The organism is Burkholderia sp. Tr-20390, from assembly GCF_017104595.1.
GTDB lineage: Bacteria > Pseudomonadota > Gammaproteobacteria > Burkholderiales > Burkholderiaceae > Burkholderia.
This window is the reverse complement of sequence record NZ_JAAGPC010000058.1, coordinates 1-46,519: the sequence shown is the minus strand read 5'-3', so window position 1 is coordinate 46,519 and position 46,519 is coordinate 1. Positions and strand designations below refer to the sequence as shown.

44 protein-coding genes, 1 other RNA gene and 1 pseudogene are annotated in these 46,519 nt (G+C 67.5%); 23 read left to right on the top strand and 23 right to left on the bottom strand.

The annotated features are described in order from the left end of the window. The first annotated feature begins 18 nt into the window (after positions 1–18). On the top strand, positions 19–1,320 hold the full coding sequence (locus G3N98_RS18080; RefSeq protein WP_089444955.1) for a class I SAM-dependent RNA methyltransferase: 1,302 nt from the start codon (positions 19–21) through the stop codon (positions 1,318–1,320). 96 nt (positions 1,321–1,416) lie between these two features. Here G3N98_RS18080 and G3N98_RS18075 read toward each other — a convergent pair whose 3' ends face one another. Together G3N98_RS18075 and G3N98_RS18070 are read right to left on the bottom strand one after the other, a co-directional pair. After that, a complete protein-coding gene (locus tag G3N98_RS18075) occupies positions 1,417–1,881 on the bottom strand; it encodes an SRPBCC family protein (protein WP_206148806.1) in 465 nt (154 codons plus the stop codon). Then, positions 1,874–2,206: a winged helix-turn-helix domain-containing protein gene (locus G3N98_RS18070; protein ID WP_089424519.1), complete on the bottom strand. Its 333-nt coding sequence runs from the start codon at positions 2,204–2,206 to the stop codon at positions 1,874–1,876. The genes G3N98_RS18075 and G3N98_RS18070 overlap by 8 nt, the downstream gene beginning before the upstream one ends. 173 nt (positions 2,207–2,379) lie before the next feature. Here G3N98_RS18070 and G3N98_RS18065 point away from each other — a divergent pair, with 173 nt between their 5' ends. Next, positions 2,380–2,784: a glyoxalase gene (locus tag G3N98_RS18065; protein ID WP_089439251.1), complete on the top strand. Its 405-nt coding sequence runs from the start codon at positions 2,380–2,382 to the stop codon at positions 2,782–2,784. A gap of 73 nt (positions 2,785–2,857) precedes the next feature. Continuing rightward, a complete protein-coding gene (locus G3N98_RS18060) occupies positions 2,858–3,544 on the top strand; it encodes a YafY family protein (protein WP_069746174.1) in 687 nt (228 codons plus the stop codon). A gap of 78 nt (positions 3,545–3,622) precedes the next feature. Here the strand turns inward: G3N98_RS18060 and G3N98_RS18055 are convergent, their stop codons facing one another. Beyond that, positions 3,623–4,546 carry a carbon-nitrogen hydrolase family protein gene (locus G3N98_RS18055; protein WP_046544957.1) on the bottom strand — a complete coding sequence of 308 codons (924 nt, stop codon included), beginning with the start codon at positions 4,544–4,546 and terminating at the stop codon, positions 3,623–3,625. Positions 4,547–4,626: 80 nt separating this feature from the next. Here G3N98_RS18055 and G3N98_RS18050 point away from each other — a divergent pair, with 80 nt between their 5' ends. Continuing rightward, positions 4,627–5,547: a LysR family transcriptional regulator gene (locus G3N98_RS18050; protein WP_206148805.1), complete on the top strand. Its 921-nt coding sequence runs from the start codon at positions 4,627–4,629 to the stop codon at positions 5,545–5,547. 88 nt (positions 5,548–5,635) lie between these two features. Here the strand turns inward: G3N98_RS18050 and G3N98_RS18045 are convergent. The 3 genes and pseudogenes from G3N98_RS18045 to G3N98_RS18035 form a co-directional block, all read right to left on the bottom strand. Continuing rightward, positions 5,636–7,089, bottom strand: a pseudogene (locus tag G3N98_RS18045) (NAD(P)(+) transhydrogenase (Re/Si-specific) subunit beta). Beyond that, the gene (locus tag G3N98_RS18040) at positions 7,086–7,412 is read right to left on the bottom strand and encodes an NAD(P) transhydrogenase subunit alpha (protein WP_089424514.1); all 327 of its coding nucleotides are present in this window, start codon (positions 7,410–7,412) and stop codon (positions 7,086–7,088) included. The pseudogene G3N98_RS18045 and the gene G3N98_RS18040 overlap by 4 nt, the downstream one beginning before the upstream one ends. A 17-nt stretch (positions 7,413–7,429) precedes the next feature. Beyond that, positions 7,430–8,569 carry a Re/Si-specific NAD(P)(+) transhydrogenase subunit alpha gene (locus G3N98_RS18035; RefSeq protein WP_206148808.1) on the bottom strand — a complete coding sequence of 380 codons (1,140 nt, stop codon included), beginning with the start codon at positions 8,567–8,569 and terminating at the stop codon, positions 7,430–7,432. A gap of 274 nt (positions 8,570–8,843) precedes the next feature. On the opposite strand from G3N98_RS18035, the gene G3N98_RS18030 reads away from it, so the two are divergent. Next, positions 8,844–9,353, top strand: coding sequence for an NUDIX hydrolase (locus G3N98_RS18030; RefSeq protein ID WP_089424513.1), 510 nt, complete (start codon positions 8,844–8,846; stop codon positions 9,351–9,353). After that, complete coding sequence (gene mnmA / locus G3N98_RS18025) at positions 9,350–10,498, top strand: tRNA 2-thiouridine(34) synthase MnmA (RefSeq protein ID WP_206148804.1); 1,149 nt, start codon at positions 9,350–9,352, stop codon at positions 10,496–10,498. The genes G3N98_RS18030 and mnmA overlap by 4 nt, the downstream gene beginning before the upstream one ends. Positions 10,499–10,555: 57 nt before the next feature. On the opposite strand, the gene G3N98_RS18020 is transcribed toward mnmA, so the two are convergent. Beyond that, positions 10,556–10,930: a helix-turn-helix domain-containing protein gene (locus tag G3N98_RS18020; RefSeq protein WP_175238188.1), complete on the bottom strand. Its 375-nt coding sequence runs from the start codon at positions 10,928–10,930 to the stop codon at positions 10,556–10,558. A gap of 74 nt (positions 10,931–11,004) precedes the next feature. Here G3N98_RS18020 and G3N98_RS18015 point away from each other — a divergent pair, with 74 nt between their 5' ends. Both G3N98_RS18015 and G3N98_RS18010 read left to right on the top strand, forming a co-directional pair. Continuing rightward, entirely contained in the window at positions 11,005–11,775 is a 771-nt protein-coding gene (locus G3N98_RS18015) for an NAD(P)H-dependent oxidoreductase (protein WP_206148803.1), read from the top strand. A 190-nt stretch (positions 11,776–11,965) separates the two neighbouring features. Then, positions 11,966–13,585: an FMN-binding glutamate synthase family protein gene (locus G3N98_RS18010; RefSeq protein ID WP_089424509.1), complete on the top strand. Its 1,620-nt coding sequence runs from the start codon at positions 11,966–11,968 to the stop codon at positions 13,583–13,585. Positions 13,586–13,703: 118 nt separating this feature from the next. Here G3N98_RS18010 and G3N98_RS18005 read toward each other — a convergent pair whose 3' ends face one another. Further along, a complete protein-coding gene (locus G3N98_RS18005) occupies positions 13,704–14,318 on the bottom strand; it encodes a glutathione S-transferase N-terminal domain-containing protein (RefSeq protein ID WP_039361436.1) in 615 nt (204 codons plus the stop codon). Positions 14,319–14,502: 184 nt separating this feature from the next. On the opposite strand from G3N98_RS18005, the gene G3N98_RS18000 reads away from it, so the two are divergent. The 10 genes from G3N98_RS18000 (at position 14,503) to G3N98_RS17955 (ending at position 25,063) form a co-directional block, all read left to right on the top strand. Continuing rightward, positions 14,503–15,888, top strand: coding sequence for an aminopeptidase P N-terminal domain-containing protein (locus G3N98_RS18000; protein WP_089472155.1), 1,386 nt, complete (start codon positions 14,503–14,505; stop codon positions 15,886–15,888). A 40-nt stretch (positions 15,889–15,928) separates the two neighbouring features. Further along, a complete protein-coding gene (locus G3N98_RS17995) occupies positions 15,929–17,116 on the top strand; it encodes a UbiH/UbiF/VisC/COQ6 family ubiquinone biosynthesis hydroxylase (RefSeq protein ID WP_206148802.1) in 1,188 nt (395 codons plus the stop codon). Positions 17,117–17,240: 124 nt separating this feature from the next. After that, positions 17,241–18,308, top strand: coding sequence for a tRNA dihydrouridine synthase DusB (dusB, locus tag G3N98_RS17990; protein WP_006497523.1), 1,068 nt, complete (start codon positions 17,241–17,243; stop codon positions 18,306–18,308). Next, positions 18,305–18,538, top strand: coding sequence for a Fis family transcriptional regulator (locus G3N98_RS17985; protein WP_006476892.1), 234 nt, complete (start codon positions 18,305–18,307; stop codon positions 18,536–18,538). The genes dusB and G3N98_RS17985 overlap by 4 nt, the downstream gene beginning before the upstream one ends. Before the next feature lie 44 nt (positions 18,539–18,582). Beyond that, complete coding sequence (gene purH / locus G3N98_RS17980; protein ID WP_089460424.1) at positions 18,583–20,148, top strand: bifunctional phosphoribosylaminoimidazolecarboxamide formyltransferase/IMP cyclohydrolase; 1,566 nt, start codon at positions 18,583–18,585, stop codon at positions 20,146–20,148. Between the two features lie 151 nt (positions 20,149–20,299). After that, entirely contained in the window at positions 20,300–20,842 is a 543-nt protein-coding gene (gene ruvC, locus G3N98_RS17975) for a crossover junction endodeoxyribonuclease RuvC (protein ID WP_039361444.1), read from the top strand. A gap of 192 nt (positions 20,843–21,034) precedes the next feature. Beyond that, entirely contained in the window at positions 21,035–21,616 is a 582-nt protein-coding gene (gene ruvA, locus G3N98_RS17970; RefSeq protein WP_014898064.1) for a Holliday junction branch migration protein RuvA, read from the top strand. 119 nt (positions 21,617–21,735) lie between these two features. After that, positions 21,736–22,806, top strand: a complete 1,071-nt coding sequence (gene ruvB / locus G3N98_RS17965) for a Holliday junction branch migration DNA helicase RuvB (RefSeq protein WP_089430607.1) — start codon at positions 21,736–21,738, stop codon at positions 22,804–22,806. 23 nt (positions 22,807–22,829) lie between these two features. Next, complete coding sequence (locus tag G3N98_RS17960; RefSeq protein ID WP_089430606.1) at positions 22,830–23,783, top strand: oxygenase MpaB family protein; 954 nt, start codon at positions 22,830–22,832, stop codon at positions 23,781–23,783. Positions 23,784–23,935: 152 nt separating this feature from the next. Continuing rightward, a complete protein-coding gene (locus G3N98_RS17955; RefSeq protein WP_206148807.1) occupies positions 23,936–25,063 on the top strand; it encodes a ParB/Srx family N-terminal domain-containing protein in 1,128 nt (375 codons plus the stop codon). 59 nt (positions 25,064–25,122) lie between these two features. Here the strand turns inward: G3N98_RS17955 and G3N98_RS17950 are convergent, their stop codons facing one another. The 3 genes from G3N98_RS17950 to tyrS are packed head-to-tail and all read right to left on the bottom strand — an operon-like array spanning position 25,123 to position 27,505. Continuing rightward, positions 25,123–25,785: a histidine phosphatase family protein gene (locus G3N98_RS17950; RefSeq protein WP_089424501.1), complete on the bottom strand. Its 663-nt coding sequence runs from the start codon at positions 25,783–25,785 to the stop codon at positions 25,123–25,125. A 23-nt stretch (positions 25,786–25,808) separates the two neighbouring features. Beyond that, on the bottom strand, positions 25,809–26,267 hold the full coding sequence (gene dtd / locus G3N98_RS17945) for a D-aminoacyl-tRNA deacylase (protein ID WP_011350959.1): 459 nt from the start codon (positions 26,265–26,267) through the stop codon (positions 25,809–25,811). Then, positions 26,264–27,505: a tyrosine--tRNA ligase gene (tyrS, locus tag G3N98_RS17940; RefSeq protein ID WP_089424500.1), complete on the bottom strand. Its 1,242-nt coding sequence runs from the start codon at positions 27,503–27,505 to the stop codon at positions 26,264–26,266. Before tyrS ends, dtd begins: the two co-directional genes overlap by 4 nt. A 142-nt stretch (positions 27,506–27,647) precedes the next feature. Between tyrS and G3N98_RS17935 the strand changes: the two genes are divergently transcribed. Continuing rightward, on the top strand, positions 27,648–28,796 hold the full coding sequence (locus G3N98_RS17935; protein ID WP_206148801.1) for an anhydro-N-acetylmuramic acid kinase: 1,149 nt from the start codon (positions 27,648–27,650) through the stop codon (positions 28,794–28,796). A gap of 112 nt (positions 28,797–28,908) precedes the next feature. Here the strand turns inward: G3N98_RS17935 and erpA are convergent, their stop codons facing one another. From erpA to rplM, 4 genes are read right to left on the bottom strand one after another with little or no spacing between them, the layout of a single operon-like run. Continuing rightward, complete coding sequence (erpA, locus tag G3N98_RS17930; RefSeq protein WP_011350956.1) at positions 28,909–29,280, bottom strand: iron-sulfur cluster insertion protein ErpA; 372 nt, start codon at positions 29,278–29,280, stop codon at positions 28,909–28,911. 20 nt (positions 29,281–29,300) lie between these two features. Beyond that, entirely contained in the window at positions 29,301–29,489 is a 189-nt protein-coding gene (locus G3N98_RS17925) for a hypothetical protein (RefSeq protein ID WP_179254788.1), read from the bottom strand. Between the two features lie 9 nt (positions 29,490–29,498). Next, the gene (gene rpsI / locus G3N98_RS17920; protein ID WP_011883283.1) at positions 29,499–29,891 is read right to left on the bottom strand and encodes a 30S ribosomal protein S9; all 393 of its coding nucleotides are present in this window, start codon (positions 29,889–29,891) and stop codon (positions 29,499–29,501) included. 11 nt (positions 29,892–29,902) lie between these two features. Beyond that, entirely contained in the window at positions 29,903–30,331 is a 429-nt protein-coding gene (rplM, locus tag G3N98_RS17915) for a 50S ribosomal protein L13 (RefSeq protein WP_009687896.1), read from the bottom strand. Between the two features lie 311 nt (positions 30,332–30,642). Here rplM and G3N98_RS17910 point away from each other — a divergent pair, with 311 nt between their 5' ends. Both G3N98_RS17910 and G3N98_RS17905 read left to right on the top strand, forming a co-directional pair. Beyond that, positions 30,643–30,951: a DUF1090 family protein gene (locus tag G3N98_RS17910; RefSeq protein WP_206148800.1), complete on the top strand. Its 309-nt coding sequence runs from the start codon at positions 30,643–30,645 to the stop codon at positions 30,949–30,951. A 426-nt stretch (positions 30,952–31,377) separates the two neighbouring features. Further along, the gene (locus tag G3N98_RS17905; protein ID WP_172625585.1) at positions 31,378–31,842 is read left to right on the top strand and encodes an OsmC family protein; all 465 of its coding nucleotides are present in this window, start codon (positions 31,378–31,380) and stop codon (positions 31,840–31,842) included. Between the two features lie 70 nt (positions 31,843–31,912). Here G3N98_RS17905 and rnpB read toward each other — a convergent pair. Then, positions 31,913–32,324, bottom strand: an RNA gene (gene rnpB / locus G3N98_RS17900) — RNase P RNA component class A. A 68-nt stretch (positions 32,325–32,392) separates the two neighbouring features. Continuing rightward, positions 32,393–33,457, bottom strand: a complete 1,065-nt coding sequence (gene pyrC, locus G3N98_RS17895; protein ID WP_011350953.1) for a dihydroorotase — start codon at positions 33,455–33,457, stop codon at positions 32,393–32,395. A gap of 205 nt (positions 33,458–33,662) precedes the next feature. On the opposite strand from pyrC, the gene G3N98_RS17890 reads away from it, so the two are divergent. Continuing rightward, positions 33,663–34,574, top strand: a complete 912-nt coding sequence (locus G3N98_RS17890) for a class II glutamine amidotransferase (RefSeq protein ID WP_039361465.1) — start codon at positions 33,663–33,665, stop codon at positions 34,572–34,574. Between the two features lie 637 nt (positions 34,575–35,211). Further along, a complete protein-coding gene (locus tag G3N98_RS17885) occupies positions 35,212–40,473 on the top strand; it encodes an autotransporter outer membrane beta-barrel domain-containing protein (protein ID WP_206148799.1) in 5,262 nt (1,753 codons plus the stop codon). 100 nt (positions 40,474–40,573) lie between these two features. On the opposite strand, the gene G3N98_RS17880 is transcribed toward G3N98_RS17885, so the two are convergent. From G3N98_RS17880 to G3N98_RS17855, 6 genes are all read right to left on the bottom strand, one after another. Continuing rightward, a complete protein-coding gene (locus G3N98_RS17880; RefSeq protein WP_046544940.1) occupies positions 40,574–41,299 on the bottom strand; it encodes an amino acid ABC transporter ATP-binding protein in 726 nt (241 codons plus the stop codon). Next, the gene (gltK, locus tag G3N98_RS17875) at positions 41,296–41,973 is read right to left on the bottom strand and encodes a glutamate/aspartate ABC transporter permease GltK (RefSeq protein WP_089424495.1); all 678 of its coding nucleotides are present in this window, start codon (positions 41,971–41,973) and stop codon (positions 41,296–41,298) included. The genes G3N98_RS17880 and gltK overlap by 4 nt, the downstream gene beginning before the upstream one ends. Next, entirely contained in the window at positions 41,973–42,713 is a 741-nt protein-coding gene (locus G3N98_RS17870) for an amino acid ABC transporter permease (RefSeq protein WP_089424494.1), read from the bottom strand. The genes gltK and G3N98_RS17870 overlap by 1 nt, the downstream gene beginning before the upstream one ends. An 84-nt stretch (positions 42,714–42,797) precedes the next feature. Beyond that, positions 42,798–43,691, bottom strand: a complete 894-nt coding sequence (locus tag G3N98_RS17865; RefSeq protein ID WP_175238197.1) for a glutamate/aspartate ABC transporter substrate-binding protein — start codon at positions 43,689–43,691, stop codon at positions 42,798–42,800. A 252-nt stretch (positions 43,692–43,943) separates the two neighbouring features. Next, on the bottom strand, positions 43,944–45,230 hold the full coding sequence (locus G3N98_RS17860) for a Glu/Leu/Phe/Val dehydrogenase (protein WP_011350945.1): 1,287 nt from the start codon (positions 45,228–45,230) through the stop codon (positions 43,944–43,946). A gap of 264 nt (positions 45,231–45,494) precedes the next feature. Further along, a complete protein-coding gene (locus G3N98_RS17855; RefSeq protein WP_089424492.1) occupies positions 45,495–46,448 on the bottom strand; it encodes a LysR substrate-binding domain-containing protein in 954 nt (317 codons plus the stop codon). Positions 46,449–46,519: the final 71 nt, after the last annotated feature.

Genomic DNA, 46,519 nt, shown 5'->3' with positions numbered 1-46,519 from the left:
CACGTCCTCACCCGCCTTATGTCCTCGCCCACCCTGTACGAATTCTTCGCCCCCTGCCCGCGCGGCCTCGAAGCGGCGCTTGCCGCCGAGCTGGCCGAAATCGCCGGCCGCCACCTGAACGGCGCGCCGTTCACCGCGGGCGCGCAGGTGCCGGGCGGCGTCCACTTCAGCGGCGGCTGGGCCGCCGGCATGGCCGCGAACCTCCATTCGCGGATCGCGAGCCGGATCCTGCTGAAGATCGCGCACGGCCCGTACCGCAACGAACAGGACGTCTATGCGCTCGCGCTCGAGCAGCCGTGGGAACGCTGGTTCGCGTCGACGCAAACACTGCGCATCGACATCACCGCGATCAAGTCGCCGCTGAAAAGCCTCGAATTCACGACGCTGCGCGTGAAGGATGCGATCTGCGACCGGATGCGCGAGAAAACCGGCTCGCGCCCGAGCATCGACACCGGTGCGCCGGACGTGCGCGTATTCGCGTTCCTGACCGTCAACGAGTGCACGCTGTACCTCGACACGTCGGGCGAACCGCTGTTCAAGCGCGGCTGGCGTCTCGACAAGGGCGCGGCGCCGCTGCGCGAGAACCTCGCGGCCGGCATCCTGCGCCTGACGGGCTGGACGCCCGGCACGGCGCTGTACGACCCGATGTGCGGCAGCGGCACGTTCCTCGCGGAAGCCGCGCAGATCGCGCTCGGCGTGGCGCCGGGCGTCGAGCGCCGGTTCGGCTTCGAGAAGCTCAAGCAGTACGACATCACCGCGTGGCAGGGGCTGAAGGTCCCGGCGCTGGACGCGAAGCGCGCGGCGCGCGGCAAACGCGGCGAAGCGCTCGGCGTGTACGGCAGCGACATCTCCGGCGACATGCTCGAGAAGGCGCGCGCGAACCTCGAGCGTGCGGGCGTGCCGTCGGTATGGCTCAAGCAGGTCGACGCGCGCGGGATGACGCCGCCGTGCGACGGCCCGGGCATCATCCTCGCGAACCCGCCGTACGGCGAGCGGATCGAGGTGCGCGGCCGCAGCGCGCGCGGCGAGGTGCGCGAGACGGGCCGCAACCGCGGCAACGACGACGCCTTCCGCCGCACCCACACCGACGCACCCGACAGCGAGTTCTTCAACGCGCTCGGCGATGCGCTGAAGCAGCGCTTCACGGGCTGGCAGGCGTTCCTGCTGACGTCCGACCGTTCGCTGCCGGGCCAGCTGCGGCTGCGCGAATCGGCGAAGACGCCGCTGTTCAACGGCGCGCTCGAATGCCGGCTGTTCCGCTTCGACCTGATCGCCGGCAGCGTGAAGGCGCGCCCGGCCACGCCGGAAGGCGACGCGTAACCTGCATCATGACCGCCACGGGGCCGCCGGTGCGGCCCCGCTACGGCAACCGGAACGCCGCCGTTACCGCACCCGCGGCAACGGCGGCGTTTCGTTTCAGTGCTTCGAGCACGCCCAGCGCCCCATCGTGAACGGCAGTGCCTGCCCCGTCTCGAGCAGCGTCTTGAGGCTCGACAGCACGACCGGCCATCCGCCGCGAATCCCGCGATCCATCTCCGAACCCGGCACCAGCCCGTCGTGCGTGACCGTCAGCTTCACGACGCCCTCGTGCGGCTCGACGAGATAGGTCACGCGCGACGTCTCCCCCTCCCCAGACGGCGTACGCCACGTGACGACCAGCCGGTGCGGCGGATCGTTCTCGACCACTTCGCCGACGATGTCGACCCGCGACGGATCGTCGTAGTCCTGATGTTCCCAGCGCGAGCCCGGCCGCCAGTCGGGCGACGCGTTGCGGTGCCGCACCCAGTAGTCCTTCGTCAGCTCGGCGTTGGTGAGCGCATCGAACACACGCTCGGGCGTCGATGCAATGAACGTCACGTACACAAAGGCGGGATTACTCATCGTTGTCTCCAGATTCGCCGGCCGCTTCCAGCCCGCGCTTGAGGTCCGCCAGCGCCTGCAGCCGCTGACGCTCGAACTTGCCGATCCAGCGTTCCGCGATGTCGTGGATCGGCACCGGATTCAGGTAATGCAGCTTCTCCCGGCCGCGCCACGTCGTCGCGACGAGATTCGCGGCCTCGAGCAGCGCGAGATGCTTGCTCACCGCCTGCCGGCTCATCGCGAGCCCGTCGCACAGCTCGGACAGGGTCTGCCCGCTTTTCGCGTGCAGCAAATCGAGCAACTGGCGGCGCGTGGCGTCGGCCAGCGCCTTGAAAACGAGATCCATGCCACTCCCGGGTCAACGGCCTTATTATGCAACCAATCAGTTGCATGTCAAGGGTGACAACTCTACTGACAATACGGTGTCAGCAGGCCGCGATCACACTGCAATCCCGGCGCAATGCAAGGCTGGTTTCCGCACCGAATCCGAACAACAAACAACGCAACAAGGAGCTCGTCATGACGTCCGCAACTGCCAATGCCACCCTGGAGCGCGCGATCGCGTGGTTCGACATTCCGTCCCTCGATTTCGACCGGGCGATCCGCTTTTACGAAACCGTGCTGCAGACGACGCTGCAGCGCGCAGTCATCGGCGGCGTGCCGATGGCCACGTTCGACCGCGACGCATCGAGCACGGGCGGCAGCATCGTGTTCGATCCGCAGCAGCTGAAGCCGAGCGCGAACGGCGTGCTCGTCTACCTGAACGCCGGCGAATCGGTCGTCGCGGCGCTCGAACGCGCGAAGCGCGCGGGCGGCGTCGTGCAGGGCTCGGTCGTCGAGCTGCCGAACAACTACGGCTACGTCGGCTACCTGATCGACACGGAAGGCAACCGCGTCGGCCTGCACGCGCCGAAATGCCACTGAACGCAGCGGCCGTCGGGCCCGCGCGGCGCTATCATCGCGAAGTCCCCACTGCCGTTGGATTCGAGGTGCCGTCATGACGCGCCGTGCCGACCGCCTGTTCCAGATCGCCGAGCTGCTGCGCGGCCGTCGTCTCACGACCGCGCAGCAACTGGCCGACTGGCTGTCGGTGTCGCCGCGCACCGTCTATCGCGACGTGCGTGACCTCCAACTGTCAGGGGTGCCGATCGAAGGCGAAGCCGGCATCGGCTACCGGCTGAACCGCAACGCCAGCCTGCCGCCGCTCACGTTCACGGCCGAGGAGCTGGCGGCGCTCGCCACCGGCGCACGCATGCTCGAAACCTGGGGCGGTGCGCGCTTCGCGAGCGGCGCGCGCTCGGCGCTCGCGAAGATCGCGTCGGCGATGCCGGCCGACAAGCGCACGGCGCTCGACCGCCTGCCCGTGTTCGCGCCGTCGTTCCACATCGACGAGACGTTTTGCGCGAAAGTCGACGCGATCCACCAGGCCATCGACACGCGCCACGTCGTCAGCTTCGGCTACCGCGACCGGCTCGGCGCGCATTCGCAACGCCGCGTGTGGCCGCTCGGGCTCGTCTACTGGGGCGGGCGCTGGACGATCGGCGCGTGGTGCGAGCTGCGCGACGATTTCCGCACCTTCGACATCGCGCGGATGGGCGACATCACCGTGCACGAGCAGTTTCCGGACATGGAAGGGCGGCGGATCGCCGACTACATGCGGATCGCGGAAGCGCCAATGCGCTGACGCGTCACGACGGCGGGTGCGATGCGCGCCGCCGCCGTTCATCTTCCGGGCCGCCGTGCGGGGCCCGGCCGCCCCGCCCTACCCGCCGAACACCACCGTCCGCTTCGGCCGCTCGTCGACGTGCAGCGAGAACACGTCGGGCCGCGCGTAGTGCCCGACCACGTCGAAGTCGTAGCGCGCCCGCACGAGTTCGTCGGTATCGATGCGCGCGGTCACGAGCCCGGCTTCGCCGATCAGCGGCTCCGTCAGCAGGTCGCCGAGCGGCCCGACGATCACGCTGCCGCCGCGGATCAGCGGCCGCTCAGGATCCCAGCCCGGCACGTCGATGCCGAGCGCGCGCGGCGACGGCTGCACCTGACACGCACTGACGACGAAGCAGCGCCCCTCGTGCGCGATGTGCCGCATCGAGCTCTGCCAGACGTCGCGCTCGTCGACGGTCGGCGCACACCAGATCTGCACGCCCTTCGCGTACATCGCGCAGCGCAGCAGCGGCATGTGGTTCTCCCAGCAGATCGCGGCGCCCGCGCGGCCCGCGGCCGTGTCGACGACGGGCAGCGTCGAGCCGTCGCCCTGCCCCCAGATCAGCCGCTCGGTGCCGGTCGGCATCAGCTTGCGGTGCTTCGCGACGAGCCCGTCGCGCGGATCGAAGAACAGCGCCGTGCAGTACAGCGTGCTGCCGCCGCGCTCGATCACGCCGACCACGAGGCTCGCGCCCGTGCGCTGCGACAGCGCGGCCAGCTCGTCGGTTTCCGGCCCCGGCACGTCGATCGCCTGCGCGGCATAGCGCGCATACGCGTCGCGGCCTTCGGGCAGCCGGTAGCCGAGCCGCGTGCCGAAGATCTCGCCTTTCGGATAGCCGCCGAGCACGGCCTCGGGCAACACGACGAGCGACGCGCCGCTGTCGCGGATCGCGGTTTCGTAGCCGAGGATCGTGTCGAGCGTGGCACGCGTGCCGGCGGGCGATGCGCCGATCTGCAGCGCGGCGATGACTGACGTGGACATGAAGGCGTCTCCGGTAAATGGGGTTACGCCATCTTTATCGATAAGATGTCATCGATCAAATCGATAGAACGATAAGTGTCATGAATGTGGATGATATCGCCGGCCTCGACCTGAACCTGCTGAAAGTATTCGAGGCGCTGTACGAGGAAGGCGGCGCGAGCCGCGCGGCGCTGCGGCTCGGCCTCACGCAGTCGGCGGTGAGCGCGGCGCTCGCGCGGCTGCGCGTGATCTATGCCGATCCGCTGTTCGTGCGCACCGGCCGCGGGCTCGCGCCGACGCCGCGCGCGGACGAGCTGAAGCCGATCCTGTCCGACGCGCTCGACCGCTGTCGCGAAAGCCTCGCGATCGCGGCCGACGGCGGCGAGCGCATCGGCCGCACGATCTCGATCGGGCTGTCGGACGACTTCGAGATCGCGCTCGGCCGCGCGCTGATCGACGCCGTCGCGCGGGAAGCCGCCGGCATCCGGCTGATCTTCCGGCAGACGCACAGCGGCATCGCCGGCGACGCGCTGCTGCGACACGGCGTCGACCTCGCGATCGCGTCGGGCGGCTTCTCTGCGAACGGGCTCAGCCGGCGCGCGGTCGCGACGGGCGGCTACGCGTGCCTGGTCGACCCGGCCGCGAGCCCGAAGCCGCCGCGCATACTCACGCTCGCCGATTTCCTGCGGCGCGACCACCTGCTCGTGTCGTCGGGCGGCGTGATCGGGATCGTCGACGAAGCGCTGGCCACGCTCGGCCACAAGCGGCGCGTCGCGGCGTCGACCACGCATTTCGCCGCGCTGCCGTACCTGCTCGCCGGCTCCGACGCGGTCGCGACGATTCCCGCGCACGCGGCGCGCGCGATCGCGCAATCCACCCCGCTGCGCGCGCTCGCCTGCCCGGTCGACTTGCCGCACTACCCGGTCGAAATCGGCTGGCGCACGAGCACGCAGCGCGACCCGGCGATCGTGCGCGTACGCGACACGATCGCCGCGTGCGTCGCCCAACTCGTCGCACCATGAAAAAGGCCCGACTGACTGGTGCCAGTCGGGCCCGCCCGGTCACGCTGCCCATGAATCGAAGCAGGCAGCCACGTCACTCGCGCGTGCGTCATTCGACCGACTTCACCATGTCCTCGATGACCTTCTTCGCATCGCCGAACACCATCATCGTCTTGTCCATGTAGAACAGGTCGTTGTCGAGGCCCGCGTAGCCGGCCGCCATCGAGCGCTTGTTGACGATCACCGTGCGCGCCTTGTACGCCTCGATGATCGGCATCCCCGCGATCGGCGACGCCGGATCGTTCTTCGCGGCCGGGTTCACGACGTCGTTCGCGCCAAGCACCAGCACGACGTCGACCTGGCCGAATTCGCCGTTGATGTCCTCCATCTCGTGCACGATCTCGTACGGCACTTCCGCTTCCGCGAGCAGCACGTTCATGTGCCCCGGCATCCGCCCCGCGACCGGATGGATCGCGTACTTCACGTCGATGCCCTTGTCGACCAGCTTGTCGGTCAGCTCCTTCAGCGCGTGCTGCGCGCGAGCCACGGCCAGCCCGTAGCCCGGCACGATCACGACCGTCTCCGCGTTGCCGAGCATGAATGATGCGTCTTCAGCCGAGCCCGCCTTCACCGGCCGCTGCTCCTTCGCGCCCGTCGCGCCACCCGCCGCCGCCTCGCCGCCGAAGCCGCCGAGGAGCACGTTGAAGAACGAGCGGTTCATCGCGTGGCACATGATGTACGACAGGATCGCGCCCGACGAGCCGACGAGGGAGCCTGCGATGATCAGCATCGCGTTGTTCAGCGAGAAGCCGATGCCGGCCGCCGCCCACCCCGAGTACGAGTTCAGCATCGACACGACCACCGGCATGTCCGCGCCGCCGATCGGGATGATGATCAGCACGCCGAGCGCGAACGCGATCGCCGTCATGATGATGAACGGCAGCCACGACTGCGTGATGAAGAACAGGATGCCGAAGCCGAGCATCGCGAGCGCGAGCATCAGGTTGAGCAGGTGCTGGCCCGCGTACACGACCGGCGCGCCCTGGAACAGCCTGAACCTGTATTTGCCTGACAGCTTGCCGAACGCGATCACCGAACCGGAGAACGTGATCGCGCCGACGACCGTGCCGAAGACAGCTCGACGCGGTTGCCGAACGGGATGAAGTTCGACGACACCGCGTCCTGCGGCACGAGCCCGAACGCTTCCGGCTCCGACACCACCGCATACGCGATGCACACGGCCGCGAGACCGATCAGCGAGTGCATCGCCGCGACGAGCTCCGGCATCTTCGTCATCTCGACGCGCGCGGCGACGAACGCCCCCACGCCGCCGCCGACGATCAGCGCGCCGAGCACCAGCGCGATGCCGAGCGGCAGGTTCGCGCCGAGCCACTCGGCCTGCTTGACGATCAGCGCGACCGTCGTGAGGATCGCGATGGCCATCCCGGCCATCCCGAACAGGTTGCCGCGCCGCGCGCTCTTCGGGTTCGACAGGCCCTTCAGCGCCTGGATGAAGCACACCGACGCGACGAGATACAGCAGCGTGACGACGTTCATGCTCATCGCGCGCCCTCCTTGCCGCCGTCGGCCGGCTTCGGCGCCTTCTTGCGGAACATCTCGAGCATGCGCCTCGTCACGAGGAAACCGCCGAACACGTTGACGGCTGCAAGCGCGACCGCGAGCGTGCCGAACACCTTGCCGGTCGTGCCGACGGTCAGCGCCGCCGCCAGCATCGCGCCGACGATCACGATCGCCGAGATCGCGTTGGTCACGGCCATCAGCGGCGTATGCAGCGCCGGCGTGACGTTCCACACCACGTGGTAGCCCACATACACGGCCAGCACGAAGATGATCACGTTGATCACCGTATGATTGATGACTTCCATGGTCGCCTTCTCCCCGGTTACTTGCGCGCGACTTCGCCGTCGCGGCACAGAAGCGTCGCGGCGACGATGTCGTCGGTCAGGTCGATGTTCAGCGTGCCGTCCTTCGTGACGATCAGCTTCATGAAGTCGAGCAGGTTGCGCGCATATAGCGCCGACGCGTCCGCCGCGACCATCGACGCGAGATTCGTGTAGCCCGCGATCGTCACGCCGTCGTGCACGATCACCTGGTCGGCGACCGTCAGCGGACAGTTGCCGCTCTTGCGGCCGTCAAATTCCGGGCCGCGGCCGGCCGCGAGATCGACGAGCACCGAGCCCGGCTTCATCGACTGCACGGTTTCAACGGAGATCAAGGTCGGCGCCGGGCGCCCGGGAATCAGCGCGGTGGTGATCACGATGTCGGCCTGCTTCGCCCGCTCATGCACCAGCGCGGCCTGGCGGCCGAGCCACGACGACGGCATCGGGCGCGCGTAGCCGCCCACGCCCTGCGCCGCGTCGCGCTCTTCGTCGGTGTCGTACGGGACGTCGAGGAATTTCGCGCCGAGCGACTCGATCTGCTCCTTCACGGCCGGCCGCACGTCGGACGCCTCGATCACCGCACCGAGGCGCTTCGCGGTCGCGATCGCCTGCAGGCCCGCGACGCCCGCGCCGAGAATCAGCACGCGCGCGGCCTTCACGGTGCCCGCGGCCGTCATCAGCATCGGAAAGAAGCGCGGATACAGCGCCGCGGCCACCAGCACGGCCTTGTAGCCCGCGATGTTCGCCTGCGACGACAGCACGTCGAGGCTCTGCGCGCGCGTCGTGCGCGGCGCGGCTTCGAGCGCGAAGGCCGTCACGCCGGCCGCTGCCAGCTTCGCCGCCTGCTCGCCGTCGAACGGCTCGAGCATGCCGACCAGCACCGAGCCGCGCTTGAGCAACGGCAGTTCGGCGTCGGTGGGCGCCTGGACCTTCAGCACGATGTCGACGTCGAACGCGGCCGACTGGCCGGTCAGTTCGGCACCGGCGGCCGCATAGACGCCGTCGGGATAACTCGCGGCGACGCCGGCCCCTCTCGCGATGCTGACCCGATGCCCGGCCGCCGCGTATTTCTTCACGGTTTCCGGCGTCGCGGCCACCCGCGCCTCGTTCGCCCGCGTTTCGGCAGGCACGCCAATATGCATCGTCGGTCCCTCCGTCATCGTCAGTGTTTCGTTTCCTGCGTTTTCTACTGCGCAACGAGCCGGCAGGCTGACTACCGGCTCACGAGCGACGACACTCACCTTCCACTTTAGGCGAAAGCGAGGGCCGTACCAGCGGCTCCGCATGGGCGCGCCTGATGGCCCGCCAGCCCGGCCGGCGTCGCCGCGCATCGGCAGGACAGATGAATTTCGAGGGTCGGATTCGTTTAGCGAGGCGACCGGCAGCGTTCGGGCGCAACCGGTAAAATGCCGAACCATGAAACCCGAAATCTGGACCCCGCATGTGACGGTCGCCGCGCTCGTCGAGCACGCCGGCCGCTTTCTCATGATCGAGGAAGAAACCTCGTCGGGCCTGCGCATCAACCAGCCGGCAGGCCATCTCGAAGCCGGCGAAACGCTGGCCGACGCCGTGATCCGAGAAACGCTCGAGGAAACCGCGCACCCGTTCACGCCCGACGCGCTCGTCGGCGTCTATCTCGCGCACTACGACCGCCCCGGCACCGCCGGCGCGACCTACCTGCGCTTCACGTTCTGCGGCACGGCCAGCGAGCCGATCGCGGGCCACGCGCTCGACGACGGCATCGTCCGCACGCTGTGGATGACCGCCGACGAGCTGCGCGCGTGCGGCGAGCGCCATCGCTCGCCCGCGGTGATGCGCTGCGTCGACGACTACCTCGCCGGGCGGCGCATTCCGCTCGATTTCGTGCACACGCATTCGGTCGCGCCGCGCCCCGAAGCATTCGAACGTCAGGCGGTCAACAAATGAGCAAGCGCCGTGTAGTGGTGGGCATGTCGGGCGGCGTCGATTCGTCGGTGACCGCGTGGCTGCTGAAGGAGCAGGGTTACGACGTGGTCGGCCTGTTCATGAAGAACTGGGAAGACGACGACGACGGCGAATACTGCTCGACGCGCCAGGACTGGATCGACGTCGTGTCGGTGGCCGACCTGATCGGCATCGACGTGGAAGCCGTCAACTTCGCGGCCGAATACAAGGACCGCGTGTTCGCCGAATTCCTGCGCGAATATTCGGCCGGCCGCACGCCGAACCCCGACGTGCTGTGCAACGCCGAGATCAAGTTCAAGGCGTTCCTCGATCACGCGATGTCGCTCGACGCGGAAATGATCGCGACCGGCCACTATGCGCGCGTGCGCGAGCGTGACGGGCGTTTCGAACTGCTGAAGGCCTTCGATCATACGAAAGACCAGTCGTACTTCCTGCACCGGCTGAACCAGGCGCAACTGTCGAAGACGATGTTCCCGCTCGGCGAGATCCCGAAGACGAAGGTGCGCGAGATCGCCGCGCAGATCGGGCTGCCGAACGCGAAGAAGAAGGATTCGACCGGCATCTGCTTCATCGGCGAACGGCCGTTCCGCGATTTCCTGAACCGCTATCTGCCGACCCAACCCGGCCCGATGAAGACGCCGGACGGCAAGGTCGTCGGCGAGCACATCGGTCTCGCGTTCTACACGTTCGGCCAGCGCAAGGGCATCGGCCTCGGCGGCAGCAAGACCGGCAACGGCGATCCGTGGTTCGTCGCCGCGAAGGACATCGCGTCGAACACGCTGTACGTCGTGCAAGGCCACGATCATCCGTGGCTGCTGGCGCGGGAGCTGGTCGCCGGCAACGTGAGCTGGGTCGCCGGCGAACCGCCGGCCGAAGGTTTCGCGTGCGGGGCGAAGACGCGCTACCGGCAGGCCGACGCGGCGTGTGCATTCGGCGCCGCCACGCCCGGCCCGGCAGGCGAGGCGCGCTTCTCGCTCGCGTTCGACGACGCGCAGTGGGCCGTCACGCCCGGCCAGTCGGCCGTGCTGTATGACGGCGAGATCTGCCTCGGCGGCGGGATCATCGAATCCGCGCTGTCCGGCAACACGCAGGCGAACGCTGCACCGGCCCTCACGCTCGCCCGCTGACGCGCCGCCGCCGCCGGCGCCGCGCAAGCGGCAGCCGGCCGGAAGCGGCCGCGCCACTCACCGCATGTTTCGCACCGACGCGTCGTAGCGCTCGCGCGCCACGTCCAGCTCGGGAAAATGGCGCTCGGCCCAGCGGTCGAGCGCCACGAGCGTCTCCACGAGCGACCCCGCCACCGCCGTCAACCGGTACTCGACGTGTGCGCGCCGCGCGGCCACCGCGATGCGTTCGATCAGCCCGTTGCGCTCCAGCTCGCGCAGCGTCTGCGTCAGCACCTTCTGGGAAATCCCGCCGATACGCTTGAGCAGCTCGCCATTGCGCAGCGGCCGCTGGGCCAACGCCGGCAGGATCAGCAGCGACCACTTGCCGGCGACCAGCGCGAGCGCATCGCGCGCCGAGCAGTCCGCCGCGTAGACGTCGCCGGGAAATGCCATGGTTACCTCCGGGTGCGTGATTGCGCGGCCCCACCGCCGCCGGCCATCATCGTCGCACACTCCCGGAGCCCGCCATGCATGCGCTGATCGTCGTTGCCCATCCCGAACCGCAGTCGTTCAACGCCACCCTCGCCGGCACGGCGGCCGACGCCTGGCGCGCGGGCGGCCATGCCGTGACGGTCGCGAACCTGTATGGCGAGACGTTCGATCCGTGCGAGGCACCGCGCCATTACGCGGATCGGCTCGACCCCACCTGCTTCGACGCGCAGCGCGAGCAGCGCCATCACTGGGAACGCGGCACGCTCGCGCCCGAGATCGCGCATCATGTCGGCCTGCTGAAGCAAGCCGATGCGCTGATCCTGCAGTTCCCGCTGTGGTGGTTCGGCGCGCCCGCGATCCTGAAGGGCTGGATGGATCGCGTATTCGTCTATGGCGGCCTTTACAGCAGCCGGCAGCGCCACGATCGCGGCGTGCTGCAAGGGCGGCGCGCGTTGCTGAGCGTCACGACCGGCTCGTCGGCCGCCGCCTGCGCGCCCGATGGCCGTGAAGGCGATACCCGCCTGCTGCTGTGGCCGATCATGTACGCGCTGCGCTACGTCGGCTTCGACGTGCTCGAACCGCACCTGATCCACGACGTTCGCGGCGGCCTGGCGGGCGATGCCGCGCGGCGGCAGGACGCGCGCCTCGCACGCTGCCTCGTCGACTACCGCGCGCGGCTGCGCGACTGGCCCGCGTGGCCGCGCGTGCCGTTCAACCGCGACGAGGACTTCGACGACGACGCCAGGCTGAAACCCGGCACCCCGGCTTACAGCCCGTTCATCCGCCCGACCGAGGCCGGCCGGTAGCCGCCGGCTCGGCAACGCGAGCTTCACGACACCCGTAGTAGACTCTCGACCATCGTGGGCGCCGGCGGCGGCGGGTACGGCACGGGCAGCATGCCCGCCGGGCCTGCGCGATGCCTCGGGCGCCGACCTGCCGGCCGCCGCGCGATCCTGGCGACGTGACGGCCATCCAGACAATTACGATGGAGTCCCCATGTTTTCCCGACGCTATATCGCGATGTGGTGCGCGGTCCTGCTGTTCGTGGCCGTCGCGGCGCTCGCCGCCCGGCACACGATCGCGTGGCTGTGGCTCGTGATCCCGGCCGCGCTCGTCGCGCTCGGCCTGTACGACCTGAAGCAGGACCGCCACGCGATCCTGCGCAACTACCCGCTCTGGGGCCACTTCCGCTTCCTGTTCGAATTCATCCGACCTGAAATCCGCCAGTATTTCGTCGAGGACGACACCGACGAAAAACCGTTCTCGCGTGCGCAGCGCAGCCTCGTCTACCAGCGCGCGAAGAACGTCGCCGACAACCGCCCGTACGGCACCGAGCTGAACGTGAAGGCCGTCGCGCACGAATGGATCAGCCATTCGCTCGCGCCGACGAAGCTGCCGAACCACGATTTCCGCATCCGCGTCGGCGCGAACCGCGCGCAACCGTATGACATTTCGATCTTCAACATCTCGGCGATGAGCTTCGGCTCGCTGTCCGCGAACGCGATCCGCTCGCTGAACCTCGGTGCGAAGAAAGGCGGTTTCGCGCACGACACGGGCGAAGGCTCGCTGTCGAAGTACCACCGCGAAAACGGCGGCGACATCATCTGGGAAATCGCGTCCGGCTACTTCGGCTGCCGCAACGACGACGGCACCTTCAACCCCGACAAGTTCGCGAAGCAGGCCGCCGATCCGCAGGTCAAGATGATCGAGGTGAAGCTGTCGCAGGGTGCGAAGCCCGGCCACGGCGGCGTGCTGCCGGCCGCGAAGATCACGCCGGAAATCGCCGAGACGCGCGGCGTGCCGATGGGCAAGGACTGCATCTCGCCGGCGACGCACTCGGAGTTCTCGACGCCGCGCGGGCTGCTCGAATTCGTCGACCGGCTGCGCACGCTGTCGGGCGGCAAGCCGACCGGCTTCAAGCTGTGCATCGGCCATCCGTGGGAATTCTTCGGGATCGCGAAGGCGATGCTCGAGACCGGCATCGTGCCGGACTTCATCGTCGTCGACGGCGCGGAAGGCGGCACGGGCGCGGCGCCGCTCGAATTCACCGACCACGTCGGCGTGCCGCTGCAGGAAGGGCTGCTGCTCGTGCACAACACGCTCGTCGGGATCGGCGTGCGCGATCGCGTGAAGCTCGGCGCGAGCGGCAAGATCATCACCGCGTTCGACATCGCGCGTACGCTCGCGATCGGCGCGGACTGGGTGAACTCGGCGCGCGGCTTCATGTTCGCGGTCGGCTGTATCCAGGCGCAGCACTGCCACACCGATCGCTGCCCGACCGGCGTCGCGACCCAGGACCCGGTGCGCCAGCGCGCGCTCGTCGTGCCCGACAAGGCCGAGCGCGTGTACAACTTCCACCGCAATACGCTGCATGCGTTGCAGGAACTCGTGCAGGCGGCCGGCCTCGCGCACCCGTCCGAGCTGCGCGCGCATCACATCGTGCAGCGGGTCGCGCCGCATGAAGTGCGGCTGATGTCGCAGTTGCTGAAGTACCTGAAACCCGGCGCGCTGCTCGACGGCAACACCTGCGGCTTTACGCTGTACGACAAGTGGTGGCCGATTGCGCGCAGCGATTCGTTCACGCTCGGCGAGGCCGTGTACGCATCGATCGAATGACGCGGGCAACCGCCCCCGCCGCGGGGCGGCCCGGCAAAAAGAAAAGCGCCCCGCGGGGCGCTTTTCTTTTTGCCGAATGGCGTGATCGCGTGAAGCGCGTGAATGCGTCGCGTGCGGCTCAGTTCTGCGGCAGCGTATCGGCGAACGATGGCCGCTGCAGCAGCTTCGCGAAGTGCTTGTCGAGGTTCGGGTGGCGATCGCGCCAGTTGAGCTCGGGCATCCGGAAGTCGAGATAGCCGAGCGCGCAGCCGAGTGCGATGTCGGCGAGCGTGTAATGATTACCGACGCACCACGTCTTGCCGCCGAGGCCCTGCGACATCGCGACGAGGCCGTCGTCGATCTTGCGTTGCTGGCGCGCGATCCAGCTCGCGCTGCGCTGCGCCTCGTCGCGCATCGTATGTTCGACGCGAATCGCGACCGCCGCGTCGATCACGCCGTCGCCCAGCGCTTCCCAGCACCGCACCTCGAGGCGCTCGCGGCCCGACGGCGGAATCAGCTTGCCGACCGGCGACAGCGTATCGACGTATTCGCAGATCACGCGGGAATCAAACACCGCGGCACCATCCTCCATCACGAGGCACGGGACCTTGCCGAGCGGATTCGAGGCATGAATATCCGTCTCCGGCGCCCACACGTTCTCGAGCTCCAGCTTGTAGTCGATCTTCTTTTCAGCCAGCACGATCCGCGCCTTGCGGACGTACGGGCTGCTGAGCGAACCGATTAATTTCATCATCTGCCTTTTTAAGGGAACCGCCGAGAGTATACGTTGTCGCCGATCATAACCGGCCAGCGTCGCGCGACAGAAAATCGCCCGGACGGCCTGTGGATGGTTTGCAACAACCTCCGCGCGGGCCTTCCGGGGCGGCTTCCCGCCCCCTCTCTCACGCACGGCGTCCCGCGGCGCTACAATCGCACGAATGAACGCGCCCCTCGATACCGCCATCGCCGTCGACGTCTACCGCCAGCGCCGTGAACGCGTGCTTGCCGCACTGCGTGCCGCCGGCGGCGGCGTCGCCATCGTCCCCACCGCGCCCGAAGTGCCGCGCAATCGCGATACGGACTATCCGTACCGGTTCGACAGCTACTTCCACTACCTGACGGGCTTCAGCGAGCCGGATGCCGTGCTCGTGCTGAACGCGGCCGCGCCGCACGGCGCGCCGGAGTCGATCCTGTTCTGCCGCGCCAAGAATGCCGACCGCGAAATCTGGGAAGGCTTCCATTACGGGCCCGAAGCCGCGCGCGATGCGTTCGGCTTCGACGCCGCGTTCGCGGTCGACGTGATCGATACCGAGATGCCGCGCCTGCTCGCCGACGCGGGCACCGTGCACTACCGGTTCGGCGCATCGGCCGACTTCGAGCGCCGGCTCGCGGGCTGGGTCGACGCGGTGCGCGCGCTGGCGCGCACGGGTGTCGCCGCGCCGGACGCGATGCTCGACCTCACGCCGCTGCTCGACGACATGCGGCTCGTGAAGGACGAGCACGAGCTCGCGATCATGATGCGCGCCGCGCACATCTCCGCCCTTGCGCACCGCCGCGCGATGCAGGCGTGCCGCCCCGGCATCCGCGAATACGAACTCGAGGCCGAGCTGCTGTATGTGTTCCGCAAGCACGGCGCGCAGTCGCCCGCGTACGGCTCGATCGTCGCGGCCGGCGCGAACGCGTGCGTGCTGCACTACCCGGCCGGCAACGCGGTCGCGCAAGATGGCGACCTGATCCTGATCGACGCCGCGTGCGAACTCGATGGCTACGCGTCGGACATCACGCGCACGTTCCCGGCCAACGGGCGCTTCTCGCCCGCGCAACGCACGCTGTACGACATCGTGCTCGCCGCGCAGCAGGCCGCGATCGACGCGACGCGCGCCGGCGTGCCGTTCGAGGCGCCGCACGACGCCGCCGTGCGCGTGCTCGCGCAGGGGCTGCTCGACACCGGCATCATCCCGAAATCGCGCTTCTCGAACGTCGACGACGTGATCGCCGAGCGCGCCTACGCACGCTTCTACATGCATCGCACCGGCCACTGGATCGGCATGGACGTGCACGATTGCGGCGACTACCGCGAGCGGCTCGCCGAGCGCGACGGCAACGGCGCGCTGCCGTGGCGCACGCTGAAAGCCGGCATGACGCTGACGATCGAGCCCGGCCTGTACGTGCGCGCCGCCGACGACGTGCCGCCCGAGTACTGGAACATCGGCATCCGCATCGAGGACGACGCGATCGTGCGCGAGCACGGCTGCGAGCTGATCACGCGCGGCGTGCCCGTCGCGGCGGACGAGATCGAAGCGCTGATGCGCGCGGGCGCATGACCGGCTGCCGCCGACCGTTACCTCCGTTTCACGAATCAAGATGACGACCGCCTCCTCCCCGGCCACGCCGGACTACGATCTCGCCATCGTCGGCGCGGGCCCCGTCGGGCTCGCGCTCGCCGGCTGGCTCGCGCGCCGCAGCGCCACGCAGCACGCATCGATCGCACTGATCGATGCACGCGAACCGGCCGCGAGCGCGAACGATCCGCGCGCGATCGCCGTGTCGCACGGCAGCCGCGTGCTGCTCGACACGCTCGCGTGGCCCGCCGACGCGACGCCGATCGAACATATCCACGTGTCGCAGCGCGGCCATTTCGGCCGCACGCTGATCGACCGCGACGAGCACGACGTCGCCGCGCTCGGCTATGTCGTACGCTACGGCTCGCTCGTGCAGGCGCTCGCGGCCGCCGTGCGCGGCACGCGCGTCGACTGGCTCACGTCGACCACCGCGCGCGCGCCGCAGCAGGATGCCGACGGCGTCACGCTGACGCTCGACGGCCCGCAGGGCGAGCGCACGCTGCGCGCACGCGTCGTCATCAATGCGGAAGGCGGGCTGTTCCACGAACAGCAGGCCGACGCCGGCAAACATCGCCGCGACTACGGGCAGACCGCGATCGTCGGCACGGTCACGGTATCGGCGCCGCGCCCGAACGTCGCGTGGGAACGCTTCACACACGAAGGCCCGCTCGCGCTGCTGCCGCTCGGCGGGCCGCGCCAGGCCGAGTACGCGCTCGTCTGGTGCTGCACGCCCGACGAAGCGGCGCGGCGCGGCGCGCTGCCCGACGATGCGTTCCTGCGCGAACTCGGCCGCGCATTCGGCGAACGCATGGGCGACTTCGTCGCGATCGCGGGCCGCGCATCGTTCCCGCTCGGCCTGACCGCCGCGCAGACGCTCGTCAACGGCCGCGTCGCGATCGTCGGCAATGCCGCGCAAACCCTGCACCCCGTCGCGGGCCAGGGGCTCAACCTCGGGCTGCGCGATGCGCATACGCTCGTCGATACACTGTCCGCCCAAGGCTTCGAGGCCACCGCACTCGCCACCTTCAACGCGCGCCGCGCACTCGACCGGCGCTTCACGATCGGCGCGACCGACACGCTGGCGCGCCTGTTCACGATCGACTCGGGCCCGCTCCCGCTGCTGCGCGGCGCGGCGCTCACCGCGCTGGAGTTCGTACCGCCGCTCAAGAAGGTGATCGCGCGACAGATGATGTTCGGCCAGCGCAACTGACCCGCGGCGCGCACAGTCGCGCCGCTCAAACCGGGTCAAATCGGCGGGGCATGGGAATACGGTAAAATGCGCGTTTCCGTCTGCCCTTTCCCTGCCCGCGCCCGCCGCGGGCGGTGCCATTGCGATGCCCGTTATCGGCCCTCACGTATTGCGTAACAACCTGTTCGTCGCCCCGATGGCCGGCGTGACGGATCGTCCGTTCCGCCAGCTCTGCAAGCGGCTGGGAGCCGGTTACGCCGTGTCCGAGATGGTCGCGTCCAACGCGCAGCTGTGGAAAAGCGCGAAGACGATGCGGCGCGCGAACCACGAAGGCGAGGTGGAACCGATTGCGGTCCAGATCGCCGGCGCCGATCCGGCGATGATGGCCGAAGCGGCCCGCTACAACGTCGACAACGGCGCGCAGATCATCGACATCAACATGGGCTGCCCGGCGAAGAAGGTCTGCAACGTCGCGGCCGGCTCCGCGCTGCTGCAGAACGAGCCGCTCGTGCAGCGCATCGTCGAGGCCGTCGTCGCGGCGGTCGGCACGGGGCCCGATGCGGTGCCCGTCACGCTGAAGATCCGCACCGGCTGGGATCGCGAGCACAAGAACGCGATCACGGTTGCGCGCCTGGCCGAAGCCGCCGGCATCTCGATGCTCACCGTGCACGGCCGCACGCGCGCCGACCTGTACCGCGGCGACGCCGAATACGACACCATCGCCGCCGTGAAGGCGGCCGTGCGGATTCCGGTGGTCGCGAACGGCGACATCACGTCGCCCGCGAAGGCGAAGGCCGTGCTCGACGCCACCGGCGCCGACGCCCTGATGATCGGTCGTGCCGCGCAAGGTCGGCCGTGGCTGTTCCGCGAAATCGATCATTTCCTGCAAACCGGCGAGCTGCTGCCCCCGCCGCGGATCGACGAGATCCAGCACGTGATGAACGAACACCTGGAAGACCACTACGCTTTCTATGGTGAATTCACGGGAGTCCGTACTGCGCGCAAGCACATCGGCTGGTACACTCGCGGCCTTTCCGGTGCCAACGGGTTCCGGCACAGGATGAACACGCTCGATTCCACCCGCGAGCAGCTCGCCGCCGTCAATGCCTTCTTCGAGGCGCAAAAGGCGCTGTCGGACCACCTCGTCTACGTCGATGACGAAGAGGAAAACGGCCAGGGCGAGTCGGACGACCATAACCAGTTAGCAGCATGAGCAAGCACAACATCGAACAATGTGTCCGCGAGAGCCTGGACGTGTATTTCCGGGATCTAGACGGCTCCAATCCGCACGACGTCTATGAAATGGTGATGTCCTGCGTCGAAAAGCCGATGCTCGAGGTCGTGCTCGTACAGGCCGGCGGCAACCAGTCGCTCGCCGCGGAGTACCTCGGCATCAATCGCAATACGCTGCGCAAGAAGCTGCAGCAGCACGGCCTGCTGTAGGCGGCCGTCCCGTCCCCGTTTCCCTGGCTATTGGTGGTTCCATCATGATCAAGCAAGCGCTCATTTCCGTTTCCGACAAGACCGGCATCGTCGACTTCGCGAAGTCGCTGTCCGACCTCGGCGTCAAGCTGCTGTCGACGGGCGGCACCGCGAAACTCCTCGCCGACGCCGGCCTGCCCGTGACCGAAGTGGCTGATTACACGGGCTTCCCGGAAATGCTCGATGGGCGCGTGAAGACGCTCCACCCGAAGGTGCACGGCGGCATCCTCGCCCGCCGCGACCTGCCCGAGCACATGCAGGCGCTGGAACAGCACGGCATCCCGACGATCGACCTGCTCGTCGTGAACCTGTACCCGTTCGTCGCGACGATCGCGAAGGACGACTGCACGCTCGCCGATGCGATCGAGAACATCGACATCGGCGGCCCGACGATGCTGCGCTCGGCCGCGAAGAACCACCGCGACGTAACGGTCGTCGTCGATCCGGCCGACTACGCGGTCGTGCTCGATGAAATGAAGGCGAACGGCAATGCGGTCGGCTACGCGACCAACTTCCGCCTCGCGACGAAGGTGTTCGCGCACACCGCGCAATACGACGGCGCGATCACGAACTACCTGACGAGCCTGACCGACGAGCTGAAGCACGCGTCGCGCAACGCGTACCCGGCCACGCTGAACCTGGCGTTCGACAAGGTGCAGGACCTGCGCTACGGCGAGAACCCGCACCAGAGCGCCGCGTTCTACCGCGACCTCGCGACGCCGGCCGGCGCGCTGGCGAACTACCGCCAGCTGCAGGGCAAGGAACTGTCGTACAACAACATCGCCGATTCCGACGCGGCGTGGGAATGCGTGAAGACGTTCGACGCGCCGGCCTGCGTGATCATCAAGCACGCGAACCCGTGCGGCGTCGCAGTCGGCAACGATTCGGCCGACGCATACGCGAAGGCATTCCAGACCGACCCGACGTCGGCATTCGGCGGCATCATCGCGTTCAACCGCGAAGTCGACGAAGCGGCTGCCCAGGCCGTCGCGAAGCAGTTCGTCGAAGTGCTGATCGCACCGTCGTTCTCCGACGCCGCGAAGCAGGTGTTCGCCGCGAAGCAGAACGTGCGCCTGCTCGAGATCGCACTCGGCGACGGCCATAACGCATTCGACCTGAAGCGCGTGGGCGGCGGCCTGCTCGTGCAGTCGCTCGATTCACGCAACGTGCAACCGAGCGAGCTGCGCGTCGTCACGAAGCGCCAGCCGACCGCGAAGGAAATGGACGACCTGCTGTTCGCATGGCGCGTCGCGAAGTACGTGAAGTCGAACGCGATCGTGTTCTGCGGCAACGGCATGACGCTCGGCGTCGGCGCAGGCCAGATGAGCCGCGTCGATTCCGCGCGCATCGCGAGCATCAAGGCGCAGAACGCCGGCCTGACGCTGGCCGGTTCGGCAGTCGCATCGGATGCGTTCTTCCCGTTCCGCGACGGCCTCGACGTCGTCGTGGCAGCCGGCGCGACCTGCGTGATCCAGCCGGGCGGCTCGATGCGCGACGATGAAGTGATCGCGGCGGCCGACGAGCACGGCATCGCGATGGTCCTGACGGGCGTGCGCCACTTCCGTCACTGATCGCATGCGGCCCGCGCGGCCGCAGCACGACGACCCGGCGGCATCGCATCCGCCGGGTTTTTTATTGCACGGCGCCTTCGCGCACGACCGGGCGACCGGCTTGCCGCACCAATCGTTGTAGTATCGCTGCATCACGCCACTCTCCTCACTCATGCGAATTCTCGGCATCGACCCCGGCCTGCGCGTCACCGGCTTCGGCGTCATCGACGTCAGCGGCCACCGGCTCGCCTATGTCACGAGCGGCGTGATCCGCACGCCGACGGCCGACCTGGCCACCCGGCTCGGCACGATCTTCCAGGGCGTCTCGACCATCGTGCGCGAGCACGCCCCCGACCAGGCCGCGATCGAAAAGGTGTTCGTCAACGTGAACCCGCAGTCGACGCTGCTGCTCGGCCAGGCGCGCGGCGCCGCGATCTGCGGCCTCGTCGCGGGCGGCCTGCCGGTCGCCGAATACACGGCGCTGCAGCTCAAGCAGGCCGTGGTCGGCTACGGCCGCGCGACCAAGACGCAGATGCAGGAAATGGTCACGCGGCTGCTCAACCTCTCCGGCCAACCGGGCTCCGACGCGGCCGACGCGCTCGGCATGGCGATCTGCCACGCGCACGGCGGCGATACGCTCAGCACGCTCGGCGGCCTCGCGCCGGCGCTCGCGAAGAAAGGGCTGCGCGTGCGGCGCGGGCGGCTGGTCGGCTGACGGCGGCGCGCATCGCGGCCCGGCACGTCGGCTCGACTGCGTTGCCCCCTTTGGCTGCGCCGGCCACCTTGACCGTTTTACCCGCACGCGGCACGCCCGCGACACGCGCCGCTTCGGCCTGACGGCCGCGCCGATCGGCATCGCGCCGCACGTGCGCTACACTCGCGCTTTCTTCCTCGCATCAAGCCATCCATGATCGGTCGCATCGCCGGCATCCTGCTCGAAAAGAACCCGCCCCACCTGCTCGTCGACTGCAACGGCGTCGGCTACGAGATCGACGTGCCGATGAGCACCTTCTACAACCTGCCGCAAACGGGCGAGCGCGTCGTGCTGCTTACGCAGCAGATCGTCCGCGAGGACGCGCACCTGCTGTACGGCTTCCTGACGCCGCAGGAGCGCACGACCTTCCGCGAGCTGCTGAAGATCACCGGCATCGGCGCGCGCATGGCGCTCGCCGTGCTGTCCGGCATGAGCGTGCAGGAGCTCGCGCAGGCCGTGACGATGCAGGACGCCGCGCGCCTCACGCGCCTGCCCGGCATCGGCAAGAAGACGGCCGAACGCCTGCTGCTCGAACTGAAGGGCAAGCTCGGCGCCGATCTCGGCGCGCTCGCCGGCGCCGCCTCGCCGTCCGACCACGCGACCGACATCCTCAACGCGCTGCTCGCGCTCGGCTATTCCGAAAAGGAAGGCCTCGCCGCGATCAAGAACGTGCCGGCCGGCACCGGCGTATCCGAAGGCATCAAGCTCGCGTTGAAGGCGCTGTCGAAGGTCTAACGCCCGCGTGACGCGCTGCCGGGCGGTGCGTTGAAGCCAGTGTCGCGCAGCTGCGCAACGCTCGCCAGTCGGCCGTTCGGCCAGGTGGGCGGGACTGCGGCGCGCGGTACAATGGCCGCATGATTGAAACCGACAAACTCGCCACCGAGCAGCGGATCATCGCCGCCACGCCCGCCTCGTCGCACGAGGAGGTGTTCGAACGTGCGCTGCGGCCGCGCCAGCTCGACGACTACGTCGGCCAGGAAAAGGTGCGCGGCCAGCTCGAGATCTTCATCGAAGCCGCCAAGCGCCGCTCCGAGCCACTCGACCACGTGCTGCTGTTCGGGCCGCCGGGCCTCGGCAAGACGACGCTCGCACACATCATCGCGCGGGAGATGGGCGTGAACCTGCGCCAGACGTCGGGCCCCGTGCTCGAGCGCGCAGGCGATCTCGCCGCGCTGCTGACGAACCTCGAAGCGAACGACGTGCTGTTCATCGACGAGATCCACCGGCTGTCGCCGGTCGTCGAGGAAATCCTGTATCCGGCACTCGAGGATTACCAGATCGACATCATGATCGGCGAAGGCCCGGCCGCGCGCAGCGTGAAGCTCGACCTGCAGCCGTTCACGCTGGTCGGCGCCACCACCCGCGCCGGGATGCTGACCAACCCGCTGCGCGATCGTTTCGGGATCGTCGCACGCCTCGAGTTCTACGATGCCGATCAACTGTCGCGCATCGTGCGGCGCTCGGCATCGCTGCTGAACGCGCAGATCGATCCGAACGGCGCGCTCGAAATCGCGAAGCGTTCGCGCGGCACGCCGCGGATCGCGAACCGGCTGCTGCGCCGCGTGCGCGACTTCGCGGAAGTGAAGGCCGACGGCCAGATCACCGCGGCCGTCGCCGATGCCGCGCTCGCGATGCTCGACGTCGATCCGGTCGGCTTCGACCTGATGGACCGCAAGCTGCTCGAGGCGATCCTGTACAAGTTCGACGGCGGCCCGGTCGGCATCGACAACCTCGCGGCGGCGATCGGCGAAGAGCGCGACACGATCGAGGACGTACTCGAGCCGTACCTGATCCAGCAGGGCTTCCTGCAGCGCACGCCGCGCGGGCGCGTCGCGACGCTGCTCACGTATCGCCACTTCGGGCTTTCCGTGCCCGACACCGGCCGCACCGAACGCGGCGAGTGGGATACCCCCGACGGGAAGTAACCCGTCGCCCGAGCCGCCCCACCATGACGACGCCACCCAGCTCCCGCCCCGCCGCACCCGCACCGGGCCCGCGCTGGGCCGAGCCGATCCGCAAGCGGCTCGTGGCCGGCGTCACGCACCTGACCGTGGGTGGCGGCGGCCCGTCACTCGACCTCTCTTCACCGCCGGGAGACCCGGGGCTGTTCGGTCCCGAGGCCGTCTGCTGGCGTGTGCATGCCGACTTCACGTCGATGATGACGGGCGGCATCGCGGCGCTGCTGCTGCAGGCGCTCCACCCGCTCGCGCTCGCGGGCGTCTGGGATCACTCGTCGTTCCGCACCGACATCCTCGGCCGCTTGCGACGCACCGCCACGTTCATCACCGGTACGACGTTCGGCAGTCGCGCGGACGCCCTCGCGCTGATCGAGCGCGTGAAATCGATCCACGCGCACATCTCGGGCACCGCGCCGGACGGCCGCCCGTACCGCGCCGACGATCCGGCGTTGCTGACCTGGGTGCATGTCGCGGAAGTGTCGAGTTTCCTCGCCGCGCATCTGCGCTATGTGAATCCCGCGCTGCCGGGCGAGTTGCAGGACCGCTACTACGCCGAAACGGCATTGGTCGCCGAGCTGCTCGGCGCACACGAGGTGCCCCGTTCGCGTGCCGAGGTGGCCGCCTATCTCGCGCGCATGCAGCCCGAGCTCGAGGCCGGGCCGCGCACGTTCGACGTGATGTCCATCCTGCTGAACGTGCCGGTCGCGAAGCCCGCGCTGCGTCCGGCCGCGTCGCTGGTGATGCATGCAGGCATCGACCTGCTGCCGCCGTGGGCGCAACGCATGCTCGGCGTGTCGGCGTTCGCGCCGCTGCGCCGCGCGGTGGTCCGGCCCGGCATCCGGGTCGTCGCACCCGTGCTGCGCTGGGCGCTCGTGAACGGCGCATCAAAACGTGCGCGCCGCCGCGCCACCGCGACGCCGCCCGACGGCACCCCGCCTGCCTGACGATTCGCTTCCTCTTATCATTTCAATTTACTGTCAAATACCTGTGACAAGCTGACGGGCTTGCACCCGCGCACGGTCGCACGTGCCGTACGTCCCGCCTGTCCGTGACCCGCGCGGTGTCCCGCCCACCCGACCGACACCCGATGCCCGCGATGCCACGCCTGCCGACCCGTTTCGCCCTTGCCGCCAGCCTGTCCACCGTCTTCGCCCTCGCCGCCTGCGGAGGCGACGATGTCACCGCCGTCGCGCGTTCGGACGCGCAGACGCCGTCCGGCGGCACCCCGACCACGCCTGCCCCCACGCCGCCCGCCACCGTCACGCCGCAACCGGGCAAGTGGAAAGCCGCGCGCGCGGGCGACCTGATCGACGTGACGCTCGGCGACCTCCATCCGACGCAAGGCGCGATCGGCTACGACCAGATCTATTACAAGCTCGGCCGCTACGAACTGCAGCCCGACAAGAAATTCGACGACTTCTGCGCGGACGAGGGCCTCGGCGGCGTCGCGTCGAGCGGCTACACAGCCAGGTCGACGCTGCGCGAGCCCGCGAGCTACACGTGCACGACGACCGACGCGAACGCCCGCGACCGCTCGGTGCTGAACCCGGTCGTGATCGGCCCGAACGGCGATGCGCTGTACCTGACCGACGGCCACCACGGCCTGTCGACCTACTACGAGACGCCCGACGGCGGCCCGGCGCTGCACGTGCACGTCGTCGTCAAGGACAACCTCAGCGACTACTCGGGCGACGCGTTCTGGCAGCAGATGCAGAGCCGCGGCTATCTGCGCCTCAAGAACGGAGAAGGCAAGCCGATCACGACCGCGCAACTGCCGACCGGGCTCGGCCTGACACTCGGGATGACGAACGACCGCTACCGCTCGCTCGTCTATTTCACGCGCGAAATCGGCTACAGCAAGCCCGCACAAGCCACCGACTATCTCGAGTTCTACTGGGCCGACTGGCTGCGCGCGCAACCGGGCACGTTCGCGCTCGCCGGCTATGACCTGACGCGCGCCGGCACAACCGACCCGGATCCGGCGAAGGCCGACACGGGCTACCTGAACGCGGTCTGGAATGCGTCGACGCGCATGGTCGCGGCCACGGACCCGGTGATCGACGGCAAGACGGGCGCCGACCTCGGGCGCGCGGACACGATCAACGGCGGCAAGAAATACAACAAGGGGGAATTCGACAAGCTGCGCCAGCCGATCACGGCGGACAAGCCCGGCAAGATCGCGTACGCGCTCGACTACAAGACGCGCCACGCGCTGCCGCAGTAAGCAGCCGGCACCGCGCGGGAAAGAAGTCCCGGCCGGCGATGCCGGACGGGCCTGCTGGCTCAGAGCACCTTGCGGTACCCGTCGTCGTCGCTCGCGGCGTCCAGGTGCGACACGTCGGCCCACTGCACGACCTGCGCGCGGCCGTCGACGTAATCGACGACGTTGATGCTCGTGTTGAGCAGCTGATAATTGCGCGGCGCCGACAGCTCGATGCCGTTCGCGAAACGATAGACGCAGTCGAGCACGCCGCCATGCGCGACGCACGCGATCCGGCCACCCGGATGCTCGGCGACGATCGGTTCGAGCGCATGCAGCACGCGGTGGTAGAACTCGCGCTGCGACTCGCCGCCCTCCGGCGCGAAGCCGGGGTCGCGCGTCTGCCAGGCCGCGTACGCGTCGGGGAACAGCGTCTCGATCTCGGCGCTGTCGTGCCCCTGAAACTGGCCGTACGAGCGTTCGCGCAGCCCTTCCCGCAGCCGCGGCGCAAGCCCGAGCGCGTCGGCGAACGGCTGCGCGGTCTGCTGCGCACGCATCAGGTCGCTTGAATAGATCGCGTCGAGCCGTGCACCGTCACGCGCGTCGCGTGCGAGCCGTGCGGCCAGCTTTTGTGCCTGCTCGAGGCCCGTTTCGGCCAGCGGGATGTCGATATGACCCTGGATGCGCTTGATGCGATTCCAGGCCGTCTCGCCATGGCGGATGAAAAGAATCTGCGTGGTGGCCATCGCGGCGCGTCTCCGGGGAAGAATCAGGGCCGCACTTGCAGCCAAAAGGTCACGGGGCCGTCGTTGACGAGCGACACCTGCATGTCGGCGCCGAACTCGCCCGTCTCGACGACCGGATGGCGCGCCCGCGCGGCCGCCACGAAATAGTCGAACAGCCGCGCGCCTTCGTCGGGCGGCGCGGCCGGCGTGAAGCTCGGACGCAGCCCGCTGTTCGTATCGGCCGCCAGCGTGAACTGCGACACGAGCAGCAGGCCACCTGCGCGGCCCTCGCCGTCGATATTCGACACCGGCAGGTTCATCTTGCCGGCGGCGTCGCTGAACACGCGGTAGCCGAGCATCTTCGCGAGCAGCTTGTCGGCCGCTGCGTCGGTGTCGCCGCGCTCCGCGCAGACCAGCGCGAGCAGGCCCGCGCCGATCTCGCCCGTCGTGCGATCGCCGACGCGCACGTCGGCGCGCTTCACGCGCTGGATCAGCGCGATCATGCGGTCAGCGTGACGCGCGCGAAGCGGCGCTTGCCGACCTGCACGACGAACTCGCCGGCGTCGACCTTCAGGCCCTTGTCCGACACGGTCGCGCCATCGATCTTCACGCCGCCCTGCTCGATGTTGCGCAGCGCCTCGCTCGTCGACGGCACGAGGCCGGCCTGCTTCAGCAACTGGCCGATCGCGAGCGGCGCGCCCGCGAGCGTGACCGACGGAATGTCGTCCGGCACGCCGCCCTTCGCGCGGTGGTTGAAGTCCTCGAGCGCACGCTCGGCGTCGGCCTGCGAGTGGAAGCGCGCGACGATTTCCTGCGCGAGCAGCACCTTGAAGTCGCGCGGGTTGCGGCCGCCTTCGATCTCGCGCTTGAAGCCGTCGATCTCGTCCATCGGACGGAACGACAGCAGCTCGAAGTAACGCCACATCAGCGTGTCCGAGATGCTCATCAGCTTGCCGAACATGTCGTTCGGCTGCTCGCTGATGCCGACGTAGTTGCCCTTCGACTTCGACATCTTCTCGACGCCGTCGAGGCCTTCGAGCAGCGGCATCGTGAGAATGCACTGCTGTTCCTGGCCATACTGCTTCTGCAGTTCGCGGCCGACCAGCAGGTTGAATTTCTGGTCGGTGCCGCCGAGCTCGAGGTCGGCGTTCAGCGCGACCGAGTCGTAGCCCTGCATCAGCGGGTACAGGAATTCGTGGATCGAGATCGGCACGCCGCCCTGGAAGCGCTTCGTGAAATCCTCGCGCTCGAGGATCCGCGCGACCGTGTAGCGCGACGCGAGCTTGATCATCCCGTCCGCGCCGAGCGGCATCGACCATTCGCTGTTGTAGCGGATTTCGGTCTTGTCGCGGTCGAGCACGAGCGCGGCCTGCTCGAAGTAGGTCTTCGCGTTCGATTCGATCTGTTCGCGCGTGAGCGGCGGGCGCGTCGCGTTGCGGCCCGACGGGTCGCCGATCAGCGACGTGAAATCGCCGATCAGGAAGATGACCGTGTGGCCGAGGTCCTGCAGCTGACGCATCTTGTTCAGCACGACCGTATGGCCGATGTGGATGTCAGGCGCGGTCGGGTCGAGGCCGAGCTTGATGCGAAGCGGCGTGCCCGTCGCCGCGCTGCGCGCGAGCTTCTGCGCGAACTCTTCCTCGACCAGCAGCTCGTCGACGCCGCGCTTCGTGACGGCGAGCGCATGCCGGACTTCGTCGGTGATCGGGAAAACAGGCTTGGAACTGGGTTCGGTGCTCATCGGTGCCAGGAGGAATGTCGCAAAAACAGGGATTTTCCCATAACTTGCGCGCCCATCGCTTAACGGCGCGTCACGTTGCGCGGATAATCGGGCGCAAGGCGCGCGGCACCGGCCCGCGCCGCACGATCCAGGAGAACCCAACGTGCCGCAACGACAGCCGCAAAATGCCCATCCGGCCGACGGCATCTACTTCGGGCTGATGTCGGGAACCAGCATGGACGGCGTCGATGGCGTCGCCGTGCGTTTCGAGGCCGGCCGTGCGCCGGTCGTGCTCGCGGAAGCGTTCGTCGGCTTCGCGCAATCGCTGCGCGACGCGCTGTTCGCGCTGCAGCAGCCCGGCGACGATGAAATCGACCGCGAATCGCTCGCGGCGAACGCGCTGGTCGCGCGTTATGCGGTGTGCTGCCATGAGTTGCAGCGCACGGCCGGGCTGTCGCGCGACGAGATCCGCGCGATCGGCGTGCACGGCCAGACCGTGCGCCATCGCCCCGAGCGCGGCTATACGCGGCAGATCAACAACCCGGCGCTGCTGGCCGAGCTGACCCAGCTCGACGTGATCGCCGATTTCCGCAGCCGCGACGTCGCCGCGGGCGGCCATGGCGCGCCGCTCGCGCCGGCCTTCCATGCGACGGTGTTCGGCGCGCCGGGCGAAACGCGCGTCGTCTGCAATCTCGGCGGGATCAGCAACATCACGATCCTGCCCGGCGAAGGCGGCGACGTGCGCGGCTTCGACTGCGGCCCCGCGAATGCGCTGCTCGACGAATGGGCGACCCGCCATCTCGGCAAGCCGTACGACGAGGGCGGCAAGTTCGCCGCGCGCGGCACCGTCCACGCGCCGCTGCTCGATGCGCTGCTCGACGAGCCGTATTTCGCCGCACCGCCGCCGAAAAGCACCGGGCGCGACCTGTTCAATCCCGCATGGCTCGACGCGAAGCTCACCGCGTTCGCGCAGGTCACGCCGGAGGACGTGCAAGCGACCCTTACCGCGCTCACGGCCGTGTCGGTCGCACGCGAGATCGCGCAGCACGCAGCGGGCTGCAAGGCCGTGTTCGTCTGCGGCGGCGGCGCACGCAATCCGGTGCTGCTCGACGCGCTCCGGAACGCACTGCGCGAGGCCGGCGTGCCGGCCACGGTCGATACGACGGCCGCGCTCGGCGTGCCGCCGCAGCAGGTCGAGGCGCTCGCATTCGCGTGGCTCGCGTACCGCTTCACCGCGCGCCAGCCCGGCAATCTCGCGACGGTCACGGGCGCAGCCGGCAATCGCGTGCTGGGCGCGCTCTATCCGCGCTGACGCTGCGCCTGCCGCACGGCGGGCGCCGCATCGTCAAGGCGCACGGGCATAAAAAACGGGGCATGAAGCCCCGTTTTTCATTCCGGCGAACCGGATCGGATCTGCCGTGTGCTCAGACCGAGAACGACGAGCCGCACCCGCAGGTGGTGCTCGCGTTCGGGTTCTTGATCACGAACTGGGCGCCGTTGAGGTCGTCCTTGTAGTCGATCTCGGCGCCGACCAGGTACTGGTAGCTCATCGAGTCGATCAGGAGCTGGACGCCGTTCTTGTTCATCACGGTGTCGTCCTCGTTGACTTCCTCGTCGAACGTGAAGCCATACTGGAAGCCGGAGCAGCCGCCGCCCTGCACGAACACGCGCAGCTTCAGGTCGGGATTGCCCTCTTCGTCGATCAGTTGCTTGACCTTGTCGGCTGCGGCGTCGGTGAAGACGAACGGAACCGGCATTTCGGCCGTCGTTGCTGCGGATTCGGTAACAGCGTTCATTGCGAACTCTCCAAAAAGCTTTAGCCGCTATTGTAGGGCCGATCAGAAGATCGTGCTGAAGTCCATGAAATCAATAGGTTCTTGTCGATTTCATCAAACTCGCCCGCGCGGGCCGCGGCAGCACGCGCCTGGAAGCGGACATAAAAAAACCGCCAGCGCGAACGCTGGCGGTTTTTCCGGCGGACGCCGCCCGGGAGCGGCGAGGCCATGAAGCGGAATTAACGCTTCGAGAACTGCTTTGCGCGACGTGCCTTGCGCAGACCAACCTTCTTACGCTCGACTTCACGTGCATCGCGCGTGACGAAGCCTGCGTTCGACAGCGACGGCTTCAGCGTCGCATCGTAGTCGATCAGTGCACGGGTGATGCCGTGGCGCACTGCACCTGCCTGACCCGTTTCGCCGCCGCCGTTGACGTTGACCTTGATGTCGAACGTCTGGCCGTGGTTCGTGAGTTCCAGCGGTTGACGCACGATCATCAGCGACGTTTCGCGCGAGAAGTAGTCAGCGATGGGCTTGCCGTTGACGATGATGTCGCCCTTGCCAGCCTTGATGAAGACACGTGCGACTGCGCTCTTGCGGCGGCCCGTACCGTAGTTCCAGTTACCGATCATGTGGGCTCCCCTTAGATCTCGAGCGCCTTCGGCTGTTGCGCCGAATGCGGATGCGTAGCTTCAGCGTAGACCTTCAGCTTCTTGATCATCGCGTAGCCGAGCGGGCCCTTCGGCAGCATGCCCTTGACCGCTTTCTCGAGCGCGCGGCCCGGGAAGCGTTCTTGCATCTTGCCGAACGTCGTTTCATAGATGCCGCCCGGGTAGCCCGAGTGACGGTAGTACTTCTTGTCCAGAGTCTTGTTGCCCGTGACCTTCAACTTGCTTGCGTTGATGATGATGATGAAATCACCAGTGTCGACGTGCGGGGTGAACTCAGGCTTGTGCTTGCCGCGCAGACGGCGTGCCACTTCGCTGGCAACACGGCCGAGAACCTTATCCGTCGCGTCAATCACGTACCATTCGCGCGTCACCTCATGGGCTTTTGCGGAAAACGTCTTCATGATCGATCCAAAAAAATTGCTTAGCCCGATGTGTTCTTCCTGCTTGTCTGTGTGCGCTTCGAGGCGCGGTGCAGGCTCTCCCTGTTCTTTTTCCGTGGGCATGAATGCGGAAAAGCCCTGAATTATAAAGGAAATACGGCAACGCGGTCAAAGGGAATCCACTCCCCGTGCCCACGGCGGCCGAAATGGGCCAAAATCCGTTCGTGCCCCGACAAGCCAGGCGAACCGAGCGCCCGGGGAGGCACCCATCGACGCGCGGCACATGACCATCCCGCGCCAGACCGGCCGAATCTGGAAAACAACAAACAAGCATGATGAATCAACGACTTACGCCCTTCCTTGCGGCCGCACTGCTGGCCGCCGCGGCGCCTGCCGTCGCCGCCCGCACCGACTGCGAAGCCAAGCTCGACGCACTCGATACCCGCATTACCGAAGCCCGCGCCGCCCATGCCGAGGATCGCGTCGCCCGCCTGCGCGCGGTGCGCGAACGCGTCCGCCACTTCTGCGCACGCGGCCATGGTCATGCGTCGGCCGTCCACGTGCCGGCGCCTGATGCACGCTCACCCGGCACGGCGCCCGGCGGCGCGACGTCACAGTCGGACGCAAAGCAACCTGCGTAACGATGCCGGGATGCCGGGATGCCGGGGCGCGCAAGCCGCGCGCCGATGTTTGCATGGGACGAAAAAAAGCCCGAACGGCTGGTTCGGGCTTAATCCACCATAGGAGGAGGGTGGAGGAGACATTCGGAGGTTGCCGCAGCGCGACAACCAATGAGGCTCATTATACGAATGCGTCGCCGACTTCACAAGAAAATTTGCATTACGAAATCAAACACCATAATGCGGAATATTTCGCATCTCGTTTGAAAAAATCATTTTCCCTTTGAAATCAATCACCTGATCCCGTCGGGCAGGCTCGAAAACGCCCCACTTCTAGAGCAAAACCCCTAAATCCGAGGGGGAAATGGCCGTCCGGCGCGTCGCTCGTGCGGCGCCGGCATTGCGCGTCGTGCAGCGCATCAGCCGTCCGTTGCGCAGCGGGCTACAATGCCGGATCGAATCCGAATCAGGCAACGCTGGAGTGCAAGCATGGAATGCAAAGTAAGCTGGATGGGCCAGGACGGCATGGCGTTTTCCGCCGAGACCGGCAGCGGCCACCTCGTCACGATGGATGGCGCGCCCGAAGGCGGCGGCCACAACCTCGCGCCGCGCCCGATGGAAATGGTGCTGCTCGGCACCGGCGGCTGCACGGCCTATGACGTCGTGCTGATCCTGAAGAAGAGCCGCCAGGAAGTCAGCGGCTGCTCGGTCACGCTGAAGGCCGAGCGCGCGAGCGAAGATCCGAAGGTGTTCACGAAGGTGCACTTCCACTTCACCGTCACCGGGCGCAACCTGAACCCGTCCACGGTCGAACGCGCGATCAACCTGTCGCACGACAAGTATTGCTCCGCGTCGATCATGATCGCGAAGACGGCCGAACTCACGCATTCGTTCGACATCGTCGCCGGCTGAACGCACGGCGAGCGCGCATGAAAAAAGGGCCGGCGCTCCGCGGGGAGACGCCGGCCCTTTCGCATTCGAACCGCAAAGCAGGCCGATAAGCCGGATTCTGTGCACGCTGCGCGCCGAAGCACGCAACGCGTGGCAGCCATTCCTCTAGGCGCGCCATTGCTGACGCGCTCAAGCTTCCTACCCGCAGACGAGACGGGGGCCCCGTCCTGCATCCGAAAATGCGCGCCTGCCTACTTGGAATTGCTCCGGGTGGAGGTTACCGTGCCGGCGAACGTCGCCGTCGCCGCGGTGCGCTCTTACCGCACCGTTTCACCCTTACCTGATCCCGGCTTGCGCCGGGCCATCGGCGGTTTGCTTTCTGTTGCCCTGTTCCGCGTGTCGCCACGGATGGCCGTTAGCCATCACCCTGCCCTGTGGAGTCCGGACTTTCCTCGCCCCCGCGCGCCCGAAGGCGGCGAGGCCGCGACTGCCTGGCCTGCTTTGCGACGCGCATTCTAGCACTGCGCGCCGCAGGCCGCATGGGGCCGGGTTCGTGCGACGGCGCGGTGGCTTACGCCAGCTTCCAGCCGATCGTCTCGCCGCCGCGCAGCGGCACGACGGGCGTATCGCCCGCGAAGATCTCGCGCGGCAGTTCCCATGCCTCGCGACGCAGCGTGACGGTCTCGGCGCTGCGCGGCAGCCCGTAGAAATCGGCGCCGAAGAAGCTCGCGAAGCCTTCCAGCTTGTCGAGCGCGCCGGCGGTGTCGAACGCTTCCGCATACAGTTCGAGCGCGTGCAGCGCCGTGTAGCAGCCCGCACAGCCGCACGCGGTTTCCTTCGCGTCGCGCGCGTGCGGTGCGCTGTCGGTGCCCAGGAAGAAGCGCGGGTTGCCCGACGTCGCGGCCTCGACCAGCGCGACGCGATGCGTCTCGCGCTTCAGCACCGGCAGGCAGTAGTAATGCGGGCGAATCCCGCCGACGAACAGCGCGTTGCGGTTGTACAGCAGGTGATGCGCGGTGATCGTCGCGCCGAGCAGGCCAGGCGCCGCGTCGGCGTCGCGCACGTAGTCGGCCGCATCCTTCGTCGTGATGTGCTCGAACACGACCTTCAGGCCCGGGAAATCGCGGCGCAGCGGCGTCATCACGCGGTCGATGAAGACCTTCTCGCGGTCGAACAGGTCGATCGACGCATCGGTCACCTCGCCGTGCACGAGCAGCGGCATGCCGGTTTCCTGCATCGCCTCGAGCGTCTTCGCGCATTTCGCGAGATCGGTGACGCCGTGGTCGGAATTCGTCGTCGCGCCCGCCGGATACAGCTTCACGCCGTGCACGAAGCCGCTTTCGCGCGCGCGGCGGATCTCGTCGGGCGGCGTGTTGTCGGTCAGGTACAGCGTCATCAGCGGTTCGAACGTCATTCCGGCCGGCAGCGCGGCCAGGATGCGCTCGCGATAGGCCTGCGCCTGCGCGGTGGTCGTCACCGGCGGCTTCAGGTTCGGCATGACGATCGCGCGGCCGAACTGTCGCGCGGTGTGCGGCAGCACGGCGGCCAGCATGTCGCCGTCGCGCAGGTGAAGGTGCCAGTCGTCGGGACGGGCGAGCGAGAGCGTCGCCGGGGAGGAAGCGTTCGAGGCAGTCATAGGAGGCGTCGTGAGGAACGGGCTGGCCATCGGCGGGGCCGGAACGCGCGTGCGCGGGCCGACTGACGGCAAACCGCAACACGGGGCCTTCGGCCGGCGGAATCCGCTTTTTACCGCTCAGGGCTCGGTGATATGCTAGAAGCCGCATTGTACCGGGGTTCGCCCGGTTCGTTACCCCCCGCCTCAGCCTGCTGCCCCAAGTAAAATGTGCCAACTCTTAGGAATGAACTGCGCCGCGCCGACGGACGTCACATTCTCCTTCACAGGTTTCGCGGCCCGGGGCGGGCTCACCGATCACCATGCCGACGGCTGGGGCATCGCGTTCTTCGAAGACAAGGCCTGCCGCCTGTTCATCGATCACCAGGCCTCGGCCACGTCGCCGATCGCCGAAATGGTGAAGCGCTACCCGATCAAGTCCAAGAACACGATCGCGCACATCCGCAAGGCGACGCAAGGCCACATCCTGCTGGAGAACAGCCATCCGTTCATGCGCGAGCTGTGGGGCCGGCACTGGATCTTCGCGCACAACGGCGACCTGCAGGACTACGCCCCGGACATGGACGGCAGCGTCTACCATCCGGTCGGCACGACCGACAGCGAACAGGCGTTCTGCGTGCTGATGCAGGGGCTGCGCGAAGCGTTCCCCGGCGCGCAGCCGCCGTTGCCCGAACTGTTCGAGCGCGTCGGCGAGCTGACGCGCGGCATCACCGATCACGGCGTGTTCAACTTCCTGATGTCGAACGGCCAGGCGCTGTTCGCGCATTGCTCGACGCGGCTGCACTACCTCGTGCGGCGCTGGCCGTTCTCGACCGCGCACCTCGTCGACGAAGACCTGTCGATCGACTTCGCGAAATACACGACGCCCGAGGATCGCGTCGCGGTGATCGCGACGCAGCCGCTCACCGACAACGAAGTCTGGACCGCGTTCGAGCCGGGCGAGCTGATCATGTTCCAGTGCGGCGACGTCGCCGCGCGGATGCGGATCCCGGTGCCGGAACGCGTGCTCGAGAAGTTGCGCAATCCGTCGCTCGACGCGTCGGCATCGGCGCCGCGCGACACGCGCGAGGTGCTCGCCACCGCCGCCGAAGTCGATTCCGACGACGCGATCGACTTCTGAGCCCGGCGCCCGCGCCCTCTTCCCTTCACGTTTTCGCCGCTGTGCGGCAAGTCGGCGGCGCGCCGCGTCCGATCGCGGCGGCGACTTGGTACGCAGGCGATTCGGCGACGTTCGCTATCGGCGTCAATGACCCTCCCCGCACCGATCTCCCTTCATCCGGACTAAAGTCCGGCATATCGAAGCGCCGCCACACCATATTCGTTTAATTTAATTTATTTTCAAACGAAAGAAATTAAAAGGCGAAAAATAATATACGTCAGGCAAGCATATAATCCGGGCGACGGCATTTTAACGCACCAATCTGGCGTAAAACGTGCGCCACCTCACCGAGCCGGCAATCGCTGACTCACATCGCCAGAATCCACCCGCCCCTTACCCGATAAGGCTTTCAGTTCGATTCGTCACACAATCCAGAAATACCGGATGAAATCGACATGATTGCCGCATTTGTTAGCTTCCCGACAATCCATCGCCTGCACGATCAATAGACTCCGCCCCATCCTCGGTGTAACGAATCGCGATTCGCGGAGAAACGGCCACGGCCGCCGCACCCCCATTCACGCCATTCTCCACCGCGGATTGCGATTTCACTGCACCACGGTGAAAACCACATCAAAACAAGAGATAGGGGCTTGTCGTGAATCATTCATTTCGATCGATATGGAACGAGGCCACCGGCTGCTGGATTGCGGCCGCGGAAACCGCACGGGCGCGCGGCAAGCGTTCGGGCGGCGCATCCGGCACGAGCCGCCGCGCCGCGCTCGCGGCGACGCACCGGGCATCGCTTCGCATCGCGGCAGTCGGCGCCGCGCTGGCCGCACTGTCGGCCGGCTCCGCGTACGCATCGACGTGCGGCAGCGGCGCGGCCATCGCGAGCGGCGGCACCTGCGCGCCCGGCAGTTTCAGCCCGACCGTCAACGACAACCTGGCAGGCTCCGCCACCGTCTCGGGCGGCGACACCGTCGGCGTGTCGGGCGCATGGACCGGTGCCGGCGGCGACCCGGGCTACACGCTCACGCCGATCGGCAGCACGACCATCGTGTCGGGCAACCCGAACCAGCCGCTGCTGTCGCTCGGCGGCAAGACACGCAGCGTCAGCACACCCGACTCGATCACCGGCACCCACACGTCGGTCGCGACCTACGACTCGTCCGCGTTCGCCGCGTCGACGGCCGGCACGACCGCGGTACCCGTCTACCACGACGTGAACGGCGATCAGTATGTGAACGCGCGCATCGGCACCGTCGCCGCCACCGGCGGCACGCTCAACGTGTCGATCGGCAATGCGGCGAACGCGCCCGATGCAGCCGGCAACGCGATCGAGATGGCCGCGAAGCAGACCGACCTGACGTTCGCGGACGGCACGGGTGCCGCGAAAAGCACCGTCACCTGGAACTCGCGCAACCAGGTCCGGTTCACCACCGGCGACTATCTTGCGGACGGCGGCGCCGTCGGCAGCCGCCAGCTCGACGTGCCGGCCTACGCGGGCACCTTCACTGCATTCGACGGCAGCACGTGGAAGGTCACCGACGCCACATCGCTCGCCGCGTACAACGACTTTCTCGTGCGCTCGGTGCAAAGCGGCGCGCTCGGTTCGCAGGCCGCCTACGACAGCGCGCTCGGCCAGGCCGTCACGTTCTCGCAGCAATCCTTCCAGTATCAGAACAACGTGTCCCCGGGCGACAAGAACACGCTGCCGATCGGTTTCCTGTCGGCGATGCACGGCACGGGCGCGAACGCCACACTGCAGATCGGCAAGGACGGCCAGATCGACTTCCGCGGCGTCAACACGATCGACTCGAGCTCGGCCGTCCTCGCGGAAAACGGCGCGCACTTCATCAACGACGGGCGCCTGTCGGGCGACTTCACGCTGGTGCGCCTGCTGAGCGGCGCAAGCGGCGTCAACAACGGCGTGATCTCGTCCGGGTACGCGTCCGGCGACGACTTCGACACGAGCGGCAGCGCGCCGCCGAACAACTTCGGCTACCACGCGTACACCGAAGGCAACGGCGTGTTTGCGAACGGCGCGGGCACGTCGTTCGTCAACCACGGCGTGATGAACGTCGGCGCGTGGACGCTCGACGGCAACCAGCCGGACCTGCAGAACTACGCGGTCGCCGTGACAGGCGGCGCGACCGCGTCGAACGCCGGCACGATCAATGTCGGCGTCAATGCGACGACGCTCGACAGCCAGGTGATCGGCGGCCTCGTCGATGGCGGCAGCTTCACGAACGAAGCGGGCGGCACGATCACCCTCGGCCGCTCGGCGCAGTACGCGCCCGGCGGAACGGCAAGCGACGTCGCACTCGCTGCGCACGCATACGGCATCCTGCTCGGCAATTCCGGCACCGCGAGCAACCTCGGCACGATCGTGATCGGCTCGCAAACGCAGAACGGCGCCGCGCTGGCGAGCATCGGCTCGGCGTCCGGCACGCTGACCAACGCGGGCGCGATCGTCGTCAACGGCGCGGCGTCCGGCACGCCGCTCGCCAACGTCGGCATGCTCGCGGCCAATACGGCCGCGACCGTGACCAACACCGGCACCATCACGCTGAATGGCGTCAACGGCATCGGCATCATGGTCGTCGGCACCGGGGCGCAGGCAACGTCCGCGCTGTCGAGCGGCACGATCAACGTCGCCGGCGGCCTCGATCCGGCCTCGGGCACGCGTAACTACGGCGTGTGGGCCGAAGGGCCGCGCGCCACGGCCACGCTCGACGGCGCGCTCAACCTGACGGGCACCGGCGCGATCGGCGTGCATGCACGCTCGGGCGCGACGATCAACGTCGGCGCCAATGCCGTGCCGGCCTTCATGTCGGGCGCCAACCAGATCGGCTTCTACGCGTATGGCGCGGGCTCGAAGATCAACGTCGCCGCGCAGCACCTGAGCGTCGACACCGACGATTCGACGCTGTTCCGCGTCGCGGGCGGCGCGGCCTACACGGGCACGTCGACGGCCGGCGCGCTGACGACCGACGTCAACGGCCAGCGCGCGCACGGCGTGCTCGCGACCGACGCCGGCACCGTGCTGTCGACCGGCAACGCGATCTACAACGTCCACGGCGCGAACGGCATCGCGATCGCGGTGGAAGGCGGCGCTCAAGGCACGATCGACGCGGGCGCGACGATCAACCTGAACGCGGCCGGTGCGATCGCCGGCGTCGTCGACGGCCAGGCGCACGACCTCGCCGGCGCCAATGCCGGCGCACCGGTCGCCACGACGCTCACCAACCACGCCGCGGTCACGTCGTCGACGGCCGGTGTCACCGGCTTCGTCGCGCAGAACCTCGGCACGCTCGAGAACCGCGACACGGTGCTGCTGACGGGCGCCGGCTCGACCGGCGTCGTGATCGGCACGCTCGGCACGGTGAACAACGCGTCGACGATCCGCGTATCCGACGGCACCGGCGCGCTCGTCCAGGGTGCGTCGGCAACGCTCGCCAACGCCGGTTCGATCGAAGCCGACGACGGCATCGCGGGCGTCCACCTGACGGGCGCCGGCGCATCGGTCGCGCTGTCGGGCGCCGGCACCGTGATCGCAAACGGCAGCGCCGACGGCGTGCTGATCGACTCGACCGTGACGGGCGGCGGGCTGGCAGCCGGCGCGACATCGATCGCGGTCGGCGGCTCGGGCAACGGGATCGACAACCAGGGAACGAACGCGACGATCGCGCTGGCCGGCACGCAGATCGGCACGACCGGCCGTGGCGCCGACGGCCTGTCGTCGACGGGAGCCGGCGCGCGCATCGCGACCGATGCAGCGACCGTCGTCAGGACCACCGGCGACAACGCGCGTGGCTTCTTCGTGTCGGGGGCGGATTCGACGCTGGCGGCCAACGGCACGACCGTTGCGACGACCGGCGCGGGTTCGGCCGCGATCGTGACGACCGGCGGCGCGACCGCGCTGCTGTCGGATGCGAAGGTCACCACGTCGGGCGCGACGTCCGACGGCCTCGTCGCGCAAAACGGCGGCCGCATCGGCGACACGGGCTCGACGATCGCCAGCGCCGCCGGCAACGGCGCCACCGCCGACAGCGGCGGCGTGCTCGCGTTGACCGGCACGACGCTCAAGGGTGCGACGGCCGGCGTGCTGATGTCCGATACGCTCGCAAACGGCGCGACGAGCTCGGTGCTCGTCGACGGCGGCAGCGTCGCGTCCGTCACCGGGCCGGCTTTCGCGGTGCGCGGCGGCACGGCCGACATCGCCGTGCGCAACGGCACGGTCGTGACGGCCGGCAACGGCACGCTGCTCGACCTGTCGAACGGCAGCCGCGCCACCTTCACCGCATCCGCCGTGAACCTGGCCGGCGACATCGTCTCCGACGCTTCGAGCGCCGGCAACGTGTTCCTCGCGAACGGCACGACGCTGACCGGCAAGATCGATCCGGTCGCACTGACCGTCGACAACACCAGCACGTGGCGCATGACGGGCAGCTCGGTGCTGAGCAGCCTGAACAACGCGGGCCTCGTCGCATTCGCCGCACCGACCGGTTCGCCGACGCTCCCGGGCAGCTACAAGACGCTGACGACCGGCAGCTACGTCGGCAACGGCGGCACGATCGCGCTCAACACGTTCCTCGGCGCCGACGCCTCGCCGACCGATCGGGTGATCGTGAACGGCGGCGCGGCGAGCGGCACGACGGGCCTGAAGATCGCCAACACGGCCGGCACCGGCGCACAGACGAAGGGCGACGGGATTCCGGTGGTCGTCACGGCCAACGGCGGCACGACCACCGCATCGGCGTTCCAGCTCGCGGGCCCCGTGCAGGCGGGCGCGTACGAATACCGGCTCTATCGCGGCGGGCAAGCCGACGCGAACGGCTGGTACCTGCGGTCGCAACTCGATCCGTCGGACCCCGGCGACCCGATCCACCCGTCCGGCGGCGGTGACGGCGGCAACAACGGGAATGGCAACGGCGGCACGCTCGCGTATCGCCCCGGGGTCTCGGGCTATGCCCTCACACCGCTGCTCAACGCCGACTACGGCTTCTCCACGCTGGGCAAGCTGCACGAGCGCGTCGGCGACATCTACAACCTCGAAAAGCAGCAGCCGGGCAATCGCGACGGCGTGTGGGGGCGCATCGGCGGTCAGAGCCTCGATGCAAACGCGGGGCGCTTCGCGGCCGACGAGCGGACGTTCTTCGCGCAGTTCGGCAAGGACTGGACGCTCGACCCGGCACCGAACGGCGGCGGCAGCACGCATGCGGGCGTGACGGCCAGCATCGGCGTGTCGAACGCAAGCTTCAGCGACATGGCGCGCGCGGATACGGCCAACCTGTCGACGTCGACGGGTTCGGTCGAGATGCACGCGCAGAGCATCGGCGGCTACTGGACGAAGTACCTGTCCGACGGCACGTACTTCGACAGCGTCGGGCAGGTCACGCACTACGGCAACCGCTACCGCGACAGCTATGGCAACGAGGCGTCGCAGAACGGCTTCGGCATCGCACTGTCGCAGGAAGTCGGCAAGCCGTTCGCGATCGGTGCGCTGCCGGTCGCGGTCGAGCCGCAGGCGCAGCTGATGTACCAGTACCTGAAGCTGAACGGGTTCAACGACAACGTCTCGGCAGTATCGGGTACGACGACGAACGCGCTGCGCGGCCGCGTCGGCGTGCGCATCTTCCGGCCGAACCTCCAGTCGGATTCAGGCGGCGGCGCCGCCACGCCGTACTTCACGGCCGACGTGCTGCACGACTTCGTGTCGCCGGGCCAGACCGTCGTCGGCGGCACGCCGTTCGCGACGCATCTCGGCCGCACGTGGTACGAACTCGGCGTCGGCGTGACCGCGGGCTTCGGCAAGTCGGGCGAGCTGTACGCGAACGCGAAGATCGCGCGCAACATCGGCGGCGACTACCGGCGCGGCATCGTCGGGCAGGTCGGCTACCGCTACAGCTGGTAACGGCGCGCACCCGCGTAACGGCGGACGAAAAAAAACCGCCCGGCGCTCGGCCGGGCGGTTTTCGTATCGGCGCATCGGCAGCGCCGACGCGCGCGAACGCTCAGTGCAGGATCTTCGCGAGGAAGTCCTTCGCGCGTTCCGATTTCGGATTCGAGAAGAAATCGTCCTTGCGGTCGTCCTCGACGATCGCGCCCTTGTCCATGAAGATCACGCGATGGGCGACCTTCTTCGCGAAGCCCATCTCGTGCGTGACGACCATCATCGTCATCCCTTCCTGCGCGAGTTCGACCATCACGTCGAGCACTTCATTGATCATCTCGGGGTCGAGCGCGGACGTCGGCTCGTCGAACAGCATCGCGATCGGATCCATCGACAACGCGCGCGCGATCGCGACACGCTGCTGCTGGCCGCCCGACAGCTGGCCCGGGAACTTGTGCGCATGCGCCTTCAGGCCGACGCGGTCGAGCAGCTTCATGCCCTTCTCGTTCGCCTCGTCCTTGCCGCGGCCGAGCACCTTGATCTGCGCGAGCGTCAGGTTCTCGGTAATCGACAGGTGCGGGAACAGCTCGAAATGCTGGAACACCATCCCGACCTTCGAGCGCAGCTTCGACAGGTTCGTCTTCTTGTCGCCGACCGACTGGCCGTTCACGAGGATCTCGCCCTGCTGGAACGGCTCGAGGCCGTTCACGGTCTTGATCAGCGTGGATTTACCCGAGCCCGACGGGCCGCACACGACGACCACTTCGCCTTTCTTGACCTCGGTCGTGCAGTCGGTGAGAACCTGAAACTGGCCGTACCACTTCGAAACGTTCTTGATGGAAATCATCTTGTGACCTTTTTCTGGAGACCCTTGACGAGTGCAGACGCCAACGAGCAAATCACGAAATAGCATGCGCCGGCGAACAGGACCATCTCGACGGTCGTGCCGTCGCGATCGCCGATGTTGGCCGCCGTGCGGAAGAAGTCCGCGAGACTGATCACGTACACGAGCGACGTATCCTGGAACAGGACGATCGCCTGCGTGAGCAGCAGCGGCACCATCGCGCGGAACGCCTGCGGCAGGATCACGAGGCGCATCGCCTGCGCGTAGTTCATGCCGAGCGCGAACGCGGCATTCACCTGCCCGCGCGGCACCGCCTGGATGCCGGCGCGGATGATCTCGGAATAATACGCGGCTTCGAACAGCGAGAACGCGACCATCGCCGAGGCGAGACGGATGTCGATCGTCGGCGACAACCCGAGCACGCCCTGCAGCAGCTGCGGCACGATCAGGAAGAACCACAGCAGCACCATCACGAGCGGGATGGAACGGAACACCGTCACGTACGCTTTCGCGAACCATGCGAGCGGCGTCACGCCCGACAGCCGCAGCAGCGCGAGCAGCGTGCCCCAGACGATCCCGACCACGATCGCGATCAGCGTGATCTGGAACGTGACGACCGCCCCCGTCCACAGCGTCGGCAGCGCGCCGGGAATACTACTCCAGTCGAACTGATGCATCACTTGCCTCCGATATAGCCGGGCAGCCGCGTACGGCCTTCGATCCAGCGCATGAACGCCATCACGACGAGGTTGATGATCACGTAGGCGAGCGTCACCGCGATGAACGATTCATACGTCTGCGCGGTGTAGTCGACGAGCTGGCGCGCCTGCGCGGACAGGTCGAGCAGGCCGATCGTCGACGCGACGGCGGAGTTCTTGAAGATGTTCAGGAATTCCGACGTGAGCGGCGGCACGATGATCCGGTACGCAACGGGCAGCAGCACGTAGCGGTACGTCTGCCATTGCGTGAAGCCCATCGCGAGACCGGCGGCGCGCTGGCCCTTCGGCAGCGCGTTGATCCCCGAGCGCACCTGTTCGCACACGCGCGCGCCCGTGAACAGGCCGAGACAGATGATCGACGCGGTAAAGAACTGCGTGGCGGGCGGCAACTGCTTGATCCAGGTGCCGATCGACGCGGGCAGCAGCTCCGGTATCACGAGATACCAGATGAAGAACTGCACGATCAGCGGAATGTTCCGGAAGATCGACACGTACAGGGTACCGATCGCGGACAGCCATTTGTTCGGCACGGTGCGCAGCACGCCGAACAGCGAACCGACGATCAGCGCGATGACCCAGGCGACGAGCGACACTTCGATGGTCACCCAGAAGCCGGACATCAGCCATCCGAAATAAGTCGTCGGCTCGCCGGTCGATACGGGGCTCAGGAAGATGCCCCAGTTCCAGTGGTAAGACATGGGCAAGACTCCAGCAAAAAGAGACGGAAGAAGCGTGGCCTCTTCCGTCTCATTAGCGTCATTTCTGCATCAACGGCCGTGCGGTCAGTCGAGCGCCTTGTCGTTCGGGTTCGCGTACAGCTTCTTCATCGAATCGGACAGCGGGAAGTTCAGGTTCAGCCCCTTCGGCGGGATCGGGTTCTCGAACCACTTCGCGTAGATCTTCGCGGCTTCGCCCGACTTCTCGACTTGCGAGATCGCGTCGTCGACGACCTTCTTGAAGTCCGCATCGCCCTTGCGCATCATGCAGCCGTACGCCTCTTCCGATTGCGGCGTGCCGACGATCACCCACTCGGCCGGCTGCTTCGCCTTCGCGCGTTCGCCCGCGAGCAGCGCGTCATCCATCATGAACGCGACCGCGCGGCCCGATTCCAGCGTATTGAACGAATCGCCGTGATCCTTCGCGCTGATGATGTTCATGCCGAGCTGCTTGTCGTTGTTCATCTTGCGCAGCAGGCGCTCGGACGTCGTGCCGGCGGTGGTCACGACCGTCTTGCCCTTCAGGTCGGCGAAATCCTTGACGCCCGAATCCTTCTTCGTCATCAGGCGCGTGCCGATCACGAAGATCGTGTCGGAGAACGAGGCCTGCTGCTGGCGTTCCGCGTTGTTGGTGGTCGAGCCGCACTCGATGTCGACCGTGCCGTTCTGCACGAGCGGGATGCGGTTCTGCGACGTGACCGGAATGTTCTTCACCTGCAGGTTCGGCAGGTTCAGCTTCTTCTTCACCGCGTCCACCACCTTCAGCTGGAATTCGCGCGAATAGCCGACCACCTGCTGGTTCTGGTCGTAGTAGGAGAACGGAATCGACGATTCGCGGTGCCCCAGCGCGATCACGCCCGTGTCCTTGATCTTCTTCAGCGTGCCCGTCTCCTGAGCATGCGCGCCACTTGCGAACGCGCAAAGCGCCGCGAACATCAGGACTGCCTTTTGGTATTTCATTTTGGTCATCTCCTTGGCTAAAACCCGCGCCAGTGTATCAAAGTAATATTTTTGAAAGTACTGGTTGTTTACCGCACTACGAATCGCGCTGCGCGAAGCCTTCCTCCCGGCTTCGGGCGCCCCTTCCGGCGCCTGAATGCGCGCGCGGGCGATGCCGGATTCGGCACCGCCCGCGAGGGTTCATGCACGCAACCGGATGGATTGCGTCATGGATTGATCGTAGTCAACCGATCTGAAATCGGCAACTGCCGATCAGGGGTACAGGCCGCGCATTTCGCGCGCCATCAGGATGCGCTTGCACGCAACGATGAACGCTGCGGTACGCACCGACACCTTGTGCTCTTCCGCGACCGCCCACACGCCGGAGAACGCTTCGCGCATCACGCGTTCGAGACGGTGGTTGATCTCGTCTTCCGTCCAGAAGAAGCTCGAGAAATCCTGCACCCATTCGAAGTACGACACGGTCACGCCACCCGCGTTCGCGATCACGTCCGGGATCACCAGCACGCCGTTCGCGGTCAGGATGTCGTCCGCCGCCGTGGTCGTCGGGCCGTTCGCGCCTTCGACGATGATCTTCGTGCGGATCTTCCCTGCGTTCTTCTCGGTGATCTGGTTTTCCAGTGCCGCCGGGATCAGGATGTCGGTTTCGACCGTCCAGAACTCGTCATTCGGCATCGGCTCCGCGCCTTCGAAGCCCGCGACGCCGCCCGTGCGTGCGACGTGGTCGAGCAGCTTGTTCGAATCCAGACCGGCCGGCTGGTAGATCGTGCCCGTGTGATCCTGCACCGCGATCACCTTCGCACCCGCTTCCTGGAACAGCTTCGCCGCGATGCCGCCGACGTTGCCGAAGCCCTGCACCGCGATGCGTGCGCCTTCAATCTCGAGGCCCTTCTTCTTCGCCGCTTCGCTGCCGACGACGAACACGCCGCGGCCCGTTGCTTCCTTGCGGCCGAGCGAACCGCCGAGCGCGATCGGCTTGCCGGTCACGACGCCGGTCGACGTCTGGCCCTGGTTCATCGAGTACGTGTCCATCATCCACGCCATCACCTGTTCGTTGGTGTTGACGTCCGGCGCCGGAATGTCGGTGTTCGGGCCGATGATGATGCCGATTTCGCTGGTGTAGCGGCGCGTCACGCGCTCGAGCTCACCACGCGACAGCTTGCGCGGGTCGACACGGATACCGCCCTTCGCGCCGCCGTACGGCACGTTCACGGCCGCGTTCTTGACCGACATCCATGCGGACAGTGCCATCACTTCCGACAGCGTCACGTCCTGGTGGTAGCGCACGCCGCCCTTGCCCGGGCCGCGCGACACGTTGTGCTGCACGCGATAGCCTTCGAAGTGCGCGACGGTCCCGTTATCGAGCTCGATGGGGCAGTCGACGATCAGGATGCGCTTCGGGCGCTTCAGCGTTTCGAGCCAGCGCGACAGCGAGCCGAGATACGGCGCGACGCGATCGACTTGCTGAAGGTAGTTGCCCCACGGGCCGAGATCGTCGGCGTGCAGGTAGGACGGGATGGACTGCAATTGCGAAGACATGGATGCTCCAACGGTCAACAGGTGCGCACATTGTCGAAAAACCCGTTTTTTTTATCCAATGCCGTTTGCTTATTCGATTATGCGTTTCTTGCATGATCGCGATTTTTCGCAAATCTGCGGTCGATTTGCGCAAGAACGCCCGCGATCGATCGTGCATCGCGTGCGTGAAAAAACGTGTTTCCTGGCGGCGGGACGGCCGTCGGACAGCCGTCCGACAGGCTTCGCAAGCTCGACGACAGCAGGCTGGCGGTTAGCCGCCCGCGGTTAACCCGCGGTTTCGCGCAACTCGTCGCGCACGACGTCCCACAGCGCACGCACGAGCTTCTGGCGGGGATCGTCGCCCTGCAACGCGAGCTTGTCGCAGTACAGCCGGATCTCCATCGTCAGCGTGAACGGGTGCGCGCCGCCGCGCACCGACCGGTCGAGCCGGATCAGGCGGCCGCCCGCGACCGCATCCTCGACCGCGCTGTGCGGCAGGAACGCGACCCCGTGGCCCGCGAGCGCCATCGCCTTCAGCCCTTCGGCCATGTCGGTCTCGTAGACGCGATCGAGGAACAGCGGTGTCGTCGCATTCGCGACGATGACTTCCGTCATCCGGCCGAGATACGCGTTCGGCGTATAGGACAGGTACGGCACGCGTGCGTCGGCCGTGCCGGGCAGCGTATAGCGCGGCCGCCCCGCGCGGCCCGGCGCCGAGAACGGGCTGATCGGCTCGCTGCCGAGGATCAGCATGTCGTAGCGCGCCGGGTCGAGCGCGACCGGATGGCTCGGGTGGTGGTAGCCCATCACGAGATCGCAGCCGCCCTCGACGAGCGACAGCACCGCATCGTGCACGTTCAGCGCGCGCAGCCGCGTGTGGACCTGGCCCATCTTCGCCTCGATCCGCTGCAGCCAGCGCGGAAAATACGTGAGCGACAGCGTGTGCGGCACCGCGAACTCGATCGTCGGCACCGGCGCGCCGACGTGGCCGCGCAGCAGCGTGCGCGCCTCGTGCGCCTGCGACAGCATCGTCAGCGCCTGTTCGTAGAAGATCTGCCCGGCCTGCGTGAGCCGCGTCGGATAGACCGAACGATCGATCAGTTCGGTCGCGAGCCATGCCTCGAGCGCCTGGATGCGCCGCGAAAACGCCGGCTGCGACACGTGCCGCAGCTCGGCGGACCGGCTAAAGCTGCGCGTTTCCGCGAGCGAAACGAAGTCTTCGAGCCATTTCAGTTCCATGCAGGCGGGCGCGGCGGGCGGCGGTCGGGAAGAAGCCTGCATTCTACCGGCGGGTGGGCCCGGCCGGCGGT

Bases quoted from the DNA above. Each gene is read 5' to 3' on its own strand.
- G3N98_RS18080 (WP_089444955.1), top strand. From the start codon at position 19: ATGTCCTCGCCCACCCTGTACGAATTCTTCGCCCCCTGCCCGCGCGGC.
- G3N98_RS18075 (WP_206148806.1), bottom strand. From the start codon at position 1,881: ATGAGTAATCCCGCCTTTGTGTACGTGACGTTCATTGCATCGACGCCC.
- G3N98_RS18070 (WP_089424519.1), bottom strand. From the start codon at position 2,206: ATGGATCTCGTTTTCAAGGCGCTGGCCGACGCCACGCGCCGCCAGTTG.
- G3N98_RS18065 (WP_089439251.1), top strand. From the start codon at position 2,380: ATGACGTCCGCAACTGCCAATGCCACCCTGGAGCGCGCGATCGCGTGG.
- G3N98_RS18060 (WP_069746174.1), top strand. From the start codon at position 2,858: ATGACGCGCCGTGCCGACCGCCTGTTCCAGATCGCCGAGCTGCTGCGC.
- G3N98_RS18055 (WP_046544957.1), bottom strand. From the start codon at position 4,546: ATGTCCACGTCAGTCATCGCCGCGCTGCAGATCGGCGCATCGCCCGCC.
- G3N98_RS18050 (WP_206148805.1), top strand. From the start codon at position 4,627: ATGAATGTGGATGATATCGCCGGCCTCGACCTGAACCTGCTGAAAGTA.
- G3N98_RS18040 (WP_089424514.1), bottom strand. From the start codon at position 7,412: ATGGAAGTCATCAATCATACGGTGATCAACGTGATCATCTTCGTGCTG.
- G3N98_RS18035 (WP_206148808.1), bottom strand. From the start codon at position 8,569: ATGCATATTGGCGTGCCTGCCGAAACGCGGGCGAACGAGGCGCGGGTG.
- G3N98_RS18030 (WP_089424513.1), top strand. From the start codon at position 8,844: ATGAAACCCGAAATCTGGACCCCGCATGTGACGGTCGCCGCGCTCGTC.
- mnmA (WP_206148804.1), top strand. From the start codon at position 9,350: ATGAGCAAGCGCCGTGTAGTGGTGGGCATGTCGGGCGGCGTCGATTCG.
- G3N98_RS18020 (WP_175238188.1), bottom strand. From the start codon at position 10,930: ATGGCATTTCCCGGCGACGTCTACGCGGCGGACTGCTCGGCGCGCGAT.
- G3N98_RS18015 (WP_206148803.1), top strand. From the start codon at position 11,005: ATGCATGCGCTGATCGTCGTTGCCCATCCCGAACCGCAGTCGTTCAAC.
- G3N98_RS18010 (WP_089424509.1), top strand. From the start codon at position 11,966: ATGTTTTCCCGACGCTATATCGCGATGTGGTGCGCGGTCCTGCTGTTC.
- G3N98_RS18005 (WP_039361436.1), bottom strand. From the start codon at position 14,318: ATGATGAAATTAATCGGTTCGCTCAGCAGCCCGTACGTCCGCAAGGCG.
- G3N98_RS18000 (WP_089472155.1), top strand. From the start codon at position 14,503: ATGAACGCGCCCCTCGATACCGCCATCGCCGTCGACGTCTACCGCCAG.
- G3N98_RS17995 (WP_206148802.1), top strand. From the start codon at position 15,929: ATGACGACCGCCTCCTCCCCGGCCACGCCGGACTACGATCTCGCCATC.
- dusB (WP_006497523.1), top strand. From the start codon at position 17,241: ATGCCCGTTATCGGCCCTCACGTATTGCGTAACAACCTGTTCGTCGCC.
- G3N98_RS17985 (WP_006476892.1), top strand. From the start codon at position 18,305: ATGAGCAAGCACAACATCGAACAATGTGTCCGCGAGAGCCTGGACGTG.
- purH (WP_089460424.1), top strand. From the start codon at position 18,583: ATGATCAAGCAAGCGCTCATTTCCGTTTCCGACAAGACCGGCATCGTC.
- ruvC (WP_039361444.1), top strand. From the start codon at position 20,300: ATGCGAATTCTCGGCATCGACCCCGGCCTGCGCGTCACCGGCTTCGGC.
- ruvA (WP_014898064.1), top strand. From the start codon at position 21,035: ATGATCGGTCGCATCGCCGGCATCCTGCTCGAAAAGAACCCGCCCCAC.
- ruvB (WP_089430607.1), top strand. From the start codon at position 21,736: ATGATTGAAACCGACAAACTCGCCACCGAGCAGCGGATCATCGCCGCC.
- G3N98_RS17960 (WP_089430606.1), top strand. From the start codon at position 22,830: ATGACGACGCCACCCAGCTCCCGCCCCGCCGCACCCGCACCGGGCCCG.
- G3N98_RS17955 (WP_206148807.1), top strand. From the start codon at position 23,936: ATGCCACGCCTGCCGACCCGTTTCGCCCTTGCCGCCAGCCTGTCCACC.
- G3N98_RS17950 (WP_089424501.1), bottom strand. From the start codon at position 25,785: ATGGCCACCACGCAGATTCTTTTCATCCGCCATGGCGAGACGGCCTGG.
- dtd (WP_011350959.1), bottom strand. From the start codon at position 26,267: ATGATCGCGCTGATCCAGCGCGTGAAGCGCGCCGACGTGCGCGTCGGC.
- tyrS (WP_089424500.1), bottom strand. From the start codon at position 27,505: ATGAGCACCGAACCCAGTTCCAAGCCTGTTTTCCCGATCACCGACGAA.
- erpA (WP_011350956.1), bottom strand. From the start codon at position 29,280: ATGAACGCTGTTACCGAATCCGCAGCAACGACGGCCGAAATGCCGGTT.
- G3N98_RS17925 (WP_179254788.1), bottom strand. From the start codon at position 29,489: ATGGCCTCGCCGCTCCCGGGCGGCGTCCGCCGGAAAAACCGCCAGCGT.
- rpsI (WP_011883283.1), bottom strand. From the start codon at position 29,891: ATGATCGGTAACTGGAACTACGGTACGGGCCGCCGCAAGAGCGCAGTC.
- rplM (WP_009687896.1), bottom strand. From the start codon at position 30,331: ATGAAGACGTTTTCCGCAAAAGCCCATGAGGTGACGCGCGAATGGTAC.
- G3N98_RS17910 (WP_206148800.1), top strand. From the start codon at position 30,643: ATGATGAATCAACGACTTACGCCCTTCCTTGCGGCCGCACTGCTGGCC.
- G3N98_RS17905 (WP_172625585.1), top strand. From the start codon at position 31,378: ATGCCGGATCGAATCCGAATCAGGCAACGCTGGAGTGCAAGCATGGAA.
- pyrC (WP_011350953.1), bottom strand. From the start codon at position 33,457: ATGACTGCCTCGAACGCTTCCTCCCCGGCGACGCTCTCGCTCGCCCGT.
- G3N98_RS17890 (WP_039361465.1), top strand. From the start codon at position 33,663: ATGTGCCAACTCTTAGGAATGAACTGCGCCGCGCCGACGGACGTCACA.
- G3N98_RS17880 (WP_046544940.1), bottom strand. From the start codon at position 41,299: ATGATTTCCATCAAGAACGTTTCGAAGTGGTACGGCCAGTTTCAGGTT.
- gltK (WP_089424495.1), bottom strand. From the start codon at position 41,973: ATGCATCAGTTCGACTGGAGTAGTATTCCCGGCGCGCTGCCGACGCTG.
- G3N98_RS17870 (WP_089424494.1), bottom strand. From the start codon at position 42,713: ATGTCTTACCACTGGAACTGGGGCATCTTCCTGAGCCCCGTATCGACC.
- G3N98_RS17865 (WP_175238197.1), bottom strand. From the start codon at position 43,691: ATGAAATACCAAAAGGCAGTCCTGATGTTCGCGGCGCTTTGCGCGTTC.
- G3N98_RS17860 (WP_011350945.1), bottom strand. From the start codon at position 45,230: ATGTCTTCGCAATTGCAGTCCATCCCGTCCTACCTGCACGCCGACGAT.
- G3N98_RS17855 (WP_089424492.1), bottom strand. From the start codon at position 46,448: ATGGAACTGAAATGGCTCGAAGACTTCGTTTCGCTCGCGGAAACGCGC.